50 protein-coding genes, 1 tRNA gene, 1 pseudogene and 1 riboswitch (1 of these 53 only partly in view) are annotated in these 55,090 nt (G+C 28.1%); of the genes and pseudogenes, 40 read left to right on the top strand and 12 right to left on the bottom strand.

Annotated features, from left to right (window positions below; genetic code table 11):
• Positions 1 to 225 precede the first annotated feature (225 nt).
• Positions 226 to 1,965: an adenine deaminase gene (gene ade, locus HMPREF0216_RS13985; RefSeq protein ID WP_005215524.1), complete on the bottom strand. Its 1,740-nt coding sequence runs from the start codon at positions 1,963 to 1,965 to the stop codon at positions 226 to 228.
• 36 nt (positions 1,966 to 2,001) lie between these two features.
• A riboswitch (purine riboswitch) is annotated at positions 2,002 to 2,103 on the bottom strand.
• A gap of 133 nt (positions 2,104 to 2,236) precedes the next feature.
• Here ade and metA point away from each other — a divergent pair.
• The 5 genes from metA to HMPREF0216_RS13960 all read left to right on the top strand — a co-directional run bounded on the left by metA (position 2,237) and on the right by HMPREF0216_RS13960 (position 10,103).
• Complete coding sequence (metA, locus tag HMPREF0216_RS13980) at positions 2,237 to 3,166, top strand: homoserine O-acetyltransferase MetA (protein WP_005215522.1); 930 nt, start codon at positions 2,237 to 2,239, stop codon at positions 3,164 to 3,166.
• Between the two features lie 622 nt (positions 3,167 to 3,788).
• Positions 3,789 to 5,681, top strand: coding sequence for an FAD-dependent oxidoreductase (locus HMPREF0216_RS13975; RefSeq protein WP_005215521.1), 1,893 nt, complete (start codon positions 3,789 to 3,791; stop codon positions 5,679 to 5,681).
• Positions 5,682 to 5,833: 152 nt separating this feature from the next.
• On the top strand, positions 5,834 to 6,799 hold the full coding sequence (locus HMPREF0216_RS13970) for a polyprenyl synthetase family protein (protein ID WP_005215520.1): 966 nt from the start codon (positions 5,834 to 5,836) through the stop codon (positions 6,797 to 6,799).
• A 75-nt stretch (positions 6,800 to 6,874) separates the two neighbouring features.
• A complete protein-coding gene (locus HMPREF0216_RS13965; RefSeq protein ID WP_005215518.1) occupies positions 6,875 to 8,800 on the top strand; it encodes a peptidase U32 family protein in 1,926 nt (641 codons plus the stop codon).
• A gap of 13 nt (positions 8,801 to 8,813) precedes the next feature.
• Positions 8,814 to 10,103 carry an aspartate aminotransferase family protein gene (locus HMPREF0216_RS13960; protein WP_005215515.1) on the top strand — a complete coding sequence of 430 codons (1,290 nt, stop codon included), beginning with the start codon at positions 8,814 to 8,816 and terminating at the stop codon, positions 10,101 to 10,103.
• A gap of 141 nt (positions 10,104 to 10,244) precedes the next feature.
• On the opposite strand, the gene lpdD is transcribed toward HMPREF0216_RS13960, so the two are convergent.
• The gene (lpdD, locus tag HMPREF0216_RS13955) at positions 10,245 to 10,616 is read right to left on the bottom strand and encodes a prenylated flavin chaperone LpdD (protein ID WP_005215512.1); all 372 of its coding nucleotides are present in this window, start codon (positions 10,614 to 10,616) and stop codon (positions 10,245 to 10,247) included.
• Positions 10,617 to 10,778: 162 nt separating this feature from the next.
• Between lpdD and HMPREF0216_RS13950 the strand changes: the two genes are divergently transcribed.
• The 6 genes from HMPREF0216_RS13950 to HMPREF0216_RS13925 all read left to right on the top strand — a co-directional run bounded on the left by HMPREF0216_RS13950 (position 10,779) and on the right by HMPREF0216_RS13925 (position 16,624).
• Positions 10,779 to 12,611, top strand: a complete 1,833-nt coding sequence (locus HMPREF0216_RS13950; RefSeq protein ID WP_005215511.1) for a menaquinone biosynthesis decarboxylase — start codon at positions 10,779 to 10,781, stop codon at positions 12,609 to 12,611.
• A complete protein-coding gene (locus tag HMPREF0216_RS13945; protein ID WP_005215509.1) occupies positions 12,604 to 13,467 on the top strand; it encodes a UbiA-like polyprenyltransferase in 864 nt (287 codons plus the stop codon). Before HMPREF0216_RS13950 ends, HMPREF0216_RS13945 begins: the two co-directional genes overlap by 8 nt.
• A gap of 94 nt (positions 13,468 to 13,561) precedes the next feature.
• The gene (locus HMPREF0216_RS13940; protein WP_005215508.1) at positions 13,562 to 14,152 is read left to right on the top strand and encodes a UbiX family flavin prenyltransferase; all 591 of its coding nucleotides are present in this window, start codon (positions 13,562 to 13,564) and stop codon (positions 14,150 to 14,152) included.
• Positions 14,142 to 15,110: an ABC transporter substrate-binding protein gene (locus HMPREF0216_RS13935; protein WP_005215505.1), complete on the top strand. Its 969-nt coding sequence runs from the start codon at positions 14,142 to 14,144 to the stop codon at positions 15,108 to 15,110. Before HMPREF0216_RS13940 ends, HMPREF0216_RS13935 begins: the two co-directional genes overlap by 11 nt.
• A gap of 16 nt (positions 15,111 to 15,126) precedes the next feature.
• Positions 15,127 to 15,885: an ABC transporter ATP-binding protein gene (locus HMPREF0216_RS13930; protein ID WP_005215503.1), complete on the top strand. Its 759-nt coding sequence runs from the start codon at positions 15,127 to 15,129 to the stop codon at positions 15,883 to 15,885.
• Positions 15,878 to 16,624 (top strand): ABC transporter permease, encoded by a 747-nt coding sequence (locus tag HMPREF0216_RS13925; RefSeq protein ID WP_005215501.1) that lies wholly within the window; start codon positions 15,878 to 15,880, stop codon positions 16,622 to 16,624. The genes HMPREF0216_RS13930 and HMPREF0216_RS13925 overlap by 8 nt, the downstream gene beginning before the upstream one ends.
• 191 nt (positions 16,625 to 16,815) lie before the next feature.
• On the opposite strand, the gene HMPREF0216_RS13920 is transcribed toward HMPREF0216_RS13925, so the two are convergent.
• On the bottom strand, positions 16,816 to 17,853 hold the full coding sequence (locus HMPREF0216_RS13920) for an FAD:protein FMN transferase (protein ID WP_005215499.1): 1,038 nt from the start codon (positions 17,851 to 17,853) through the stop codon (positions 16,816 to 16,818).
• Positions 17,854 to 18,058: 205 nt separating this feature from the next.
• Here HMPREF0216_RS13920 and HMPREF0216_RS13915 point away from each other — a divergent pair, with 205 nt between their 5' ends.
• The 3 genes from HMPREF0216_RS13915 to HMPREF0216_RS13905 all read left to right on the top strand — a co-directional run bounded on the left by HMPREF0216_RS13915 (position 18,059) and on the right by HMPREF0216_RS13905 (position 19,709).
• Positions 18,059 to 18,463, top strand: coding sequence for a NusG domain II-containing protein (locus HMPREF0216_RS13915; protein WP_005215498.1), 405 nt, complete (start codon positions 18,059 to 18,061; stop codon positions 18,461 to 18,463).
• 11 nt (positions 18,464 to 18,474) lie between these two features.
• Complete coding sequence (locus tag HMPREF0216_RS13910) at positions 18,475 to 19,002, top strand: Gx transporter family protein (protein WP_005215497.1); 528 nt, start codon at positions 18,475 to 18,477, stop codon at positions 19,000 to 19,002.
• A 269-nt stretch (positions 19,003 to 19,271) separates the two neighbouring features.
• Positions 19,272 to 19,709, top strand: a complete 438-nt coding sequence (locus tag HMPREF0216_RS13905; RefSeq protein WP_005215495.1) for a hypothetical protein — start codon at positions 19,272 to 19,274, stop codon at positions 19,707 to 19,709.
• Between the two features lie 79 nt (positions 19,710 to 19,788).
• Here the strand turns inward: HMPREF0216_RS13905 and HMPREF0216_RS13900 are convergent, their stop codons facing one another.
• Positions 19,789 to 20,646, bottom strand: coding sequence for a LysR family transcriptional regulator (locus tag HMPREF0216_RS13900; RefSeq protein ID WP_005215493.1), 858 nt, complete (start codon positions 20,644 to 20,646; stop codon positions 19,789 to 19,791).
• Positions 20,647 to 21,160: 514 nt separating this feature from the next.
• Between HMPREF0216_RS13900 and nrdD the strand changes: the two are divergent.
• The 14 genes and pseudogenes from nrdD to HMPREF0216_RS13830 all read left to right on the top strand — a co-directional run bounded on the left by nrdD (position 21,161) and on the right by HMPREF0216_RS13830 (position 34,820).
• Positions 21,161 to 23,282: pseudogene (gene nrdD / locus HMPREF0216_RS13895) on the top strand (anaerobic ribonucleoside-triphosphate reductase).
• 96 nt (positions 23,283 to 23,378) lie between these two features.
• Positions 23,379 to 23,879 carry an anaerobic ribonucleoside-triphosphate reductase activating protein gene (gene nrdG / locus HMPREF0216_RS13890; protein WP_005215488.1) on the top strand — a complete coding sequence of 167 codons (501 nt, stop codon included), beginning with the start codon at positions 23,379 to 23,381 and terminating at the stop codon, positions 23,877 to 23,879.
• Positions 23,880 to 24,022: 143 nt separating this feature from the next.
• Positions 24,023 to 24,892: a YitT family protein gene (locus HMPREF0216_RS13885; protein WP_005215486.1), complete on the top strand. Its 870-nt coding sequence runs from the start codon at positions 24,023 to 24,025 to the stop codon at positions 24,890 to 24,892.
• A 321-nt stretch (positions 24,893 to 25,213) separates the two neighbouring features.
• Positions 25,214 to 25,474 (top strand): hypothetical protein, encoded by a 261-nt coding sequence (locus tag HMPREF0216_RS13880; RefSeq protein ID WP_005215484.1) that lies wholly within the window; start codon positions 25,214 to 25,216, stop codon positions 25,472 to 25,474.
• A 219-nt stretch (positions 25,475 to 25,693) separates the two neighbouring features.
• A complete protein-coding gene (gene hemA, locus HMPREF0216_RS13875) occupies positions 25,694 to 26,893 on the top strand; it encodes a glutamyl-tRNA reductase (protein ID WP_005215483.1) in 1,200 nt (399 codons plus the stop codon).
• Positions 26,854 to 27,549 (top strand): NAD(P)-dependent oxidoreductase, encoded by a 696-nt coding sequence (locus HMPREF0216_RS13870; protein WP_005215481.1) that lies wholly within the window; start codon positions 26,854 to 26,856, stop codon positions 27,547 to 27,549. The genes hemA and HMPREF0216_RS13870 overlap by 40 nt, the downstream gene beginning before the upstream one ends.
• The gene (gene hemC, locus HMPREF0216_RS13865) at positions 27,540 to 28,409 is read left to right on the top strand and encodes a hydroxymethylbilane synthase (protein ID WP_005215479.1); all 870 of its coding nucleotides are present in this window, start codon (positions 27,540 to 27,542) and stop codon (positions 28,407 to 28,409) included. Before HMPREF0216_RS13870 ends, hemC begins: the two co-directional genes overlap by 10 nt.
• Before the next feature lie 58 nt (positions 28,410 to 28,467).
• Positions 28,468 to 29,946 (top strand): uroporphyrinogen-III C-methyltransferase, encoded by a 1,479-nt coding sequence (gene cobA / locus HMPREF0216_RS13860; RefSeq protein WP_005215477.1) that lies wholly within the window; start codon positions 28,468 to 28,470, stop codon positions 29,944 to 29,946.
• Entirely contained in the window at positions 29,939 to 30,907 is a 969-nt protein-coding gene (hemB, locus tag HMPREF0216_RS13855) for a porphobilinogen synthase (RefSeq protein WP_005215475.1), read from the top strand. Before cobA ends, hemB begins: the two co-directional genes overlap by 8 nt.
• Positions 30,908 to 30,909: 2 nt before the next feature.
• Entirely contained in the window at positions 30,910 to 32,184 is a 1,275-nt protein-coding gene (hemL, locus tag HMPREF0216_RS13850; RefSeq protein ID WP_005215473.1) for a glutamate-1-semialdehyde 2,1-aminomutase, read from the top strand.
• A gap of 58 nt (positions 32,185 to 32,242) precedes the next feature.
• Positions 32,243 to 33,022, top strand: a complete 780-nt coding sequence (locus HMPREF0216_RS13845; protein ID WP_005215471.1) for a sirohydrochlorin cobaltochelatase — start codon at positions 32,243 to 32,245, stop codon at positions 33,020 to 33,022.
• A 244-nt stretch (positions 33,023 to 33,266) separates the two neighbouring features.
• Complete coding sequence (locus tag HMPREF0216_RS13840; protein ID WP_005215467.1) at positions 33,267 to 34,076, top strand: formate/nitrite transporter family protein; 810 nt, start codon at positions 33,267 to 33,269, stop codon at positions 34,074 to 34,076.
• Between the two features lie 301 nt (positions 34,077 to 34,377).
• Positions 34,378 to 34,563: a ferredoxin gene (locus HMPREF0216_RS13835; RefSeq protein ID WP_005215465.1), complete on the top strand. Its 186-nt coding sequence runs from the start codon at positions 34,378 to 34,380 to the stop codon at positions 34,561 to 34,563.
• A gap of 83 nt (positions 34,564 to 34,646) precedes the next feature.
• A complete protein-coding gene (locus tag HMPREF0216_RS13830) occupies positions 34,647 to 34,820 on the top strand; it encodes a (2Fe-2S)-binding protein (RefSeq protein WP_005215463.1) in 174 nt (57 codons plus the stop codon).
• Between the two features lie 53 nt (positions 34,821 to 34,873).
• Here HMPREF0216_RS13830 and HMPREF0216_RS13825 read toward each other — a convergent pair whose 3' ends face one another.
• Both HMPREF0216_RS13825 and HMPREF0216_RS13820 read right to left on the bottom strand, forming a co-directional pair.
• On the bottom strand, positions 34,874 to 35,812 hold the full coding sequence (locus tag HMPREF0216_RS13825) for a DMT family transporter (protein ID WP_040420032.1): 939 nt from the start codon (positions 35,810 to 35,812) through the stop codon (positions 34,874 to 34,876).
• Between the two features lie 179 nt (positions 35,813 to 35,991).
• Positions 35,992 to 37,017 (bottom strand): branched-chain amino acid aminotransferase, encoded by a 1,026-nt coding sequence (locus HMPREF0216_RS13820; RefSeq protein WP_005215460.1) that lies wholly within the window; start codon positions 37,015 to 37,017, stop codon positions 35,992 to 35,994.
• 270 nt (positions 37,018 to 37,287) lie between these two features.
• Here HMPREF0216_RS13820 and HMPREF0216_RS13815 point away from each other — a divergent pair, with 270 nt between their 5' ends.
• The 6 genes from HMPREF0216_RS13815 to HMPREF0216_RS13790 all read left to right on the top strand — a co-directional run bounded on the left by HMPREF0216_RS13815 (position 37,288) and on the right by HMPREF0216_RS13790 (position 42,854).
• Positions 37,288 to 37,665 carry a RidA family protein gene (locus HMPREF0216_RS13815; protein ID WP_040420030.1) on the top strand — a complete coding sequence of 126 codons (378 nt, stop codon included), beginning with the start codon at positions 37,288 to 37,290 and terminating at the stop codon, positions 37,663 to 37,665.
• Positions 37,666 to 37,883: 218 nt separating this feature from the next.
• The gene (locus HMPREF0216_RS13810; protein ID WP_005215457.1) at positions 37,884 to 38,936 is read left to right on the top strand and encodes an ABC transporter substrate-binding protein; all 1,053 of its coding nucleotides are present in this window, start codon (positions 37,884 to 37,886) and stop codon (positions 38,934 to 38,936) included.
• A 113-nt stretch (positions 38,937 to 39,049) separates the two neighbouring features.
• Positions 39,050 to 39,607: a DUF3867 domain-containing protein gene (locus HMPREF0216_RS13805; protein WP_040420028.1), complete on the top strand. Its 558-nt coding sequence runs from the start codon at positions 39,050 to 39,052 to the stop codon at positions 39,605 to 39,607.
• Positions 39,608 to 39,710: 103 nt separating this feature from the next.
• The gene (locus HMPREF0216_RS13800) at positions 39,711 to 41,267 is read left to right on the top strand and encodes an ABC-F family ATP-binding cassette domain-containing protein (RefSeq protein ID WP_005215454.1); all 1,557 of its coding nucleotides are present in this window, start codon (positions 39,711 to 39,713) and stop codon (positions 41,265 to 41,267) included.
• Positions 41,268 to 41,405: 138 nt separating this feature from the next.
• Positions 41,406 to 42,317 carry a DUF2935 domain-containing protein gene (locus HMPREF0216_RS13795; RefSeq protein ID WP_005215450.1) on the top strand — a complete coding sequence of 304 codons (912 nt, stop codon included), beginning with the start codon at positions 41,406 to 41,408 and terminating at the stop codon, positions 42,315 to 42,317.
• A gap of 246 nt (positions 42,318 to 42,563) precedes the next feature.
• On the top strand, positions 42,564 to 42,854 hold the full coding sequence (locus HMPREF0216_RS13790; protein WP_040420026.1) for a YciI family protein: 291 nt from the start codon (positions 42,564 to 42,566) through the stop codon (positions 42,852 to 42,854).
• A gap of 99 nt (positions 42,855 to 42,953) precedes the next feature.
• On the opposite strand, the gene HMPREF0216_RS13785 is transcribed toward HMPREF0216_RS13790, so the two are convergent.
• Together HMPREF0216_RS13785 and HMPREF0216_RS13780 are read right to left on the bottom strand one after the other, a co-directional pair.
• Positions 42,954 to 43,448: an HdeD family acid-resistance protein gene (locus HMPREF0216_RS13785; protein ID WP_040420025.1), complete on the bottom strand. Its 495-nt coding sequence runs from the start codon at positions 43,446 to 43,448 to the stop codon at positions 42,954 to 42,956.
• A 152-nt stretch (positions 43,449 to 43,600) separates the two neighbouring features.
• The gene (locus HMPREF0216_RS13780) at positions 43,601 to 44,557 is read right to left on the bottom strand and encodes an N-acetylglucosamine kinase (RefSeq protein ID WP_005215436.1); all 957 of its coding nucleotides are present in this window, start codon (positions 44,555 to 44,557) and stop codon (positions 43,601 to 43,603) included.
• A gap of 266 nt (positions 44,558 to 44,823) precedes the next feature.
• On the opposite strand from HMPREF0216_RS13780, the gene HMPREF0216_RS13775 reads away from it, so the two are divergent.
• Both HMPREF0216_RS13775 and HMPREF0216_RS13770 read left to right on the top strand, forming a co-directional pair.
• Positions 44,824 to 45,717 carry a multicopper oxidase domain-containing protein gene (locus HMPREF0216_RS13775; protein WP_040420023.1) on the top strand — a complete coding sequence of 298 codons (894 nt, stop codon included), beginning with the start codon at positions 44,824 to 44,826 and terminating at the stop codon, positions 45,715 to 45,717.
• 178 nt (positions 45,718 to 45,895) lie between these two features.
• Entirely contained in the window at positions 45,896 to 46,711 is an 816-nt protein-coding gene (locus HMPREF0216_RS13770; protein ID WP_005215433.1) for an alpha/beta fold hydrolase, read from the top strand.
• 254 nt (positions 46,712 to 46,965) lie between these two features.
• Here the strand turns inward: HMPREF0216_RS13770 and HMPREF0216_RS13765 are convergent, their stop codons facing one another.
• Positions 46,966 to 47,547: a hypothetical protein gene (locus HMPREF0216_RS13765; RefSeq protein ID WP_005215431.1), complete on the bottom strand. Its 582-nt coding sequence runs from the start codon at positions 47,545 to 47,547 to the stop codon at positions 46,966 to 46,968.
• Between the two features lie 199 nt (positions 47,548 to 47,746).
• Here HMPREF0216_RS13765 and HMPREF0216_RS18290 point away from each other — a divergent pair, with 199 nt between their 5' ends.
• The 4 genes from HMPREF0216_RS18290 to HMPREF0216_RS13745 all read left to right on the top strand — a co-directional run bounded on the left by HMPREF0216_RS18290 (position 47,747) and on the right by HMPREF0216_RS13745 (position 54,005).
• Positions 47,747 to 48,388, top strand: coding sequence for a zinc-ribbon domain containing protein (locus HMPREF0216_RS18290; RefSeq protein ID WP_005215430.1), 642 nt, complete (start codon positions 47,747 to 47,749; stop codon positions 48,386 to 48,388).
• A gap of 134 nt (positions 48,389 to 48,522) precedes the next feature.
• The gene (locus HMPREF0216_RS13755; protein WP_005215428.1) at positions 48,523 to 48,753 is read left to right on the top strand and encodes a hypothetical protein; all 231 of its coding nucleotides are present in this window, start codon (positions 48,523 to 48,525) and stop codon (positions 48,751 to 48,753) included.
• A gap of 327 nt (positions 48,754 to 49,080) precedes the next feature.
• A complete protein-coding gene (locus HMPREF0216_RS17975) occupies positions 49,081 to 53,223 on the top strand; it encodes a S8 family serine peptidase (protein WP_005215426.1) in 4,143 nt (1,380 codons plus the stop codon).
• A 56-nt stretch (positions 53,224 to 53,279) separates the two neighbouring features.
• Positions 53,280 to 54,005: an Ig-like domain-containing protein gene (locus HMPREF0216_RS13745; RefSeq protein ID WP_005215424.1), complete on the top strand. Its 726-nt coding sequence runs from the start codon at positions 53,280 to 53,282 to the stop codon at positions 54,003 to 54,005.
• Between the two features lie 61 nt (positions 54,006 to 54,066).
• Here HMPREF0216_RS13745 and HMPREF0216_RS17810 read toward each other — a convergent pair whose 3' ends face one another.
• From HMPREF0216_RS17810 to HMPREF0216_RS13735, 3 genes are all read right to left on the bottom strand, one after another.
• On the bottom strand, positions 54,067 to 54,318 hold the full coding sequence (locus HMPREF0216_RS17810) for a hypothetical protein (protein ID WP_005215422.1): 252 nt from the start codon (positions 54,316 to 54,318) through the stop codon (positions 54,067 to 54,069).
• 159 nt (positions 54,319 to 54,477) lie between these two features.
• Positions 54,478 to 54,930, bottom strand: coding sequence for a hypothetical protein (locus HMPREF0216_RS17805; RefSeq protein WP_005215420.1), 453 nt, complete (start codon positions 54,928 to 54,930; stop codon positions 54,478 to 54,480).
• A gap of 100 nt (positions 54,931 to 55,030) precedes the next feature.
• Positions 55,031 to 55,090: transfer RNA gene (locus HMPREF0216_RS13735), tRNA-Met, on the bottom strand; it runs 43 nt beyond the window's last position.

Raw genomic sequence — 55,090 nt, 5'->3', positions numbered from 1 at the left:
GGATGTCTTAAGACATCCTTTTATTTATATAAGATTACAATTAAATTTCAATGTGTAAATAGGAAGAAAATAATATTCTGACATAGTAATAGTTTTATTAAGTTTCTTTTGAAATTTTGGAAACTTAGTATAAATATAATCAAATATTTTCCTTCCAAATTTATTAGATATAAAATAAAATTTAAGATTATTTAATAGGAATACTATAGAATAGTTAGAAAATTATTATTCACAAACATCTATGAACTTAAAGTTCTTTACATCAAATAATCCTTTATCTGTAATTTTTATATCAGGTATAACAGGTAATGCTAAAAATGATAATGTTAAAAATGGATTAAAAGTAATATTTGGGGCAACTAAGGATACTGCTTTATTAAGCTTTGATAAATTTTCAATAACTTCATCTGATTTTTTAGAAGTAATTAATCCCGCAATTTCAAGAGTTATATGAGATACTACTTTTTTATCCTTTACCACAATTATGCCACCATTTAAATTTTTAAGTTCGTTTGCTGCAAATACCATATCTTCATCATTAGTTCCACAAACAATTAAGTTATGAGAGTCATGAGTAATTGTAGTTGCAATTGCACCAGATTTTAAAGCTAGTCCTTTCAATATTCCAAGACCAATATTATTAGTTCCTTTATGTCTTTCTATAACTGAAATTTTTAAAAGATCCCTATCATCATTTAAGCTGGTAAATTCATTTTTAATATTTAGTTCATTGATATTAACCTTTAAGTGAATACTTTCAAGTTTATTTGGAATAAGTTCTATAACATTTAATACTTTCTTATCTTTAATATCTATTTTAAAGCTATCATTTGTAAGTGTAGGAATATTAAAAGATGAATGGAAAGTAGCATCTATGTTGTTGTCAGAAGGAATATTTATTAATTTATTTGAGGATGATACTAAATTACCATTTTTATAAACAGAATTAATCTTAAAGGTATTTAAATCATCTAAAATAATAAAATCTGCAATATATGAAGGAGCAATGGCACCTTTATTTTTAAGCTTATAACACTCAGCTGAATTTAATGTTGCCATTTGTATAGCAATTTCAGGTTTGATTCCATTGTTAATTAACATTCTTATAGAATGGTCTATACTGCCTTCTTCAAATAAATCATCAATATGCTTGTCATCAGTACAAAGGCAAAGTCTCCTACTATTAAATATAGAGGTAGCTTTGCTTAATATATTTAAGTTTTTAGCAACGGTACCTTCTCTAATTAAAACATACATACCACGACGAACCTTTTCTATTAATTCATCTGTAGTACAACATTCATGATCGGTCTTAATATTAGCAGTTGTATATACATTAATTGCATGAGTATTTAAGCCAGCACCATGTCCATCTATAGTGTAATTGTTTGATATAGCATCAAAAAGCTTGTCTATCATATCTTCGTTACAATTAGCAACTGCCGGATAATCCATAACTTCAGCTAGACCTATAACATTAGAATCAGAGTAAAGTGGTTTTAAATCGTTACTGTTTAATACTGCGCCAGAATTCTCAAAACTTGTAGCTGGTACGCAGGAAGGAAGCATAAAGTAAAAATCAAATGGAATATTTTTAGAGGAATCAATCATAAATTTGATTCCAGATACACCGAGTACATTTGCTATTTCGTGCGGATCTGCAATTAATGATGTTACACCATGCATTAATGCAGCTTTGTAATACTCATTAGGAGTAAGCATAGAGGATTCTATATGAGCGTGAGAATCAATAAGTCCAGGGCAAATAAATTTATTAGTACCATCAATTTCTATTTTACCAGAATATTCACCAAGACCGACGATGTATCCATTTTTTACAGCAACATCACAAATAAATGTGTCGCATTGAAATACATCAACTACAGAAATGTTTTTTATAACTAAATCACAAGGAATTACTTTATTAGATGCCTTTATATTGGCTATTAGTATGTCTTTTTCCATGTATAATCCACCTTTTCAAAATAATATTATTAACCTTCGTGGATTTTTTTACTTCATAGTTATATCATTTACGGTGATATTGTAGAGACGCTTGGACCATATTTCCAAGCTTATACGAAGGTTATTTTTATCATTATATGGTGATTTATTTTAAGTGTCAAAGGAAATTTTTTGGGAATTAAAAAATCAACAAACATTAGTATTTTATGGTAATAGATATTCTAAAAAGATGAAAAATATGTTTTAATATATCGTATAAGGAGGGGAAAATATGCCAATAAAAATTCCAAGAGAATTACCAGCTTTTAATGTTTTATCAAATGAAAATATTTTTGTAATGAATGATGGAAGAGCAGGAGGACAAGATATTAGACCTCTAAAAATTGCAATATTGAACCTAATGCCTAAAAAGATTCAAACAGAGAATCAGTTGCTTAGATATTTATCAAATACACCACTTCAAGTTGAAATTACGTTAATAGAAACAGAAAGTTATAGAGGAAAACATACACCAGCAGAGCATATGGAAAGATTCTATAGTTATTTTGATGATATAAAAAATGAAAAGTTTGACGGATTTGTAATAACAGGGGCTCCAGTTGAACAATTAGAATTTAATGATGTGATTTATTGGGAAGAATTAAAAGAAATAATGGAGTGGAGTAAGGAAAATGTATTTTCTACTCTACATATATGTTGGGGGGCACAAGCAGGACTAAGATATCATTATGGAGTACCTAAGTATAGGTTAGAATCTAAAATGTTTGGTATATTTAAGCATGTTGTAAATAAAAAAAATGCAGAACTTATGAGAGGCCTAGATGATATATTTTACGCACCACATTCAAGACATACAGAAGTTAAAAGAAACGACATTGAAAAAGTAAAGGAATTAGATATACTATCAGAATCTGATGAAGCAGGTATATTTATTGTTGCAAATAAAGATTATAGACAAGTTTTTATAACTGGACATTTAGAGTATGAAAGAAATACTTTAGCAGAAGAATACTTTAGGGATATAGATAAGGGAATGAAAATAGATGTTCCTAAAAATTACTTTCCAGATGATGACCCAAATAAGGAGCCAATAGTCAACTGGAGAGGAAGTGCAAGTGTAGTTTTTGGAAATTGGCTTAATTACTGCGTATATCAAAGTACCCCATATGATCTGAAAAACATACACTATAATAATAAGTAAGTGTTAGAGATGAATTATAAATATTTATTTTAGGGTTTGTTCAGGAGTTTTAAATTTAGAATCTTGAATAAGCTCTCTTTTTGTAGTTCTATTTTTCATATATATCCTCTAATTATTATTTCGAATAATATTAAATAGAAAATATATTTTTCCATTTTCACTAGATATTTGATTAAAGATAGTTAGATAGATTATCTTTTTTACAATAACAATTGATATATAAGTAAACCTTATCTATAAGAAAATAAATTAAAAAAATAACGTATTAAAAATACAGTTTATGTGAAATGAAAAATAAAATTTACATAAAATATAGGCTTTGAGAAAAAAATATACGAATTTTATATATTTTATATTAATACAATATAAGTAAAATTAATAGCTAGTGTTAAAAAAATAACATAGAGGTCGTTGAGAAATTACAGTATCACAAGGATAAGAGAGAATTAAAGAAATTTTTAAATAAATATGTATATAAAGAAAGAGTATAGTTTTTCACTTTATAGATATAATTTCCAAATTGAGGTATAGACATATTTTTAAAATGAATATATCATATATTTAGTAAATTATTATATAAATTTTAAAATGTTTAAAATTGAATAAAGAAAGGTGAGAAAAAATGTCTAAAAAAATAGTTATTTTAGGTGCTGGATATGCCGGTGTACATGCTGCTAAAAAGTTAGCAAAAAAGTACAAGAAAAATAATGAAGTTGAAATTACTTTAATAGATAAGAATCCATTCCACACATTAATGACAGAGTTACATGAAGTTGCTGGGGGGAGAGTTCCAGAGGAATCAGTTAAAATTGAATTAAGCAAGATATTCCACAGAACTAAAGTTAATGTTGTAGTGGATTACATTGAAAATGTAGATACTGATAGCAAATTAGTTAAAACTACAAAGGGTGAATTTGATTACGATTACTTAATTGTAGGTACTGGTAGTGAACCAGCATTCTTTGGTGTACCAGGTGTTAAGGAAAATGGATTTACTTTATGGTCTCTTGATGATGCTTTAAAGATAAGAAAGCACATACAAGATAGATTTAAAGCAGCTTCATATGAAAGCAATGAATCAAAGAGAAAAGAAATGCTTACTTTTGTTGTTGCAGGTTCAGGATTTACTGGTATTGAAATGGCTGGTGAATTACTAGAGTGGAAAACTAAATTAGCACATGATTATAGAGTAGATGAAAGTGAAGTAAGATTATTAGTAGTTGAAGCTATGTCTACTATATTAAACATGTTAGATAGAAAGCAAGCTGATAAAGCAGAAAAATACATGGCTAAGCATGGTGTTGAAATATTAAAAGATTCTCCAATAGTTGAAGTAACAGCAAATAGCATAAAGCTTAAGAGTGGAGAAGAAATAGCTACTCAAACTTTAATTTGGACTTGTGGTGTACAAGCTAATCAAGAAGCAAAAGAATATGGATTAAAAACTGTAAGAGCTGGAAGACTTGAAGCTAATGAATATATGGAAGCTGTAGGTAAGGAAGGCGTTTATGTTGTTGGAGATATAGCTTATTTTGAAGAAGAAGCTGGAAGACCAAATCCACAAATAGTTGAAGCTGCAGAACAAACTGCTGTTACAGCTGTTAAAAATATAATTGCATCTATTGATAATTCAGATAAGAAGACTTCATTTAAGTCTAACTATCATGGATTCATGGTTTCAATTGGTGGTAGATATGGTGTTGCAAACTTAATGGGAGTTAAACTTTCAGGATTTATTGCAATGGTTATGAAGCATTTAGTAAATATGTATTACTTATTTGGTGTTAATGATGTAAATGCTGTTTATTGTTATTTACAACATGAATTCTTTGGAATGAAAGATAGAAGATCTATAATGAGGGGACACTTATCTTCTAAAGGAAATAGACTATGGTTAGTTCCTTTAAGAGTATTTATAGGATGCTTATGGTTAATAGAAGGGCTTAAGAAGTTATTTGGTGAAAAGTTATATGAATCAAACTTACATGCTATAACTAATTTTGAATTTGATAAAGTTAAGCTTGCTATAGGTTCAGATAGCTGGTTAAAAACTGGTAATATCAATATGCCATTTAGCTGGTTACAAGATGCAACAGCTGGGGCATCAGAAGCTGTAGAAGGTGCTGCTGAATATGCAACTCCGATCCTTTCAAAAATGCCTAAATTCTACGAAGCAATAATGCAAATAATGATACCAACTCCAGAAATGGCAACATTATTCCAAACAATGGTTGTTATAATGGAAATTGGAATGGGACTAGCTTTAATAGTTGGTTTATTTACATTCTTAGCAAGTGCTGCATCAGCATTTATGGTTTGTAACTTTGTATTATCAGCAATGGCTGGATGGGATATTTTATGGTATTTCTTTGGATCAATTGCTTTAATGAGTGGTGCAGGTAGAACATTTGGATTAGATTACTATGTAATTCCATGGATACATAGGGTTGTTAAAGAGTTCTGGATTGGAAAGAGAACTCCAATATATGAAGTACACGGTGTTACAGAAGCATAATAAATACTATAATTAATATTTTAGCCAGGTTTCTTATGGAACCTGGCAAAAATATTGTTAAGGATAAAATAGAATATTATGTATATAATATATTAAAAAACTAAGTAAACAGAAGATAATAGCGAAAAAGAGTGAAAATAAGGAGGGTAAAAATGAAGAACTTTTGGAATAAATACCCTGAGATAGATAAAGAGATACAAGGTGTAGTAAATATAATAGAAAAGAATGCAAAATGTAGAGATAAAATTGTGGAAGGATCTATAATAGAATTACTTCATTCAGGAGGTAAAATGCTTAGACCTTCTTTCGTGATATTATCATCTAAATTTGGAAACTATGATAAGGAAAAAGCAAGGGCTTTAGGAGCAGTGGTTGAAATGTTCCATATGGCTACATTAGTTCATGATGATATAATTGATGAAGCTACATTAAGAAGAGGAAAAGAAACAGTTCAATCAAAGTATGGAAAGAATTATGCAGTATATATAGGAGATTATTTATTTTGCATATGTTTTAAAATACTTGCCCAAATAGCATCAAAAAGTACTGTTAAAGTAGATACAATGTCTATGTCTAGAATTTGTATGAGTGAAATAGATCAACTAAATTCTAGATTTGATAAAAATGTTTCAGTTAAAAAATATTTAAAGAGAATATCAGGAAAGACTGCTGAATTATTTTCTTTAAGTCTTTATATAGGAGCATCAGAAAGTGGATGTAGTAAAAAAATGGCCAGATTATTCTGGGAAATAGGACATAACTTAGGAATGGCTTTCCAAGTAATAGATGATGTACTAGATTATACTGGAAGTGATGAAGGGATAGGAAAAAATTCAGCTAATGATTTAAAGCAAGGAATTTACACATTACCATTAATACTAGCTCTTGAAAATAAACCAAAGGATTTAGTTGAATTATTACAAAAAGATGAATATAGTAATGAAGATATAACTGAGATTATTAGTTTAATTAATAAATATGATGGCGTAGAGAAAGCTAGAAGTATTGCTCATAAATATACTAATAAGGCTTACAAACAAATCAAATCATTACCAGAAAATGAATATAGAGAGATATTATTAGATATAGCTAAGATGTTATTAGATAGAGCATATTAATTAGAAAAAGAATAGAGTAAATCTCTTATATTTATTGAGAGTACGATATTCTAACAAGTAAGGAGGGAAAAATATATGAGTAGGTATTTTAATAATCAAGCGGTTGAATTACTAGCTCCAGTTGGAAATTTTGAAATTTTTAAAGAAGTAATACATAGTGGAGCAGATGCTGTTTATTTAGGTGGAAAGATTTTTAATATGCGTATGCATAGAAAAGATTTTAATTTTACTAATGAAGAATTAGAAGAAGCGATAAAAATAGCTCATTCTTTAAAAAAGAAAATATACATAACAGTAAATAATCTTTTAAGCTCATATGATTTAACTCAAGCAGAGGATTATCTTAGATATTTAGAAAAACTAGGTCCAGATGCTTTAATAGTACAAGATATGAGTGTAATTGATTTAATTAGAACTTTAGGATTAAATTTAAACATTCACTCATCAGTAATGATGAATGTACATAACTTTGAAACTATAAAAGCTTTAGAAGAATTAGGAGTTACAAGAGTAGTAACTTCTAGAGATATAGATTTAAAAACTATAAAGCAGTTTTCGGTAAGAACAAATATGGAGTTTGAGTATTTTGTTCATGGAGATATGTGTGTAGCTCATGGAGCTCAATGTCTTTATAGTGGAATCTTATTTGGTAAAAGTGGCAATAGAGGATTATGCATGAAACCATGTCGTTGGGGATATAAAATTAACAAAGAGGGTCAACAGTATGATACCACTTTCCCTATGGCAGTTAAAGATATGTATATGTACGAGCATATTCCAGAACTTATAGAAGCTGGAGTTGTATCTTTTAAGATTGAAGGAAGAATGAGAGATGCATCTTACTTGGTAGATTTAATTAACTATTATAGCGATGCCATTGATAGATATATAGATGATCCGATTTCTTATAATAGAAAAAAGCATGCTAAAGAATTATTTGAAAATAGAAAAAGAGACTTTTCAACAGCTTATGCTTTTGGTAATCCGGGGCTGTCTAATATAAATGAACGTTATGAAGGAACTGGAAAGTTTTACAGTACAGGAAAAGTGTTTAGTAATCCAGTAGATGAATTTGATATTAAAGAAGAAAGAGTTTCGGAAATAAAGGATATTTTAAGCTTAGATGAAGGAAAGATAAATAAGCCAGAATTAACAGTTAAGGTAAATAATTATGAAGCAGCTATGTTAGCAATTAATGAAGGTGTAGATAAAATATATCTTTCAGGAGAAGTGTTTGAGCCTGACGCTCCATTTACTAAAGAAGAGATAATTAATATTACAAAATCTAAAAAGAATTCAAAAATATATCTAGGTTTACCAAGAATGATGTTTGAAGATGATTTTTCAAAATACAATCATTTATTAAGGAATAATGATTTAGGAATAGATGGTTTATTAGTTACTAATTTAGGTGCAATAAGTAAGTTTAAAGACTTAGGGTTAGAACTTGTAGGAGATTATTCACTAAATATTTATAATGCTTTATCTGCTAATTTTTATAAAAATTTAGGGCTAGAAATGGCTACATTATCATGTGAATCTCCAGTTAATAACACCAAAGATAGCTTATTAAACTCAGAGTTAGATTTAGAAATTATAGTAAATGGTTCACCGGTAGTAATGTATATGAGTCATGATTTATACGAAAATACAAATGTTATTAATCCAAGTGGAGTGGTTGATAGAAAGTTTAATGATAAGAAAGTTTTATTATTAATAGATGATAAGGGAAATGAGCATCCAGTTTATAGAGATAATACTGGGAAAAATCATATGTTATTATCTAAAGAATTATGTTATATGCCAATTTTAAAAGAGTTAGCTAATTTAGGTGCTAAAGCTTTTAGAATTGAAGGTTGCCATTATGATAATCATACATTAAAAACTGTAATATCTTCATATAAAAAGGCAATTAGCAATTTAGAACAATGTAATAAAATATTTAAAGAATTAGAATATGATTGCTTAGGGTTTACTTTAGGAGCAATGCAATTTAACTAAGGAGTAAGTATTTATGATAGGTGCAGATAAAATAATAGAAAAGAAAAAAGAGTATTTGTTTCCCTCATCATGGGGAAATCATTTTTATAAAAATCCACCTGAAATAGTTAAAGGTGATATGCAATATTTATATGATAATACCGGAAAAAAATATGTAGATTTTTTTGCAGGTGTATCTGTAATGAATTGTGGACATTGTAATCAGGAGATTTTAGATGTAACAATTAAGCAAATGCAAACTCTTCAACATACTACAATAATATATTTAACTGAACAAATGGTAAATTTAGCAGAAAGATTATCTAATATATTACCAGGAGATTTAAAACGCTTATTTTTCTGTTGTACAGGATCAGAAGCAAATGAAGGAGCTATGTTACTAGCTAGGTTACATACAGGAAAAAATGAATTTATAGCATTAGAGAATGGCTTACATGGAAGAACTTATTTAACTATGAGTGCAACAGCTATACCGATGTGGAGAGCTGACCCAGATTTATCACCTAAAATACATTTTGCTAAAAATACATATAGTTCAAGTAAAAGTATAGAAGAGGCAGCAAAGGAATCACTTAAGAGTATAGAAGAAATAATAAATTCAAGAGGAGCAGAAAATATTGCTGCATTAATTGCTGAGCCTATTCAAGGAAATGGAGGAATAATAACTCCACCTTTATGGTATTTTAAAGAATTAAAAGCATTATTAGAGCGCAATGAGATATTATTAATAATTGATGAAGTTCAAACAGGTTTTGCCAGAACAGGTAAGATGTTTGCTATAGAAAATTACGGAGTAGTTCCAGATATTATGACAGTAGCAAAGGCCTTAGGAAATGGAATGCCGATATCAGCTTTTTGTGCTAATGAAGAAGTAGCTAAGAGTTTTGTAAAACCATCAGCTTCAACGCTTGGTGGAAATCCAGTGTCATCTGCTACTGCTATGGCAGTGTTAGATTATATAGAAAAAAATGATTTATGTAATAAGGCATCTATATTAGGTGATATATTAAAAAGTGGTTTAGAAAAATTACAAACTAAATTCTCAATTATTAAAGATATAAGAGGATTAGGGCTAATGTTAGGGGCAGAATTGCAATTAGAAGATGGACAACCTGCTACTGAAATTACAGATATAATTTTAGAAAAGCTAAAAGATAGAGGATTTATAGTTGGAAAGAATGGAATAAATAGAAATGTTTTAGCATTTCAACCACCTTTAATTATAACAGAAGAAAATATAAATGAGCTATTAGATAATTTGAAAGATGTACTTGAAGAAGTAAGTACTGAAGTTATAGATTAATTAGAATTTATTATAAAGAAAATTATTATATAGAAAGAAGTAAGGAATTAATATTTGTAAAATATATTATTAGAACAAATTAATTCCTTCCTTTAATAATGTTGTAAACAGTAAATTAATTTTAAAAATAAATTTATGATATTAGTTACATAATTTATATATTAAATCATTAATAAGTTCATCAACAGTTATAGTAAGATTTGTTATATCTAGAGGTGTTATATTTTTTATATGTATTCCACAACATACTGTAACAGTGGTATTTAACTTTTTAGAAAGAAGTTTTGCAGAGTTTAGGGCTATGTTATCTTCTTTATGACCAGGTACTGTCAACAAAGATGCTGTTGAAGTAACTTTATTAATATTATGAGGTAAAACTACTGGAATACCTAAGGCTACTGCACCAATATGTGGAATATCACCACCATAGATACTAATATTAAAATCTTTACCGATTTTTAAAGCAATACAATTAATTGTGTGATTATTATATATAGTTGATAAATTTATCATATAAATCTCCTTAGTATTTTAATTAAGATAATTATAATATTAGATACTAAAAAAATATATAATATCATAATAAAAATTAAGTTAATATTAAAATTATAATTTTAATATTAATACATAAAAAATAAAAAAAGATTTTCTTTTATAATAAATTTAGGAGGAGTTATGGCTTTTAAAGATATACAAGCTTTTATGAAAAAGATAGAAGATAAAGGTCAATTAAAAAGGATAACAGCAGAAGTAGATGCTGACTTAGAAATAACTGAAATAACGGATAGGATATCAAAAAAAGTTGGACCAGCTTTATTATTTGAAAATGTTAAGGGATCAAAATATCCAGTATTAATAAATGCTATGGGAAGCTATGAGCGTATGAGCATGGCACTTGGAGTAGAAAAATTAGATGATCTTCAAGAAGATATATCAGAGCTTATTAATATACAAAATTATGTTAAGATACCTAGACTTATAAAATCTGTTCCAAGACTATTTAGATTGTTATCAGTATTTCCGTGGAAATTACCTGTAAAGGGAGCATGTCAAGAAGTTATTGAGTTAGATCCAGATTTATCCACTATACCAGTATTAAAATGTTGGCCAGATGATGGTGGAAAATTTATAACTTTACCATTAGTTATGACAAAGGATCCTGATACTGGTGTTCAAAATACAGGAATGTATCGTATGCAGATATATGATAAAAATACTACGGGAATGCATTGGCATTGGCATAAAGATGGACGTGAAATATATGATAAGTATAGAAAATTAGGTGGTAAGATGCCGGTTTCAGTTGCTATTGGATGTGATCCAGCAATTACTTTTTCAGCTATTTCTCCATTGCCAAAGATGATAGATGAGATGATGTTTGCAGGATATTTACGTAAATGGCCAGTTAAAATGGTTAAATCAATTACTAATGATATTTATGTTCCTGCAGATGCTGAGTTTATTTTAGAAGGATATGTAGATGTAAATGAACCATTAAGATTAGAAGGACCATTTGGAGATCATACAGGATATTATTCTTTAGCTGATATGTATCCAGTATTTCATGTAACATGTATAACACATAAGAAAAATGCAGTATATCCAACAACTATAGTTGGTAGACCACCTATGGAAGATTGTTATATGAGTATAGCAACTGAGAGAGCTTTCTTACCATTATTAAAGATGATTTATCCAGAAATAGTTGATTATTCATTACCATTTGAAGGAGTTTTTCATAATTGTGTTATTGTTTCTATTAAGAAAAGATTCCCAGGTCACGGCAAGAAGATAATGAATTCTTTATGGGGAATGGGACAAATGATGTATGCAAAGATGATAATAGTAGTAGATGAAAGTATTAATCCCCATGATGTTAAAGCTGTTGCAAAACAAGTTTTTGAAAGCATAGATATGACACGTGATTTAGTATTTTCTGAAGGGCCATTAGATGCGTTAGATCATGCTTCAGCACAAGATCATTATGGTTATCGTTTAGGCGTAGATGCAACTAAAAAGTTTGAGGTAGAAAGAAAAGAAGTAAAGTGGAATTATAAGCTTAAAGAATCAAAAGCTTTAAATGATTACTTATTAAATAATGAAAATATAGCTAGTTTTAACTATCCAATAAAGGATGTATTACAAGGTGCATTAATAGTATCTATTAAAAAGAAAAATCCTAATGATGCTAAAAAAATAATAAATGAATTATGGGCACATGAGGATATGAAATACAATAAACTATTAATAATTGTTGATGAAGATGTAGATGCTAATGATGTAAGTAAAGCTGCATGGAAGGTATTTAATAATATTGATGCTAAGCGTGATTTGGTTGTTTCAGAAGTTAACTTAGAAGATAATAACTTTGGACATCGTATAGGTATAGATGCTACTAAAAAATGGTACGATGAAGGGCACACGAGAGAATGGCCTGATGATATAGTTATGTGTGATGAAATAAAAGAAAAGGTAACTAAGAGATGGAGGGAATACGGAATTGAATAAATTGCTTAAAAAGGTAAATGATTATGGAACTTTAGTTATGTTCTCTCATACTATTTTCTCTTTATCATTTGCATTAATATCAATGTTATTAGCTGGAAATGGTAGATTGAATTTTGAAGTAATATTTTGGATTATTGTTGCTTTTATGGGAGCAAGAACAGGAGCAAATGCTTTAAATAGAGTTATTGATGCTAAAATAGATGCTAGAAATCCAAGAACAGCTACAAGGCAATTACCACAGGGATTAATGAAAAAGAAAGAAATATTAGTATTTGTTTTTATATGCTTTGCTATTATGGTATTTGCAGCTTGGAAGCTTAATACGGTATGCTTAATTCTTTCACCTATAGCGTTATTTTTATTAATAATATATTCATATACTAAAAGATTTACATGGATGTGTCATTTAGTTTTAGGAATAACTTCAGCTGCAGCACCAGTTGGAGCATGGCTTGCTGTTACTGGAGAAATATCATTAATTCCGCTTGTTATGGGAGCAGCTAACACATTATGGGTAGCTGGATTTGATATTATTTATGGTGCCCAAGATTATGATTTCGATACTAAGAATGGAATTCATTCCATTCCAGCAAGGTTTGGAGTTAAGAATGCTTTATTAATATCAAGAGTATTTCATGCATTAGCTTTAGTATTTTTAATAATAGTTGCTTTACTAGCAGCACAATTAGGTATTATATGTTATTGCGGGTTAGGTATTATTGCTATTTTGTTTGTAATACAACATAAATTGGTATCTCCAGAAAATTTAAAGAATGTAAAAATAGCATCTTATAATGTAAATCAAGTTATAAGTATTGTTTTTTTAATATTTGGTGTAATAGATAGCTTAATTTAGTTACGCTATTATCTTTAAATTTTATACATAATGTAAAATTTAATCTCTGGTAGTAAAATTAGAGAAATAATCTACATAAAAGGAAGTAATAAAAATGAAAAAAATAGTAGTTGGAATTACAGGGGCTAGTGGCAGTGTTTATGGAAAAAGGTTAATTGAAGTTTTAGCTGAAAAAGGATTTAAGTTAAGTGTTATCGCAACTGATAAAGGAAAACAAGTTTTTAACTATGAATTATCTTTAGAAATAGATAGCTTTGTAAAAGAGTTAAATGAAAAGTATAAGAATATTAAGCTAGAAGATAATAATAATTTATTTGCTGGTGTTGCTAGTGGATCACATGGATTTGATGCAGTAATAATTGTTCCGTGTTCAATGGGAACTTTGGCGGAAATTAGCTATGGATTATCTAGAAATTTACTAAGCAGGGCAGCTGACGTTGCATTAAAGGAAAATAAAAAATTAATTTTAGTACCTAGAGAAACACCTTTAAATACTATACATTTAGAAAATATGTATAGATTATCTAAAGTGGGTGCCACAATAATTCCAGCAATGCCTGGATTTTATAATCATCCAGAAAGCATTGATGATTTAGTAAATTTCCAAGTAGGAAAAATATTAAACTATCTTAATATAGATAACAATTTATTTGAACGTTGGGAGGATAAAACAAATGAAATTTAAAAAAATTATTACATTAGCTATGACGTTAGTTTTAACAGGTGCAATGGTTGCATGTGGAAATAAAAATACTGTGGAAGATAAAGGACAAGAAAGTCTTTCAAATGAGAAAACAGTATTAAGACTTGGAGTAATGGGATCTATAGATGCAGTTCCATTAGTAATTGCTCAAGAAAATGGATATTTTGAAGAAGAAGGAATTGATTTAGATCTTCAAATATTTAAGGCAGCTAAGGATAGAGATGCAGCACTTCAAGCAGAAGAATTAGATGGAGTACTATGTGATGAAGTTGCTATATCTATATATCAAAATTCAGGAATTGACATGAAAATTACAGGAACTACTAATGGATTTTGGACTTTAGTAGCAGGAAAGGATTCAGGAATAAATTCGGTTGATGATTTAAAAGGTAAAAAAATTGCTATATCAGAAAGAACGATGATTGATTATTTAGCTGACTATATTGCTACTGAAAATGGAATGGAATCTACTGATATAGAGAAGGTTGCAATACCTGCAATGCCAGCAAGATTAGAAGCTCTTAAAAATAATCAAATAGATGCAGCTATATTACCAGCACCATTTAATGATACAGCTGTTGCAGATGGTGGAATAGAAATAACTAAGATATATAATAAAGATATAATGATATCTGTTACAGCATTTTTACAAGATATAATAGATAGTAAGCCAGAAGCTATAAAAGGTTTTTATAAGGCATATAATAAGGCTATAGAATTTATGAATTATAATGATATAGCTGAATATGAAGATATAGTAATCTCTACAGTTGGATATGCTGAGGAAATGAGAGGAAATATTATTTTACCTGAACTTAAAACAAACTACTTACCAGCAACAGAAAATGTTCAAAAAGTATTAGACTGGTCGAAGAATACAGGAATAATAACAACAGATCTTAAAGCTGAAGATGTTATAAGTGATGTAGGTATAAAATAATAATAGGAGGGAACTTATGATACAGGTAAATAATTTATCTGTTTTCTATAAGTCTAAGAAAGAAGGAACCCATGCACTAGGGCCAATAAGCTTTATTGCACATAGTGATGATATATGTGCAATAATAGGGCCGTCAGGCTGCGGCAAATCTACATTGTTAAATGTATTATCAGGAATAATAAATACGTATGAGGGTGAGGTTTTATTAAATAAAGAGAAACTAAACCCTCATATTCATAAAATAGGTTTTATTCCTCAAAATTTTGGGCTTTTACCATGGAAAACAGTTGAAGAAAATTGCATTTTACCTTTTAAGATAAGGAAAGAAAAGGTTGATAAATCTATTATTGAAAATATGGATATGATTATGAAAAGATTAAATATAGTAGATTTAAAGAAAAGGTATCCTAATGAACTTAGCGGAGGTCAAAAACAAAGGGTTTCAATTGTAAGAAGTTTTTTGATGAAACCAGATTTGCTTCTAATGGATGAGGCTTTTTCAGCTTTAGACGCAATAATAAAAGAAGAAGCACAAGAGCTATTTTTGAATATATGGAATGAAAATAAGATAAATACTTTTTTTGTAACTCACAGTATTGATGAAGCTTTATATATGGGAAAAAAGATAATAATAATGTCTAATACACCAGGGAAAATTATTGAGATTTTAGAAAATCCTGTTTTTAATATTAAAGAATATAGAAATCATCCAGAGTACTTAAACTTATTTTCACATATAAAAAGTTTAATTAAAAGGGGCTGGGATAATGAATAACTTAAAAAAAGTGTGGAGCTTTATTAAGGGCTTTATAATTTTTAATATTATATGGTATATTTGTGCATTAATTATGAATTCAAGAGTTTTACCAACCCCAGATAAGATATATTTACATTTACCTAAATTATTTAAAGAAGGATTTTATATTCATATACTAGCAAGTTTATATAGAATCATAATAGGGTTGCTAATATCATTTATTATAGGAAGTATAATTGGTTTATTAATGGGGTATTTTAAAAAGCTTAATAGCCTTTTAAATCCATTAGTTTATTTTGTATATCCTATACCTAAAACAGCGTTATTACCAGTTGTAATGACTCTATATGGATTAGGTGATGGATCTAAAATAACAATTATAGTTTTAATAACTGTATTTCAAGTTATAGTATCTGTAAGGGATGCTGTAATTAATGTGGATAAAGTTAATTATAATCCATTAATAAGTTTAGGAGCATCAAAGTTACAATTGTTTTATCATGTAACATTTCCTGCAATATTAGCGGAAATATTAACTAATATTAGGTTATCTATAGGAACAGCTTTTTCAATTTTATTTTTTGCAGAAGCATATGGAACTAGTGCAGGCGTGGGATACTTTATTCAAGATTCGTGGACAAGAATTAACTATATAGACATGTATTCAGGCATAGTAATATTAAGTCTTTTAGGGTTAATATTATTTATAATATTAGATTACATAGAATCAGTACTTTGCAAATGGAAAAGATGTTAAGTTATATAAGAAAAATAGTGTATAATATCTCAATATTTCTATAATTTTATTTGAGATTTATACACTATTTTTTGATTAATTCTAAGTTTTAGCATCTAAAATTAAGAAATAACTTTATTTACTGAATACCTAGTTTTATATTAAATTTTTAAATTTTAAATATAAAGGCAAATCTAACTTTTTATTTAATTTTAATTTGCGATTGTAAAATCTTCATTTGTTAGATTAAATATATCTTTAGCACCACTAGAAAGATATATTTTATTATCCTTACTTATAAAAATTGCATCAACATTAGGCAGGCTTTCAACAAAAGCTAAACCGTCTTCAATACCTTTAGCAAATACTGTAGTAGAAAGAGCATCAGCATCAATAGATTTATCAGTTATTATACTTACACCTGCAATGTTATTTTCAAATGGATATCCAGTGTGAGGATTAAGTAAATGATGATACTTTACTCCATCTTGCTCTATAAATCTTTCGTATATCCCAGATGTAACTACTGTTTTATTTTTAATATTTACGACTCCTACAATATCGCCTCTATTATTAAAAGGATTTTGTATTCCAATTTTCCAATCAGCTCCCGAAGGTTTTATACCGTGTGCATATATATTTCCACCTAAATCAATAATAGCACTATTAACATTGTTTTCTGTTAATATACGAGCAACTTCATCTGCAGCATAGCCCTTAGCAATAGATCCTAAATCAATAACCATGCCTTTTTTCTTTAAAAAGATGCTTTGATTTTCAGAATTAAGCTCTAATAAATTGTAATCTATAAGAGGTAATGTAGTATTAATTTCTTCCAGGGTAGGAACTTTTGCACCTTCTAATCCTATACTCCAAAGTTTAACTAATGGACCTATTGTTATATCAAAATCACCATTAGAAAGTTTAGAGTATTCTAGTCCTTTTTTTACTATTTCATATGTAGTTGAAGAAACATTAACAGGTTTAACACCAGCAGAAGCATTCACCTCATCTAGCTCTGTTCCAGTTGCATTTATGCTAACTAAAGATTCAATTTCAGATATTCTATCAAAAGCTTTATCTAAAATTTTAGAGTCATTGCTATCATAAAGTGAAATTTTAATAACAGTTCCCATAAAAAGTTCAGTTCTCGAAAGTGGCTCTGTAGTAGAAGTAGATTTATTACAACCAATAAAAGTGGTAATAACCAATAAAGAGAACATAATAAATATATTTTTTAGTTTAATCATGAAAAACCTCCGTAAAATAATCATTAGTATTAAATTTACTACATTTATATATAGTATTATAATCAAGAAAAAAATTAAATACCCTATGATAAAATATAAGGTAAAAAGATGAAAAAACAATAAAGATATAGAAAAAAACAAAAGTAGCATATATAATTATTAAGTCATATATAAATTTAAATAATAAAAATTAGGAGGTGGGAATTTGGTTAGAGGAAAATTATTTAAAAAGCTAGATATAGTAATAATAATAGCTTTATTACTAATATCTTTTATACCAGAATTAGTTTTCGGTGTTGTTATGGGTTATGATTATAATATGACTTATGCAGAGATAACTATAAATGGAGAGTTTTATTCTAAAATTCCATTATCGGCACATAAAGGTGAAGATTATATTGATATAAATGTGGATGGACATAAAAACAAAATAATAATAAAAGATAATACTATAAAAATGATAGATGCGGACTGTCCAGATTCGTTATGCATTTATCAAGGAGAAATACATAGAGTAGGACAATCAGTAGTATGTCTACCTAATAAGGTTATGGTAGAAATTAAAGGGAAAATTGAAGATAATGATGATGATGTAATATTATCCCACTAGGAGTGACGTTAATGAATAAGACAAGCAAAATGGTATATATATCTTTACTAGTTGCCCAAGCATTAGTATTATTTATTTTTGAAAGAATGATACCAGTTCCATTTATAACACCAGGAGCAAAATTAGGATTAGCTAATATTGTCATTGTAATAGCATTATATACATTGGATAATTATAAAGAAGTATTTTTAGTAATTTTTTTAAGGTTGTTATTATCAACTATGTTTGGTGGTAATTTATCTTCTTTAATGTTTAGTTTGTTTGGATCAGTTTTTAGTTTTTTAATAATGGTCGTAATTAAAGAAGTATTTAAAGATAAGGTTTCTATTATTGGAGTAAGTTCAGCAGGTGGAGTGTTTCATAATATAGGACAACTATTAGTTGCAGCATATATTGTGAAAAATATAGGTGTAATGTTATACTTGCCTGTATTATCCATAGCAGGAATAGTAACAGGAATATTTGTGGGTATAACAGCAAATTTTGTGGTCAATCACTTAAAAAAACTACCTCAATTCAGGAAAAATGTTAAAATATAGAATTAAACGTAGGGTATATAGATAAGAATTTAACAAAAAAATGGGAAAATATAGACATAAATATTTATAATATCATTTTAAAAAAAAGTATAATAATATTAAAAAAACCCTATAAATAATAACGAATTGATATGTAAATGAATACAGAATTGATATTTTTATAATAATATTTAAAAAAGCTTATAAAAAAAATTAAAAAGTTGATTTAAAATTAAAAATATTGTAGAATATATAACGAAGATTATTTATTATATTAGGGGGATTAACAAATGTTAAATAAAAAGTTAGTTACATTAGCTGCAGCTACAATGGTTGTAAGTACATTATTTGTAGGATGTGGAGAAAAGAAAGAAGAGGCATTTACAGGAGTAAAAACTGCTGAAATCGCTGGAGAAAAAGATACTACAATTGCAGAAGTAACATTTGAAAATGGAACACCAGTATCTGTAAATATAGATACAAAAAACGCTGATGGAACAATGAAGTCAGAAGCTTCAGCTTCAGGTGAATACGACATGAAGAATGACGGAAAGAAATGGCATGAACAAATTGATTTATTAGAAGAAGCTATAGTTGAAAACAACTTTGACTTAAGCAAAATAAACATAACTGATGAAGAGGGACATACAGATGCAGTATCTGGAGTTTCAATCAAAGTTAAGTCTTATGTTGATGCTGTTCAAGAAGCTTTAGATCAAGCAAAATAAGAGTATTTTAATAATAAAAATGGATTCGTTATGAATCCATTTTTTTTTATTAAAATACTTAAATTAATAATATTTTAATTTAAGTATTTTCTAAAAGAAGTTTAATATTTTCTTCAATAAAAGATATATTTTTTTTAATTAAAGGTAATGCATCTTTTTTATATGTAAGAAAAATATTATAAGATATATAAGGAAAGTTTTTAAGTTCTACTTGCTTCAATATACCATTAAATAATTCTTCTTTAACACAAAGTTTAGGTAATAGTGTTATTGAAGGAGTAGTTAATAAATAATTTGTTATTACATGTACACTTGAAGTTTTTAAAATAATATTTTCAGGATTAACTAAATCTTTAATATAAGATTCTATATTAACTTCATCTTTTAATAATAAGAAAGGAAGCTCATTAACATTATTTATAGAGGAAGAGCTACTAACTAGAACTAATTCATCATTACCTAAATGGATAGAAGATAAGTCAGGGTCATCTAGCTCTATACTACCTATACTTATATCACATATATTATTTATTAGGTCACTATAAATATTTGACTTTGTTTTATTAGCTATATCATAAGAAAAATTATTAAAAACTAAAGAAAGCTTAGGAAGTAGCTTTGGAAAAATATATGAAGCTGATAAACAAGTAGTTTCAATTATTAAATTATTTTTTTCTAACTTATTTTTTTCTAGTTCAGACAAAAGATTTTCATACAATTTTATAATTTTATCAGAATATTTTAAAATTATTTCTCCTTCTGGAGTTAACTCTACACCTTTATTACTTCTTTTAAATGCAGTAACACCAAGATTTTCTTCAATCTTAAATAATTGTTGACTAAGTGCTGACTGAGATATATGAGAAGCATTTGCTACTTTAGAAATACTTTTTAATTTTGCAACAGCATGGAAGTATTTGAATCCATCAATGTTCATATAAACTCCTCCCAGTAAGAATTATGACTCTATTTATTATAATAAATAAATAGAATTTTATCATAAATTGTAGAAATAACACAATAAAAATTTTATTATGTAATATTATTAAATATGCCATGAAATTTGATAAATTAAAGAGAAAATTAAAGTTATAATAAGAATAATATTGAAAATTTAGAAATATGAAAAGTTCAATATATTGTATTGAACTTTAAAAAGTAGTACAATATGTAGTAGATTTTTAGAAAAAACTATTTAGAAAGACGATATTTTTTATTCGAAAAATATTGAAAATTTTTATTTATATATGATAATTAAGGATGGGGGAATTTTATAAAATAGCTATTAAAATGGAGAAAAATAATAGAAAATAAAAGATTATTTTAAATAATGGTTCTTAAGGGATTATGAAAAACTTTATTTGTTAGTGTATAATTAGCCTTTAAATTAATAATTGTTTTTTATTAATAATAGGTATTTAAAATATGCTTAAGTTTAGGAGTGGTATTAATTGAAAGTAATAAAAAGGGATGGAAGTACAGTAGAGTTTGATAAAAGCAAGATAAGGGAAGCAATCTCAAAATCTATGAAAAACGGAAGCGGTATTTATTTAGGGGATATTGCAAGATTAATTGCAAATGATGCAGAGAAGCATTTTAGTAAACAAAATGAAATAGCAACTATATATAAAATAGAGAAATATGTATATGATAGACTAGTTCATTACGGACAAGCAGAAACGGCAAGAGCATATGAAGGATATAGAGCTGTTCAAGAGTTTAAAAGAAATACTAACACTACAGATGATAGTATATTAGAATTGCTAAGTAGAAAAAATGAAGACGTAATGAAGGAAAATTCAAATAAAAATCCTGTAGTATCTGCAACACAAAGGGATTTAATTGCAGGGGAAGTATCTAAAGATATTGCAAGAAGAAAGCTTATACCAGCTCACATAGTTCAAGCACATGATGAAGGGGCGATTCATTGGCATGATATGGACTATAGTATATCACCAATGTTTAACTGTTGTTTAATAAACTTAGAAGATATGTTTACTAATGGAACAGTAATAAATGAAAAATTAGTGGAAGAACCTAAGAGTTTTGGTACAGCATGTACAGTAGCCACTCAAATAATAGCTCAAGTTTCATCTAATCAATATGGTGGACAGAGTATAACTATAAAACATTTAGCTAAATATCTTAAAGTTACAGAAGATAAAGCTTATAAGCATTATATGGAAATACTTAATGACGAAACACTAGCTAAGAAGTTAGCTAAAGATATGAAGTTAAAGGAACTTAAAGATGGAGTTCAAACTATAAGATATCAATTATCAACTTTACAAACGACTAATGGACAGGCACCATTTAGTACAATCTATTTAGAAATAGAAGAAGGCCATGAATATGAAGAAGAAATGGCGATGATTTGTGAAGAGATGATAAAACAAAGACTTGAAGGAATGAAAAACTACAAAGGTCAAGAAATTGGAGAAGCATTCCCTAAGTTAGTTTATTTATTAGATGAACATAATTGTCTTGAAGGAGGCAAATATGATTATATAACTAAGCTTGCAGCAAAATGCACAGCTAAGAGATTAGTTCCTGATTATCAAAGTGCAAAGATAATGAGAGAGAATTATGAAGGAAATACTTTCCCACCAATGGGGTGTAGATCACACTTAAGTCCATGGAAAGATGGAGAGAATAATTATAAGTGGTATGGAAGATTTAATCAGGGAGTAGTTAGTTTAAATTTACCACAAATAGGAATAATAGCAGATAAGGATATGGAAATGTTCTGGGAAATGCTAGATCAAAGATTAGAACTTTGTAAGAATGCATTATTAACTAGACATAAAATGTTACTTGGAATAACTTCAGACTCAAGTCCAATACATTGGCAACATGGAGCTATAGCAAGACTTGAAAAAGGTGAAAAGATAGATAAACTATTAAAAGATGGTTATTCTACGCTTTCACTTGGTTATGTTGGTATAGCTGAAATGGTTCAAGTTATGCTTGGATGTTCGCATACAACTCCAGAAGGAGAAAAGTTTGCTTTAGAAGTAATGCAACATATGAAAGATAAATGTGATGAATGGAAGAAAGAAACAGGTCTTGGATTTGGTCTTTATGGAACTCCAGCAGAAAGCTTAATTTATAGATTCTGTAGAATAGATAAAGCTATTTGGAGAAATTGAAAATGTAACTGATAGATTATATTATACAAATTCATATCATGTTCATGTTTGTGAAGAAATTGATGCATTTAGCAAGCTTAAATTTGAATCACAATTCCATAGCATAAGTAATGGAGGATGTATTTCCTATATTGAAGTACCTGATATGAATAAAAATATTGAAGCAGTTGAAGACATAATTAACTTTATATATCATAATGTTCAATATGCAGAAGTTAATACTAAATCAGATCTTTGTTATAAATGTGGATTTAATGGCGAAATGCAATTAGATAAAGAAAGCTTAACTTGGCACTGTCCATCATGTGGGAATGATGATGAATCAGAATTACAAGTTATGAGAAGAACATGTGGATATATCGGAAGTTCTTATTGGAACAAAGGAAGAACAGCTGAAATTGGAGATAGAGTTCTTCATCTATAATTAAGTTAGAAGTAAAGAGTTAAAGGTTAAAGAATAAGAAAATTCATTTAACTTTTAACTCTTAATTATTAATTAGGAAAAAAGAGGTGTTCATGTATGAAATATGCTAAAATTAGGAAGTTGGATGTAACAAATGGGCCTGGAATACGAACAACACTTTTTGTAAGTGGATGTACTCATAACTGCAAGGATTGTTTTAATAAGGAACAACAGGATTTTAATTATGGTGAGGAATTTACTAAAGAAATTGAAGATGAATTTATAGAATATACTAAAGCTAGACAGATTAAAGGTGTTAATATATTAGGTGGAGAGCCAATGCAGCAAGTTAAGGATAATACTTTATTAAACTTGTTAAAGAGAATAAGAATCGAAACTAATAAACCTATATGGTTATGGTCAGGATATACACTTGAAGAAATATTACGTGATGAAAAAAGGTTAGAAATTTTAAAAGAAGTAGATGTATTAATTGATGGAAGATTTGAAGCAGATAAAAGAGATATAATGCTTAAATATAGAGGGTCTTCTAATCAGAGAGTTATCGATGTCAAAAGAACCCTAAAAGAAGATAGAGTAATTGAATTAGAATATTAAAATAAAGAATTCATCTCACCTCTTCGAAGATAGTTTATATAAAAAGTTTGGAAAAATAATATTAAAAATATGGAAAAAGTAAAATAAATATTATAAACTATTCATGATAAAACTATATTAAGAAGTATAGATGGGGGAACGTAATGTTAGACAAAAAAATGAATGATATTAAGAAATATGGAATTATAATACTAGGGGCATTTATATTTTGTTTTGGTGTCAATTTATTTATAGTTCCTATTGGGCTTTATAATGGTGGTGTAGTTGGGGTATCACAAATAATAAGAACCTTAGCAGCAGAGTATTTTCCAGCTACAAAAAATATTGAATTAGCAGGGATAATTAACTTTCTATTAAACATACCACTTCTTTTAATAGCGTATAAAAGTATATCAAGAAAGTTTTTCTGTAGAACTGTAGTTAGTGTTATTTCACAGACAGTATTTTTTACATTAATTAAAATACCTGCTGCGCCAATTATTGATGATTTGTTAGCAGCATGTTTAATAGGAGGTATTATTACTGGAGCTGGTATTGGTATAACATTAAAGGCTGGAGGATCAGGTGGTGGAATAGATATTTTAGGAGTTTATTTCACTCAAAAATATAAAAACTTTAGTGTTGGGAAATTAGGAATAATAATAAATGCCATTATTTATGGTGTCTGTGCTATTTTATTTGAATTACCAACAGCTATATATTCAGTTATTTATACTACATTCTTCTCTTTAATAGTGGATAAGATACATTTTCAAAACATTAATACTACAGCTACTATATTTACTAAAAAGAATAATATAGAAGAGCCTATAATGAAGGAAATGGGAAGAGGAGTAACTTGTTGGGAAGGCAAAGGAGCCTATACAGGTGAAAATACTAGCATATTAATAACTGTAATTTCAAAATATGAAATTAATCAATTAAGAAAAATAGTATTAGATAGGGATCCTAAAGCATTTATAATATTTAATGAAGGTATGAATGTTATAGGGAATTTTGAAAAAAGACTATAATAAAATAACATAATAAATATTAAAATAGATATTGCAAAGTTTATGTAAAACATTGTAGTATCTATTTTAATTTTATAAGTAAGTATCAGTACCATTAAATTAATAGAAGCTATATAAATTTGCCACTTAAAAATAATTTATGTAAACTTTATTTAATTAAAAAATTAAGTCATTTATGTTCATAGTTTTACGTATTTAGGAATATAGTAAAGTAAGAGAGTGGAGTATCGAAAATAATTAAAATTTAGTACTTTAGCTTTATTATATGTAAAAAAATTAGTATTTAAAATTCTTTATAAGAGGTAGGGGGATATAAATTTTATGGTTATGGAAGATGTACTTAGGTATGGATCAATTAAAGAAGGGGAAGTATACAGGAGAGAGGCTTTAGAAATTTATGCTGAAAAATATCGCTGTATGCTTATTGAAGATGGTGCAAGTAGAGGTATTTTGGCATATGATCCTAGTGATGATTATATGATTTTACAAATAATTCAAGGTGCAGGTAGTAATTTTTTATTAGGAAAGACAGTAGTTGCAAATAAATTTTTTGAACAAGCTATAATAATAAAAAAGGTATAATAAACATAACAGAACTATAGTCTTATAAAAAATATTAATAGATATAATTATAAATTTTAATAGTAGAAAAATAAATTAAAGTAAAAAAAGTAGATGATTAAAGCAAATTTTAGTATTATAATAAATGTATATTTAATTATTGGGTAATTACTAAGAAATAAAAGTTAAGGGGGTAGGCTTATTTCCTTAACTTTTTTCTTTAGAAGAGTGGTGATTAGTATGATTGGACTTATAGGAATAAGAAAAAATGTAGATATAAAAATAAGGGAAGTTTTAGCTGTTTCTTTAAAAAGACAAGGTGTAGTATTAGATGAACTAAAAGAGCTTTTTGAAGAAGTAGTTGTAATAAGCACATGTAATAGAACCGAAATTTATTTTAGTACAAATCAACAAGAAATAAATATGAGAGAAGTTTTTGGTATATTAGATTGGGATTACTCACTTTTGGATTATACATTTTTATCAAAAGATAAGGATGCAGTTAAACATTTATTAGAAGTTGTATGTGGATTTCATTCTAAGATATTAGGCGAAGACCAAATATTAGGGCAAATTAAAGATGCTTATGAATTAAGTTTAGAAAAGAAAGCTGTTAGTTCAAAATTACTTAGATTATTTGAAGATGCTATTAGCTGTGGTAAAAAGTTTAGAACAGAAAGTAAGCTATATAAAATACCTGTATCAGCGTCATCTGTAGCAGTAAGTAAAGCTATAGAGTTAGGAGCTAAAAATATAATGGTAATAGGGTATGGAACTATAGGAAGCTTAGTTGTTAAATATATACTTGGAAATAATATAGATAACTTATTTATAGTAGTAAGAGAAAAAAGTAAAGTTTCAGATATTAATGATGAAAGAGTAAAAGTTTTAGATTTTAAAGAGTATAGAAACATAATAAATAATATGGATTCAGTAATTAGTTGTACTTCAGCGCCACATATAATTATTAAAGACAGTGATATAGAACCCCAAGGAGAAAATATTGTTTTAATTGATTTAGCACTTCCAAGAGATATTGATGAAAAGCTTATTAATAACAAAAGGGTTACTTTATTTGATATAGATACTATAGGTAAATTAGACACATATAATAAACATTTAAGAAATGATAAGATGAATGAATATAAATTTTTAATAAGAGATTATTTAGATAACTTTATGAAGTGGCTTGAAATAAGAGATATTTCATGTTATATAAAAGAATTAAAAAAGTCAGGTAATGAAGTTATAGAAAGTAGAGTAAAATCTTTTGAACATAAGTGCAAGGAAGAAGAGGATGTAGAGCTTGCAAAGACACTAATAAAAAGTACTTCTGATTACTATATAAATAGGGCTATAAAGTTATTAAAAGAAGAAAAATTAAAGGGTTGTGAAGAAGAGTGCATGACGATATTGAAAAGGATATTTATAGAGAAATAAATTATACGCCTTTAACACTATTTGGAGAAAAGCTTAATATTGGGATAATTGGTGGCGGAAAAGCAGCATTAATCAAGATACAAAGTTTTTATAAAAAGAAAAGTTATATAGAAGTTTTGGCACTAGATTTTTTAGATGATTTTAATAAATTTGATAAAAGCAGAGTAAAGTTAATAAAGGGAGAGTATAATAAGGAATTTATAAAAGATAAACACTTAATAATAATAGCAGTAGATGATAATAATATAATAAAAAAAGTTAAAGAGGATTGTGAAAAATCATTTAAAATATACATAGATTCATCTAGCTTTAGAGAAGGAATGGGTGTAATACCTGTAAGTAGAGAAAGTGAAAATATAACCATATCAGTTAATACTAAACTTGGAAATCCTAGAGGTTCGGTGATGATTGCTGATAATATTTATAAGGATATAAAAAAAATAGATAAATTTATTAAGTTAACTAGCGATATAAGAAATAATTTAAAAATAGATAAAGAGGTAAAAAATCAGATACTTAAATTTATAAATACAGATGATTGTAATTATTTTTATCAGTGTGGAAAGTTTATAGATGTATTGAGATTATTTTATAATGATGAGATAGTAGAGAAAATAACGTTATTAGGAAAGGAAGAGAAAAATAAATGGAATTAATTTTAGCAACTAGAAAAAGCATGTTGGCTCAAACTCAAACTGATACAGTTATGAAGCTACTAAAAGAAAAAGTCAATGTAAATAGTAAAAAACTTTTAGTAGTTACAGAAGGAGATAAGAGATTAGATGTAACTTTAGATAAAATAGGGGGAAAAGGTCTATTTACAAAGGATATTGAAATTGCATTATTAGAAAGAAGAGCACATGCTGCAGTTCATTCAATGAAGGATGTACCTTATGAAATGGGTGAAGAATTTGAATTAGTTGCTATGCCAGAAAGAGAAGATGTAAGAGATGTATTAGTTACTAGAGATGGGATAACTTTAAATGAATTAAGAAAAGGTGCAATTATAGGAACTAGTAGTATAAGAAGGGCAGCACAATTAAAAGCCTTAAGAAGTGATTTAAATATAGTTCCTATTAGAGGTAATGTAGGTACTAGGCTTGAAAAAATGAAAAAAGAAGGTATGGATGGAATAATATTAGCAGCGGCCGGTCTTAAACGACTTGGAATGGAAGATATTATTTCAGATTATTTAGATCCAGAAATATTTGTTCCGGCAGTATCACAAGGAGCGCTTGGTATTGAATGTTTAAAGAATTGTGAGTATAAAAGTTATTTAAAAGAATTAGATAATAGTGATGTACGAATTGCGGTAGAAGCAGAAAGAAGTTTTATGAGAGAATTAAATGGAGGATGCCATAGTTTAATAGGTGCATATGCAAAACTTCAGGGAAAAGATTTATACATTATAGGTACTTATGAGGTAAATGGTAATATAGTTAAAAAAGATATATTAGGAAATAAAGAAGATAATATAGAACTTGGAATTAGGTTAGCTAGAAAGATAATAGGATAAGATTTAAGTTAAGGAATTAAGAAAAGATGTAATATAGAAATAAGGTAGGTTTATAGATATGATAGGAAAAGCTTATATAATTGGAACTGGGCCTGGTGATGAAGAGTTACTTACTGTTAAGGCAACAAGAGTATTAAAAAATTGTACAGCTGTACTTTATGATAGATTAGTTTCTAATAACATTTTAAATTATTTAAATGAAGATTGTTTAATTTATTATTGTGGAAAAGAGCCTGGTGCTCATTATAAAAGTCAAGATGAAATTAATGAAATGATAGTAAAATTAGTTAAAGAAGGACATATAGTAGGAAGAGTTAAAGGGGGAGACCCTTATGTTTTTGGGAGAGGTGGAGAAGAAGTTTTAGCTTTAGTAGAAGAAGACTTAGACTTTGAAGTAATACCTGGTGTTACATCGCCAATTTCTGTTTTAAATTATGCAGGTATTCCAATAACTCAAAGGGCTATGGCTCAAAGTTTTCATATAGTAACTGGTATGACTGCAGCTAGTGAAAAGATAAATTGGGAAGCTTTAGCTAAGGAAAATGGTACTCTAGTATTTATGATGGGACTTGAAAATTTAGATAGAATAGTTTCAAATTTGATTTCAAATGGAAAAGATAAGAGTACTTTAGCAGCTATAGTAATGAGAGGAACATCTTCAAAGCAAAGAAAAGTTATTGGAACTTTAGAGAATATATCAGCTAAAGCTAAAGAGTCGGGACTTAAATCCCCATGTATTATAGTTATTGGAGAAGTTGTATCATTAAATGAAAAATTATCATGGTATGAGAAGAAACCTCTTTTTGGAACTAATATATGCATAACTAGATCAAGAGAGCAAAGTTCAAGTTTAAAGGTAGCTTTAAGAGATTTAGGGGCTGAAGTTACAGAAATTAATTCTATTAAGATAGAAGAAACTAAAGAAAATTTAAAACCTTATATAGATAAATTAAAGGATTATGATCATATACTTTTGACATCAGTTAATGGAGTAAATAATTTCTTTGATTACTTAGTAGAAGAAAATTATGATATTAGAAATATAAAAGCTAAGTTTTCGGTAATAGGCAAAGCAACAAAGAAAGCTTTAATGCAAAGAGGTATAGTACCTTTTATTATGGCAAGGGAGTTTGTTGGAGAAGGGTTATTTAAGGTTTTAGCTCCACATCTAAATAAAGGAGAAAAAGTATTAATACCTTGTTCATCAAGTAGTAGAACTTATTTAATGGATGAAATAAGAAAATTAGACCTAGAAGTTGATAGGGTTCATACATATAACACTGTAGCAGGTATATTAAGAAATGAAAGAGCCTTTGATGAAGTTGATTATGTATTATTTACAAGTCCAAGTACGGTGAATAATATGGTTGATATGATAAGTATAGAAAGACTTAAGGAAAAGAAGCTTATTGCAATAGGGCCACAAACGGCAAAGGCTATAAGTAATAAAGGCATGGAATGTAAAGTGTGCACTAAACATTCTGAAGAAGGATTCCTTAAGGAAATAATAGAGTTTAAGGAGGCAGAAAATGTTTAGAAGAGGAAGAAGACTTAGAACAAATCCAGTGATAAGAGAATTAGTTAGGGAAAATTCTTTAAGTCCAAGTGATTTTATATATCCAGTATTTATAGTTGAAGGAGAAAATATAAAAAGAGAAATAAGTTCACTTAAGGGAAATTATCATTGGTCAGTTGATAGACTAAATGAGTTAGTAGATGAATTAAAAATAGCTAAAGTTAAATCTGTAATATTATTTGGTATTCCAGATCACAAGGATTGTGTAGGAAGTGAAGCTTATAATGAAGATGGAATAGTTCAAAGGGCTATAAGAAAATTAAAAGAATTAGATGAAGATTTATATATAATTACAGATGTCTGTATGTGTGAATATACTAGTCATGGACATTGCGGTATTTTAGATGGACATAGTGTTAATAATGATAAGACGTTAACATTTTTAGGGGAAATTGCTTTATCTCATGCAAAGGCAGGAGCTGATATGGTAGCGCCTTCAGATATGATGGATGGAAGAATTGCTCATATAAGAAGTGTATTAGATGATAATGGATATGAAAACTTACCTATAATGAGTTATGCTGCAAAATATTCATCAGCATTTTATGGGCCATTTAGAGAAGCTGCTGGTTCTGCTCCAAGCTTTGGAGACAGAAAGAGTTATCAAATGGATCCAGCTAACTCTAGAGAAGCAATGATGGAAATCGAAGCAGATTTAAATGAAGGAGCAGACATAATTATGGTTAAGCCTGCTATGTCTTACCTTGATATAGTGAGAGAAGCTAGGGATAAAATAAATGCTCCAATTTGTGTTTATAATGTTAGTGGAGAATACGCTATGGTTAAGAATGCAGGGGAAGCTGGTCTTATCAATGAAAAGGCAGTTGCACTTGAAATGCTTTTATCAATGAAAAGAGCAGGAGCTAAGATGATAATAACTTATTATGCTTTAGAAGCTAGTAAATGGCTTAAGGAGGAATAAAAATGTCTAATGAAGCAATATTTAGTGAATCAAAAAAGTATATGCCAGGTGGTGTAAATTCACCAGTAAGAGCATATAGAGATATGGGAATAAATCCTCCTGTTATGAAATCAGGAAAAGGTGTCATTATAAAAGATGAAGATGGAAATGAGTATATAGATTTTGTTTTAGCCTGGGGCCCTATGATACTTGGTCATTGTAATGATGATGTTGTTAAATGTATAAAAGAAGTTACTGAAGGTTCTATAGCTTTTGGTGCACCAACGGAATTAGAACTTCAAATGGCTAGATTCTTATGTGAAGAAATGGATAATGTTGAAATGGTAAGAATGGTTAACTCAGGTACAGAAGCTACTATGAGTGCAATTAAACTTGCTAGGGGATATACTGGAAAAAATAAAATAATAAAATTTGCAGGTTGTTATCATGGACATTTTGACGGTTTCTTAGTAGAGGCAGGTTCTGGAGTATTAACAGAAGGAATAGCAGGATGTTTAGGTATACCAAATGATAGTATTAAAAATACTCTTATAGGTACTTATAATGATATGGAACAGGTAAGAGCTTTATTTGAAGCATATGGTGATGATATAGCAGCTGTTATAATTGAACCAGTAGCAGGAAATATGGGTGTAATTAAAGCGGAAGATGAATTCATGGAAACACTTAGAATACTTTGTGATGAATATGGGGCACTTCTTATATTTGATGAAGTAATGAGTGGATTTAGAGTAGCATATAAGGGGGCTCAAAGCTTATTTAATGTAAGACCAGATTTAATAACCTATGCAAAAATAATGGGTGGAGGTCTTCCATGTGGAGTTTATGGTGGAAGACGTGATATAATGGAAAAATTATCACCACTTGGAGGAGTATATCAAGCAGGAACTATGTCAGGCAACCCAATAGTTATGGCAGCAGGGCTTGCAACACTTAATATACTTAAGGAAAAGCCAGAAATTTATAATCATATTGAAAGATTAGGAAAGAAGCTTCAAGATGGAATCGAAGAAATAGCAAGAGAAAAAGGTATAAATTTATGTATAAATAGATATGGTGGCATGATGACTATATTCTTTACAGATAGACATCCAGTAAGAACATATGAAGATGCAAAGAGCTGTGATTTAGAAATGTTTAAAAAATATTTTTTACACATGTTAAAGAATGGATTTAACTTACCACAATCTCAATTTGAAGCAATCTTCCTAAGTTCAGAACATACAGAAGAACATATAAATAAGTTCTTAGAAGTATTTAGAAAGTTAGAAGTTTAATATATAAGAAAAGTTTTATATGTAGTGAGAGTTTTTAAAATAAAGGGGATAGATAAAGGTGAAGGCTATAATTTTAGTAGCATTTGGTAGTGCAAGCTTGCAGGGAATTAGAGATAGCATAGAGTTGTTAGAAGAGGACTTAAGGGAAGAGTTTAATAATGAATATACTATTTTTAAAGCTTTTACTTCTAAAAAGGTAATTAGTTTATTAAAAGAAAGACATAATTATGTAATACCCTATTTAAGTGAACTTTTATTTAATTTAGCTAATGATGGATATGAGGAAGTTAATATAGTACCATTACATATGATGAAGGGAAAGGGCTATCAAGGATTAGTTGATATTAGAAATGAATACAGTTATTCATTTAAAAAACTTCGATTATTAGATACTTTATTAGGATCTGAAGAAGATAAACAGGAGAAAACTATAAGAAATATGGTTACAGCAATGGATGAGCATATGGAAGATGGTAAAATTTTGCTGTCAGGTCATGGATCTAAAGAGGATTCTAATAGTATTTATTCTAAGATTGAATATGAATTTAATAAAAGATATAAAGATAAGTTTTATATGGCAACATTAGAGGGAAGCAATACTTTTGATAAAGTTTTAAGCAAGCTTAAAAGAGATGATGTAAAGAGTATAACTATTAAGCCATTATTAATTATTCCTGGAAAACATTATATTCATGATATAAGTGAAGGTGAAAATTCATATGTAGGAATACTAAGAAGTAATGGAATCATTACAAGTATATCTAAAAGCTCTTTATTACAATATAAAAAAATAAGACAATTATATATTGATAATATAAAAATGGCCATAAAAAATTAGAAATTATAATATAAATAAAAAAGCTCTATGGAAAATACTACATTTTCCATAGAGCTTTTTTGATATTATACATTTTACTAACTAGTCTAAAAACTACTTTTAATAATGTAAAAATCATTACTTTAGCATAAGGGAAGTAATTGTAAATTAAATGGATTTTTTGTTTGAAAACTATAAAAAAAAGGTGTATCATATAATAGTTGTGAAAAAATATAAAGAATAAAATAAAATTAGAGGTGTGGAAATGTACAAGAGAGAAATTGATAATTTAACTCACTCTGCAGAAGTTAAAATTGGATTATTCAACCAAAGCATTCCTAAATATTTAACATCTGCATTTCTTGGAAGCTTCTTTGTAAGCTTAGGAATTATGTTAATTTACTCTATAGGTGGAGTAATGCACCATGCAGGGGTAGAAACATATAAGGTACTAATGGGAGCATGTTTCGGTGTTGCTTTAACTTTAGTATTTATGTGTGGTGGAGATTTATTTACTAGTAATGCAATGATTATGACAGTTGGTTCTTTAGAAAAGAAAGTAACTTGGTTAGATGCATTAAAAATTTGGGTTACTGTTTGGGTAGGTAACTTAATTGGTGGTGTAGTTGGTGCTTTCCTTTATGTACAAGCAGGGCTTGCTAGTGGAAAAAGTGAATATATAGGGGAATTTATAGTAAGTAATGTTGCAACAAAAATGAATACACCAGGTATGGAATTATTCGTAAGAGGTTTATTATGTAATGTATTAGTTTGTTTAGCAACTTGGTGTGCTTATAAGCTTAAAGAAGAAACTGCTAAAATATTAATGATTTGGTGGTGCTTATTTACATTTATAACTGCTGGATTTGAACATAGTGTTGCTAATATGGGATTCCTTACAATGGGATTATTATTACCACATGGTGCAGATGTAAGCATAATGGGATTCATTCATAATATAGGATGGGTTTCACTTGGAAACTTTGTAGGTGGAATAGTATTTGTTGGTTTACCATATTACTTTATATCAATGGATAAAACAAAAAAATCAATATCAGACAAAAGTGCTGCATAATATATAAAAAGATTCCTTGAGATTTCATCAAGGAATCTTTTTACATATTATAATCTCTTAGGAATAGCTGTTTTACATATAAGATGAAGTATTAGTAAGAAAATATATATTTAAATTTTTAAATATAGTTATATAGAGTGATATTAAGTAATTCAAAGTATTATTTAGAAAAACAATGCAAAATAAATATTAATGTTGAGTAAAATGATAAGAAATAGTATTGACAAATAATGATTATTATTTAATAATATATCTGTAGGTATAACCTAATTTATAATGATTTTACGGAGGATAAATTAATATGAAAGCATTTGTTGATGAAAATGTATGTATAAGCTGTGGATTATGTGAAGGAATATGTTCAGATATATTCTCATTAGATACTGGTGTTGCTGTAGCAGTAGAAGAGGTTTCAGCTGAATTTGAAGATGGAGCTAGAGAAGCATGTGATAGCTGTCCTGTACAAGCTATTTCAATAGAAGAATAATCGATTAAGCATTAAAAGAAAAAAGTAAGTCATTACTTTTAATCTTTATTAAATAATAATTAATACGAAAAGGAGAGAAGACTATGTCAAAAGTATGTCTATGTAGAGGAATTACAGAAGAGCAAATAATTGAAGCAGTAAAAAATGGAGCTACTTCATTTAACGAAGTTAAGGAGGAAACTGGTGCAGGTGCTGGTGGATGCCGTGGTGGAAGATGTAAATGTAACATCGAAATGATAATAGAAAAGAATAAATAATATATAAATAAGAGTCTGTTTTTTAAACAGACTCTTATTTATATATTATTTAATTATTCACTTGAAAACAAACTATTTAATATCATACCTATTATAACTAAAATAATACCGACATAGCCAATTATGCCAGGAAGTGAGTTTTTAAGAATAAATATCTCACCAATCAATGTAAATATAACTTCTCCTGATTGAGTAGCTTCAACAACAGCAAGTTGATGAGAATTATTTTTAACTAATTCTGTTGCTTTAAAAAATAAAATTGTTGCAATAACGCCAGAAAATAAAGCTACTAGAAAGCTTTGAAACACTTGTCCATAAGAAGGTAAACCAACAGTTCCTATACCAAAGATAGATAATAAAATCCAAAAAGGTAAGCTACATAATGTCATACCAAAAACTCTTTGGAAGGTATTTAAGTTGTTATCACAAATTTCCATCATTTTACGATTTCCTAAAGGATAGGCAAAGGCAGCTATTATTACAGGGATTATTCCTAAAAATAATTGAGTTAATGTAATGTTATTAGCATTTTCTGATTGTATTAAAAATACTCCAACTAATATTATTAAAGAAAATGATACTGCTTTTTTAGGAATTAAATTTCTTTTATGTACTATATAGTCAGATTTTTTAGTAATTGTAAAAAATAATGGTGATAAAAGTGCACCAGCAATTATAGTTATTTGCCAAGTACTAGCAACCATCCAAGAGGCTCCATACATAGAAGCAAAACTAAGAGGTGCATAAAAAAGTCCAAACCCTACTGTACTCCAAACAAACCAATGTAATAAATTTTTTTTAATAGATTTTAGAACGGGTTTAATTTCTTTTCTAGAGAAAACTATTATAAATAAAATTGGTAACATAAATATGTATCTAAGTGATGCACTCCAAATCCAGCTTCCACCAGAAGTATTCATTTGACTATTTAAAATAAAAGTAAATGAAAAGAAAAATGCAGCTAAAATACCTAAGAAAAGTGATTTTTTCATAAATACTCCTTTAAAAATTAATGTAATAAATATTGTTTTATTATATAGTGTAAAATAAGCTATATGCAACATAAATAATACGAGAAGGTTATTACTATATATAGATGTCTAAAAGATGTTTATTTAATATATAATATTAAATAAAAAAAGAGAATTCCATTAGGAATCCTCCTTTTTTATTATTTAACTTTGTAAATCCATCCTTCTGGAGCTTCTACATCACCAAACTGAATTCCACAAAGAATTCTATAAAGTTCTTTTGTTATAGGTCCAACTTCAGTTTCGCTATAGAATACATGAAGTTTACCTTTATATTCTATTCCACCAATTGGAGTTATAACAGCAGCTGTACCACATGCTCCAGCTTCAGTAAACTCATCAATAGAATCTATAGGAATTTCTCTTTCTATAACTTTCATATTTAAGTATTTTTCTGCTATTTCCATTAATGAATACTTAGTTATACTTGGTAATACTGAAGGTGATAATGGAGTAACAAATTCATTATTTTTTGTAATTCCAAAGAAGTTTGCAGCACCAACTTCTTCTATATTAGTTCTAGTTGCTGGATCTAAATAAATACAGTCTGCAAATCCTCTATCTGCAGCTATCTTGTGTGGTTGCATAGAAGCAGCGTAATTACCGCCAACTTTTTGTCCACCAGTTCCATGAGGTGCAGCTCTATCATAATCTGCTATCATAAAGTTACAAGGAGTCATGCCGCCTTTAAAGTAAGCTCCAACAGGTAAACAAAATACACAGAATATATATTCAGGTGCAGGTTTAACACCAATATTATCTCCAACACCAATTACAAATGGTCTAATATATAAAGTTCCACCAGTTCCATATGGAGGAACAAAATGTTCATTTGCTTTAACTACTTGCATAACAGCATCTATGAATTTTTCTTCAGGAATTTCAGGCATAAGTAATTTTCTAAGACTATCATTAAGTCTTGCAGCATTTCTATTAGGCCTAAAAAGTTGAATATCTCCATTTTTAGTTCTATAAGCCTTTAAACCTTCAAAGCATTGTTGTCCATAATGAAGTGCACAAGATGCTTCACTAATTGTTAGCATATTATCTTCAGATAAATGACCATCATCCCAAGCACCGTCTTTCCAAGTAGAAATATAACGGAAATCTGTTTTTATATAATTAAACCCCAAGTTATTCCAATCGATATTTACAGTTTTACTCATTTAAATCGCCCCTTTTTTAGAATATAAATTATTAATTTTATTGTTTTATAAGTATGTACTGAAAGGGAAATCCCCTTTAATTATTTATTCTACCACTAATAGGTAAAATCTAAAATACCTAATTAACAAAACTGAAGTAAAAGTTTTAGAAAAATAAAAAATGTTATGGGTTTATTGTATAATATTGAATGTATGATAAAATTATCATAAGAAAAATTTTGAAATTTATATTTGTATAAGGCAATAATTAAAATTATAGGAGGGAGAAAAATGAAAAAAGAAATAATTAATACAAATAATGCACCAGGTGCAATTGGACCATATTCACAAGGCGTTAGTTTAGGAAATTTAGTATATACATCAGGGCAAATTCCGCTAAATCCAAAGACTGGTGAATTAGCAACTGAAATTAAAGAGGCTACGAAACAATCTATGGAAAATGTAAAGGCTATTTTAGAAGAGGCTGGCACATCTTTAGAAAATGTTATTAAAACAACTATTTTCTTAAAGGATTTAAATGATTTTGCAGCAGTAAATGAAGTTTACGGAACATACTTTAATGAAAGTAAACCAGCAAGAAGCTGTGTTGAAGTTGCTAAATTACCTAAAGATGCAGTTATAGAAATTGAAGCAATAGCAATAAAATAATTTTAGAAATTTATATATAATGGGTGTAAATCAAGATATACTTTAGAACATATTGTAGTAACTATTAAAATAATGATTATTAATAAAAGCCCTTAAGGGCTTTTTTATTTGAAAAAATATAGTACAATATATATCTATAACTAGTATTATTGTTAAAAATGGTAGTATAATACTATAAATACAATTAAATATATGAAAGCTAGAGAGGAGACTACTTTATGAAAAAGAATAAATTAAAGTTAATGGCTATGCTTATTAGTACTTTATTTGTTGTAAACTTATTTGTAGGATGTAGAGAAAAGAAATATGAAACTACTATTAACTTTTTAAACTGGGGAGAGAATATTGCCGAAGGTCTTATAGAAGAATTTGAGGAACAATATAATATAGGGGTTAATCAAGTTTTTGTTGATGATAATGAAGCAATGTATCAAGAGCTTATTTCAGGTAAAACTCAATATGATGTAGCAGTACCAGGGGATTATATGGTTGAAAGATTAATTGCTGAAGATAGATTAGAAAAACTAGATAAGGATAAAATACCAAATTGGACACAACTTTCAGAAGATAATTTAAATAGAAGCTTTGACCAAGGAAATGTATATTCACTTCCATATATGAATGGGACAATAGGAATTATATATAATAAAGATATAATAAAAGAACCTATTGATAGTTGGGAAGCTATGTGGAGCCCAGAATATAAAGATGAGATATTTGTGCTAGATTCACAAAGAGATGCTATAGGGATGGCACTTAAAAAATTAGGATACTCAATAAATAGTACAAATTCAGCAGAGCTTGAAGAAGCAAAAAAAGCTTTAATAGAACAAAAAGAATTAGGAACTATTTATGGAGCAGATAATGTTAAAGATTTAATGATATCAGGGGAAAGAGCTATTGCTATGATATGGTCAGGTGAAGGATTAACTTTAGCAGATGAATATAACAATTTAGAATATATTGTACCTAAGGAAGGGGCAAATTTCTGGATAGATTCTTTAGTTATTCCAAAAGGAACTGCTAATAAGGATGCAGCAGAAATATTTATTAATTTCTTATGTGCTAAAGATAGTGCATATAGAATAGCTGAGGAAATAGGATATACAACCCCAAATAAGGAAGCTATGAAAGAACAACCAGATAGCGTAAAAAATAATCCAGGTGCGTATATGCCTAAAGAAGTTATGGATAAATGTGAAGGATATAAATACTTAACTCAAGATGAACTTCAAATGTATGATGCAATTTGGATGGACGTTAAGAGTTAAATCTTTTACAGTTTTATTATTTAAAAGGTAGATTTGGTAGTATAGTTTTGTAGAAAAACATATACTTTTAGTATATAATACTTATAAAAGGAATGAGCTTAGGAGGAGAGAATATGGATAAGATAATTGATTTTAATGAGCTTAAAAATAAGGTTAATGATAAAGATGTAGATAATTTTGAATCATATATATATTCACTATATTATAAAATGGCAGAAGGAAAACTTACTATGTCAGAGTTTTCTAAGGAAATAGGAGCCTACATGGAGAAAAATAATATTTCTCAAGATAAGTTTTTAAAAATGCAAACTAAACTTATGGAAAGGTTTGGCATAGACACTGCTAGTTTTGAAGAACAACTTAAAGCTTTAGGTTTAAATAATATTTCTACAAATCCAGCAGATTATGAAAAAGCAAGAAAAACATTAAGTTTCCAAGAGAAATATAAAAGTAGACTTAAGGTAAAAGGCGCTACAGAATATAGTATAAAAAATGAAAAAAACAATCTTACTATACTTTTAGATGATCACAATGTTATTTTAAAAAGTGAAGGGAAAATTGACTTAGCAGATAATGAATTAAATGAATTTTTATGTTCATATAAGAAAACTGTAGAAAATGATGTACTTAAAATTTCACTTTGTGAAAATACAAGAGAGTATGATTACTAAAAATAGAAACAAATTTCTATTTATTTTGACTAAATTTAATGTATAATAAATAAGGTGTGATAAAAAATCACTCCTTATTTTTTTGATAAACGGAGGATAATGAATGAGCGTTTTAACAGTTAAAAATATTAGCCATGGATTTGGTGATAGAGCGATTTTTGAAGATGTATCATTTAGATTACTTAAGGGTGAACATGTAGGGTTAATTGGAGCTAATGGTGAAGGTAAATCTACATTTATGAATATAATAACAAGTAAGTTAATGCCAGATGAAGGTAAAGTTATTTGGAGCAACAGAGTTAGAGTTGGTTATATGGATCAGCATGCTGAACTTGAAAAAGGATTAAGTATAAGAGACGTACTAAGAAGTGCATTCCAATACTTATTTGACATGGAAGCTGAAATGAATGAGCTTTATGGAAGAATGGGTGAAATGGATGAAGATGAAATGAATAAGGCACTTGAAAGAACTGCTGTTATTCAAGACATGTTAGATAATAATGGATTTTATGTTATAGATGCTAAAGCAGAAGAAGTAGCTAAGGGGTTAGGTCTTTTAGATGTTGGTTTAGATAGAGATGTAACTGAACTTAGTGGTGGACAAAGAACAAAAGTATTATTAGGGAAGCTTTTACTTGAAAATCCAGATATATTATTACTGGACGAGCCTACTAACTACTTAGATGAAGCACATATTGAATGGTTAAAGAGATTTTTACAAAATTATGAAAATGCATTTATTCTAATATCACATGATATTCCATTCTTAAATTCAGTTATTAATTTAATCTATCATGTGGAAAACAGAAAGCTTACAAGATATGTTGGAGATTACTATGAATTCCAAAGAATCTATGAAGCAAATAAGGCACAATTAGAAGCAGCTTATGAAAGACAACAACAAGAAGTTGCACAACTTAAAGACTTCGTTGCTAGAAATAAAGCAAGAGTTGCAACCAGTGGTATGGCAAAAGCTAGACAAAAGAAGCTAGATAAGATGGAAATGATTGAGCTTGCAGCAGAAAAACCAAAACCAGAATTTAATTTCTTAAAAGGAAGAACTTCAGGTAAGGTTATCTTTGAAACTAAAGATTTAGTAATTGGATATAATGAGCCTTTAACTAAGCCACTTAACCTATACATGGAAAGAGGACAAAAAATTGCCTTAGTAGGAGCAAATGGTCTTGGTAAAACTACATTACTTAAGAGCTTAATGGGAGCTATTCCTGCTTTAAGTGGTGAAGCTAATTTAGGTGAATATCAACAAATAGGGTACTTTGAACAAGAAATAAAAGAAGCAAACTATAATACTTGTATTGAAGAGGTTTGGGAACAATTCCCTGCAAAGACTCAATATGAAGTAAGATCAGCTCTTGCTAAATGTGGTTTAACTACTAAGCATATAGAAAGTAAAGTATGTGTACTAAGTGGAGGAGAACAAGCTAAGGTTAGATTATGTAAGCTTATAAATCAAGAAACAAATATCTTAATCCTAGACGAGCCTACTAATCACTTAGATGTAGAAGCTAAAGAAGAGCTTAAGAGAGCTTTAAAAGAATATAAGGGAAGTATATTACTTGTATGCCACGAACCAGAATTCTATAGAGATGTTGTAACAGACATATGGAACTGTGAAGAGTGGACTACTAAAGTTGTATAGTAGAGTTATATTAAGAGTTAGTGTAAAAGCTAGCTCTTTTTTATTTAATGAGGTATATAAAATAAGAAGAGTAACAGATAAAGGAACATAATGGTTTTATAAAGAGTATAATATAAAAAAATTATATGGGGTAAAATTATGATAAGTAAAGAAAAGTATGTTGTGTCATCACTAGAATTACATCTTTTTTTTGGTAGGATTATGAAGGAGCATTCTTTGTTTCTAGAGGCGGGATTTACGTCTAAAAACACGAAATTGTCTAAAGAGGCTGATAACTACAAGATAAGTTTTGAAAAGCTTTTATTAGATACACTTAGAGTTAGTAATGAAAGAATTAGAAAATCTATATTAGACTCTGGAGAAATTTTTACTGATTTTACTTTAAATGCAGAAAAGAAGACAAGTTATTATACAGGAATAGGTATTAACTCAAAGATAACACTAATGGAGAAAGAATTGAAGTGTAACTCTACTAGTAATATTGATACTAAAGTAGTTAACTGTGTAAAAAGTATTAATAATAGAGCTATAAAACTATTAGATGGACTAATAGAATTTAAAATAAAAATTTTAGATGAAATGTTATGCTGTAAGTTGTTTACTGGAAATTATCCATTACTTATTGAACATATAATACGAGAGGCCAAATTATATCGTTTATATATAAAAAAGATTGAAAATAATGAGAATATAGATAACGATGATATAAAAAAAACAGAGCTTTTTTGGAATCAAATTATGATGGAGCATTCCTTGTTTATTAGAGGATTACTTGATCCTGGTGAAGATGAATTAATAAATACTTCAAATAAATTTGCAGGTGAATTTGGTGAATTAATTAAAAAGGCAGATAATATGACTGAAATGACAATGGCTAGTGTTACAAATGAAATATTAACAGAAACAATTAAGTTAAGGGATTTTAAGAAAGCTGGTGCAAAAGGAATAATTGATTGTGAGATAAAATCTATAATATTACCGCTTCTTGCAGATCATGTATTAAGAGAGGCAAATCATTATATACGGTTATTAAGAAGCTATGAGAAATAGATAATTGTTGTATAAACTTTCTATACTTAAAGAGTTAGTATTTTACTAACTCTTTTTACTTTGTAAAATTTAAGATTTAATATATTTTGAAATTAAGCATTAAGTGAATTATATTAGATTTCTATTTTTCTATATCAGTATTTTAAAAAATAAAAAATATATAAATATTATTGATAAAAATGTATATAAAATTAATTTTTATTGATGTATTATATATAAAAAAGCAATTTAAGGACGGTGAATAAAGTGAAGTATTTTATAGTAGAAGGAATAATAACAAATCAAGATAAAATTAATGATGAAATAATGAAAATACATATGGCTTATACTCAAAAAGCAATGGATTCAGGATTAATATTAATGTCTGGTCTTAAATCAGATATGAGTGGTGGAATTTTTATAATGAAATCAAAGTTACTTGAAGAAATAGAGGAGTATTTATCCAATGAACCATTTAAAATTAATGGGATACAAGAGTATAAAATTACAGAATTTTCACCACATTATTTTAATAAATCACTTGATAAATGGTTTTAATTAAAAGTATAGATGATTGAAGTTTTATTAAAAATATATGAGGATTTAAACTAAAGAGTAGTAAAGCATCGCGTTACTACTCTTTTTTGTATTTTTAAGTTATATTTTAAATCCTAAATAAATTTCACATACTGCTGAAATTATAAAGAAGGTACCAATAATATAAGGTGTAGCTAAAATAGCAGCGAAAGGATTAAATAATATTAATAATCCTAAAATAAATAAAATAATAATATAAACAGTATGAAAATTTAATCCTAAGTTTTTATACTTAATTGCCATGATAAATAGGTAAAGTGATCTAATAATTGCCCATATGCCGAAAAATAAAGTAAGTGTATCAATTGTTTCAACAGGAGAGAAACATAAAAGCAAACCAAATAAAATTGAAATTGTACCATTTACAATTAAAAAGACATTATTAACAGAAGAAAATGATCTAATAATAGCAAATATACCAGCAACAATTATTAATACTCCACAAATATTAATAAAATTTGCAAAAGTGCTAAAGGGATTTAAAAAGAATAAAATACCGATTATCCCAAATAAGATTCCTTCAACAATGAAAAGATATTCTAAAAATTTTTTCATAATTATCACCACCTAATAGTTTAATAAAAGATATATAGTTAGTTTGTGATAATTTTTCAAATATTATATATTTTATCAAATAATTTTTTGGCTTTTAAAAATAAATATAAAAAAATAGAAGTATCTAAGTTGATACTTCTTTTTTCTATATTTTAGCCTTCCATAATTTCTTTATAGTTTACTGGAATTTCATTTCCTGCTAGCTTATATGCTAAAAGTGCAGCACCATTCCAAGGTTCTAATTCAGGTTCTTGTAATTTGCACTTTAAGCCAGCTTCTTCAATCATTCTAGCTAAAGGTTCTAATATATGACGTCCAGCTTTAAATACTCCACCAGTATATGAAACTACGAAATCATTTGTAAATTCTAATGTTTTTGATAATGATTTTATGTGTTTAAATAGGTTTTCTGCTGCCTCTTCAAATATTCTCTTTGCAGCTGGGCAGCCTGCTTCTGCTGCTAAGAAGCATATTTTAGAGAATCCAGCAAGCTGTGTTCTATCTTGCTTTAACCTATTAAATACTATGTCAACAATTTCAAAATCATAGCTAATATTATATTCTTTTTCTAAAATATCAACTAAAACAGTTTTTTCATTTCTTCCATCTTTTTGTTTTGTATATTCATTTATTGTTCTAATACCTATCCAATATGCACTAGCATCATCACCAATTCCAGGACCCCAGCCACCACATCTTGCTAATTTACCAGATTCATTTCTTCCATAAGCTATACTTCCTGTTCCAGCAACCATATTTATTCCAGGTTTACAAGCTGTACCAGCAGCCCAACCATTAACTGCATCATTATCTATCATATATGGAACAGTCATTATTTCTTTAATAGCTTCATCTATTTTTAGCTTGTCCTCTTGACTTTCTCCATATCCAGGAACACCAGCAAATACAAATGCAATGTCCTTTGCTTCAATATTAGCTTCTTTACATAACTTAGATATATTAGTAGTTATCTCTTCCTTTATACCATTTATCCCAACTTGATGAATGTGAATAGTTTTACTTTCACAATCTCCAACCCTTTCAAGTTTATCGTTTACAAGAAGGTAACGAGTTTTTGTACCTCCACCATCAATTCCTAAATAATACATTTTTGTACCTCCAATAATCTCTCATAAATTAAATAATTTGTACTAAATATTTTGATTTTATACTTTTGTATTAAGAATTTATAGTTATACTAGGAAATTTTAATACATATTTATTATACTTTAATTTATTGGGTCTTTAAACAAAATTTTTATTTTTTGTGAGAATATATAAAATTTTTTCAAATTTTTCTAATACAATAAAATATAAAATTGCTTAATATATAATAAAATATATTAAGATAGCATTATTAATAATGGAGTTTAAAGTGGTTATTACACCGGGAATAAATAATTTAGAATTTGACTACAGCAATGGAATTAAATACTTTACCTTAGTAGCAGAAGAAGTTAAATTAGAACTTATAAAAGGATTATATGTAAAGGCATGGGGATATAATGAATCTGTTCCTGGCCCAACTATTATAGTGGATCCAGGGGATAATGTATGTATACGAGTAATAAATAAGCTACCTCAGAGAACTAGCGTACATTGGCATGGGTTAGAGGTACCTAATAATATGGATGGTGTACCACCTATAGAAGATTCACCTTATATAGAACCTAATGAGTATTTTGATTATAAGTTTAAAATTAATAATCCACCAGGAACATATATGTATCATTCTCATGTTGATGTTATGGTACAGGATAATGCAGGTTTATTAGGTGGAATAATTGTTAATGATCCAAAGGATAATAAGAGAAAACATTATAAGGATTATTTAATTTTATTACAAGAGTGGGCTGTAGATAAATTACCTTGGGCAGATATTAATCCAGGAGTTTATGATTTAACATTTAAAATGCCAGAATTTAATTTCTTCACAATGAATGGTAAGTGTTATCCAGAAACTAAACCTATTCCAGTAGAATATGGGGATACAGTTAGAGTTAGATTTGGAAATATACAAATGCATCATCATCCAATTCATTTGCATGGACATCAGTTTAAAGTAGTAGGAGCGGATGGATTTCCAATAAGAAGAAAAACACAAATTTATAAAAATACAATTTTAGTAGCATCAGGAGAAACTTGGGATATTGAGTTTATAGCAAAAAATCCAGGAATTTGGCCAATGCATTGTCATATGCCACATCATGTAACAAATAATGGTGCTCCAGGTGTTGGTGGAATGTTTACTACTGTAAACTATGTATAACATAAATCATTGCTAAAAATTTTTTAGCAATGATTTTTTTATTAAAGAAGATTTATAACATATAAGTAATAATAAAAATGCTTGCAAAATTAGTATTAATAGAAGATTAATATGCTCAAAAGAACATTACTATGTATTTAGGAATAACTTATTAATAAATACTTTATGGAGTGAAATTATGGGTTATTATATTAGTGTGGAGTCGAAAATTAAAGTATATGTAGAAGATATTAATGAAAATGGAAATAAGACAATTATCTTTTTACATGGATGGCCAGGAAGCCATGAACTATTTGAGTATCAATATGATTATTTAATACAAAAGGGAATTAGATGTATTGCTTTAGATCAAAGAGGCTTTGGTAAATCAGATAGACCTACATGTGGATATGATTACGATACATTAAGTGATGATGTTAAAGCTGTAGTAGATCAATTAGAGTTAAGTAATTTTACATTATTAGGACATTCTACAGGAGGAGCTATAGCTATAAGATATATGGCAAGACATAAAGGAAAAGGCGTAGATAAACTAATACTTTGTGGGGCAGCAGCACCAAGTTTAATTAAACGTTCATATTTTCCTTATGGATTAAGAAGAGAAGCAGTTGAGGAAATAATAAAAGGAACATATAATGATAGACCTAAAATGTTAAAGGATTTTGGAGATACATTTTTTTATAAAAGACATAGTAAGTGGTTTATGGAATGGTTTTTGCAATTAGGATTCCAAGCAGCAAGTTGGGCTACTGCAGAGGTTGCTAATACTTGGCTTAATGAAGAAAAGTTGTTTGAAGATATTAAAGAAATAGATGTTCCAACATTAATTATTCATGGTATACATGATCAAGTATGTTTATTTTCTTTAGCAGAAGCACAAAAAAATCTTATTAACGATTCTAAGCTAGTAAAATTTAAAAATAGTGGTCATGGAGTCTTTTATGATGAAAAAGATAAGTTTAATGAGGTAATGTTAAGTTTTATTGAAGAGTGAGATAAATACGTGCTTAGTTATACAGTCATTATATATGGCGAGATACACTTTATGTTTTAAAATATATTGATATATATAAATAAAGATACTAGTACTTAAAGAAAAATGGTAATTAATAAGAAAATAGTTTATTTATAAAACATATGTATAAGCTATTAAAAATTAAAGAAAGGAGCTATGATAAGATTTAATTAAATTATTAAATCCTATATAACTCCTTTTTAAAAATTTATAGTTAAAAAATAATTAATCTATTATAGGGAACTATCGCTTGCAACTACACCAGCTGCAGAACAAGTTACACTTGCTGGATCAGAAGTATTTGGAAATGTAAAAGTTCCAGTGAATTTTACTGAACATTGATCTCTAGTAGGTGTGTTAACAGTTGCACGTACACAACTACAGCTTCTTAATTTTAATCTTAAAATTGCACAAGCTTCAATAGCTGCTTCATAAGTGCATACATTATCAACAACATTATTTACAGGTGCATTACATATAGCAGATAAATATATAGAAGAGCCTGTTGGAGTAGTACATTGAGATGCAGCAGTAGCTACTGGAATAGGTGCATTTATAATAAATGGAATAGAACCTACTACTCTTATATTATATCTATTACAACAACTTGCATTACAACATGGTTCAATTTTGCAAAATAAAGCACTTAAATCATATAAAATTGTAGGTGTTGCAAGTGTATTAAGGTGAAAGTTAGTTGGTAAGTTTGCTGAACAGCAAAAGGTAACAGTATTATTAAATGAAGTAGCACAAGTATCGTCAACAGCAACGAATTCCATACATGAACAATCTACTTTTTCAAAATCATTATACATAATTATTTCTCCTTTGTTTTTTATTATTAATCATTAGTTATAGTATATATTATGGGAGAAAAACAAATATGTTACATAAAAAATAATATTATGAGAAAATTTCTTGTTAATATATATATACAATATTTACTTTATAGAGTTTTTACAAATTATATGTTAATATAATTATGTTACTAAATAAATTTAAGAGGAGATAACAGTGATAAAGAAACAATGTAAGCAATGTGGAAAAGAATTTGTATTATCAGATTCGGAAATTAAATTTTTTAAAGAGAAAAAATTAGAGCTACCTAAAAGATGTAGTGAATGTAGAAAAGAAAATAAAAATAGTAAAGTTAATAATAATGACAAAGTTAATAATAATGACAAAGTTAATAATATAAGTAATGTTAAAAAAGATAATAACTATAAAAGCCATAGCTATGATAATAAAAGAAGTGGAAATAAAAAAACATTTAGAAGCATTATAGCAACTGGATTAGTAGTTTTAGTTTTACTTTTAGGTAAAATATTTAATATAGAAATTAACTGGCAAGATTTAAGTACAAGCTTTGGAAATGAACAAACTAATGTTTCTCTTGAATTTAGAAATGAAACTATGTGGGAAGAGCATTTTGTAAAACATGGAAATGAGTTTGATTATGACACAAAAGAAGAATACTTAAGAGGAGCAAATGAAGTTATTAATTCATCATCTTCTAAACATAAAATAGAAGCAGAAGATGGAGATGATATATATTATGATGTTAATAAAAATGAAATTGTATTTGTATCATCAGATGGATACATAAGAACATATTTTAAACCTAGTGATGGTATAGAATACTTTAATAGACAGTAAAATAAATGTTTATATGAAAATATAATAAAAAGTTTAAAGGGACAGTAAATAGATGTGTTAAAAAACAATTTATTTACTGTCCCTATTTTAATAATTTGAATAATATAAGTATGTAGAGAAAAGAGGTGATAAAAATGAAAGCTATAAATGTAGGAGATAAATATTACTTAGTAGAAGCAGATGGAAAAACTTTATTAGAACTAACAGTGAAAAACGTATTAGAAAAAGATAATATTAGATTAATATTTTTTATAAGCGATAATAGTTGTGATTTTTGGAATGGAGCATATTCAGTAGAGGAATCTAATATAGGAAAATTTATTTTTTCATCAAAAGAAGAAGCATTATCACATATTATAAAATAATTATTTGTAAAAAATATCGATAAAAATATAAAAATAAAATATATTTTTAGGAGAATTTAATAAAAAAAGCAATAAAATATTTAAGATTTAATTTATAGATTTAAAGCAGTGTCATATTTTGACATTGCTTTTTGTATATATATTTAATTTTATTTCAATAAAATTAAATATATAATATTAATATAATGAAAATAATATACGATAAAATGTAATAATTTAATAAAAAATAAAATAATAAAATAGCAGAGTGTTAATATTGACAAAGAGGAAAAAGATTGATATTCTTTTAAAAGATGGTAAAAAATAGAATAAAAAGGGGGATAAAAAATGAAAAAAAACAAAAAAGCAAGTAATAATTTGGGGAAAAGGCTTGCAAGTGGTTCATTAGCAGCAACATTAATAGTATCATCAATGATGCCTAGTAATGTATTAGCAAATTCGAAAAGAGAGGAATTAAAGGATATTTTTAATGAATTAGTAAATTCAGAAAAAGAAAGTTTATATTCTAATTCTTTAGAGATTAAATTGGAGGAAAATCCAATAAAGGATGGAGTTGATATAACTACAGACGAATATCAATCAGTAATTATCCAATTCAAATCCTTACCATTAATAGAAGCTATGGAACAAAATAATGGAGTAGCTACATATTCATTAGAAAATGAAATTAATAATGACCATCAAAAGTTTAATGAATTTTTAGCATCTATGACAAAAGAAAGAAGTGCTAGTTATTCAATAAAACATTCATACTATAACACTTTTAATGGAGTAGCACTAGAGGTAAAAGGAACAGATATTGAAGCTTTATTAGAGAGTGGTGTAGTTAAAGCAATTTGGAAAGATGAAGTTGCTATGACTGAACCAGAAGGCCTTGTTACTGAAGTAGAAAGTTATGATTTAAGCTCAAGAATGGTATCAAGTACTCCTTTAATTGGAGTTGATAAGCTTAGAGCAGAAGGAATAACTGGAGAAGGGATTAAAGTTGGTGTATTAGATACAGGGATTGATTATAATCACCCAGATATTAAAGCTAACTATAAAGGTGGATATGATTTTGTAGATGATGATAATGATCCTATGGAAACAACATATGATGATTGGAAAAATAGCGGACAAGTTGAATATTATGGTGAAAGTAGCTATTATACATCTCATGGTACACACGTATCAGGAACTATAGCAGCAACAGGAAGCAATACAGAAAGTGAATTTGCAGTAACTGGTATAGCACCAAATGTTGATTTATATGGATATAGAGTTTTAGGACCATATGGAATGGGCTCAAGTTCAGATATAATAGCTGGTATTGAAAAAGCTGTAGAGGATGGAATGGATGTAATAAACTTATCATTAGGAATATCTGTTATTGATCCATTATATCCATCATCAGTAGCTTGTAATAATGCAGCTTTAGCAGGAACAATTCCAGTAGTTGCTAATGGGAATGCAGGACCAGAATTTTCTACCTTAGGTTCTCCAGGAACATCACCATTAGCTATTTCAGTTGGAGCTAGTAGTACAGCTATTAAATTAGAAACTTTTGATGTTTCTCTTTTAAATGGAAGTTCTGTTAGTGGTAGATTACTTAGTAAAAATTATGAAGGATTAAATACATTTATAAATCAAGAGTTTGAAGTTGTTTATGGTGGCTTAGGTTACGAATATCAACTTGAAGAACTTGATATAAATGGAAAAGTTCTTTTAATAGATAGAGGAGAAATTACTTTCGTTGAAAAGCTTACAAATGCCAAAAATGCAGGAGCAGTTGCTGTAATTATAGTTAATAATATTGAAAATGCAGAGTTAAATGTTTATTTAGGTGAAGCAGTAGATACTCTTCATAGTGTTGGAATAACAATGGAAGATGGACAAGCTTTAAAAGAAGCTATTGCAGATAGTGAAGAACCATTTAAATTAAGCTTTGAAGTTAATGGATATACTGCAACAGAAGCTGATTTATTAGCTGATTTTAGTTCAAGAGGGCCATCGTCTGATGAAACTATTAAACCAGATGTAGTAGCACCAGGTGTATCTATATTCTCAACTTATCCAGAATATATAAATAGTCCAGAGGATGGGATTGATTATAGTGCAGCATATTCAAGAATAAGTGGTACTTCAATGGCAACTCCTCATGTTGCTGGTGTTGTAGCTCTTATGCTTCAAAATAATCCAGAATTATCAGCTTCAGATGTTAAAGTTGCATTGATGAACACATGTGATGAATTAGCTGATGATTATGCTATTAATGCAATGGGCGCAGGAAGAGTAAATGCTTACAAAGCAGTTCACTCTGATATTGCAGTTAAGGTATTAGATACAACTAATAGCTTAAATGAAAATGAAGAAAAAATAGAAATAGATTATATTACAGGTTCATTATCTTATGACAGAATAAGAAAAGGCAATGAAGATTCTAAAAAATCTTTACCAATTCAAGTAGATAATAATGGAACTGAAAGCAAGAACTTTAATGTTACAGTAAGATACTTAGGTGAAGATGAATTAGCTCAAAATGCAGAATTAAATAACGTGACAGTTAGTGTACCAGAAAATATAGTTGTTAATGCTGGAGAGTCTGTTAATTTTGATGCAACTATAAATCTTCCAAAAGATGCAGAAGTGGGAAGATATGAAGGATATGTAATATTAACAAATTCAGCAGATGAAGTTGAAGAGTATGTACTTCCTTTTTCTTCAACGTATGTAGTACCAGGAATTGAATCAATAGAACTTTCAAGACCAGCAGTAAGTAATGATTTAGAAATGATGCATTTTGCTAAGATTTTAGGAGCAACTGCAACAGTATCAGTTTCTTCTCCTTTAAAATCAGTAGCATTATACGTTAAGGATTATGAAACTAAAGAAGTATTTGGATACTTAGGAACAGCAGATTTTTCTAACGTACCTGGTGGTTCAAGCTTTAGCTTTTATGCTTTAAATTCTAGAGCAGCATACTTCCCGATGGAAGATGGAAAAGTAACTGAAAATATTACAAGATCATTAAAAGACGGAAAATATATAATTGAATTTGTAGCAAAAGATTTGGAAACGGATGATGTATATGTAGTTGAGAAAAATATACTAATAGATAATGAAGATGCTCAAATGACACTTGAAAAAGAAGGTGGGGTATATGAAATAAGTGATGATATGTACACTGCTGAAGAGTATTTAGGTCAAGAATATGAAGTTTTCTGGATTCATGGCAATGTTACAGATAATAGTATAAGTGAACTTCAACAAATGGGATATAAAACAGATGCTTCTGATATAATAATAAGTGGATTTGTAAATGGAATGCCATATTTATCATTACCTATAAGTGAAAATGGAGATTTTAAATTTGGTATAGAAAAATCAGATTTAAGGTATGGACAAGTGTATGAATTTTCACCAATGCCGATAGATGTAGCAACCTCACAAAACTTATTTAAGCAACCAAGATACTTCTTTGTTAAGGAAGGTTCTCCATATACAGGGGTAACATTAAGTAAGGATGAAATGTCATTAAATGATACTATTACAGCTACAGTTACAACTCATAATTTATCTGAAGGTAGCACTTTTGATATGACTTTATCTTATGCAAAAGGCTTTGAACTTTTAGATTTAAGAGTTAATAGTGAGCTTCAAAAAATATTAGATGAAAATAACTATACTGTAAATATAGAAAAGAGCATAACTGGGACAGTTATTAAAGCTCTTAAGATAAAACTTTCAGTTATTGATAAAGATGGAAATGCAGTTAATATTTCAGGTACTAATGGAATAATAGATGCAGATTTTAAATTAACTTATGATAGTGAAAGCGAATTCTATAGAGAATATATACAATGTGAAGGCTTAGAAATCAAAGATAAGGATGGAAATTATGCAGATATGTCCTTTAACTCAACTTATGAAGGGGTGGATATAGTTCCAACAACTTCAACAATATTTGTAAGTCAATTAGCCGAAGGATTTAGTGAAGCACTTACAATAGGTTCTTATACTGAAGATTTAGATAAGTATATATGGGTTGAAGATAACAATGGAAATAAATATGAAGTAGAATATGATGATACTATGGCTATATACTTAGCAGTTAATCTTCCTGTAAGTGAAGAAGAGTATACGGTAGTTAGTGCGCTTCCAGGACACTTCAGAAAAGAAGCAAGATTTATTCCATATAGAACTATAGATGGTGAAACAGTTTCAAAGGTATACTATTTATTAGGTTCAGAATTCTATAGATATATTGCAGCAGGAGATGTAAATGGTGATGGATGGGTAGATATCTTAGATGCTTTAGAAGTTGAAAAGTATTATGGTCAAAACGTTGATTATAAGGTAAATCCAGTAGATTTTAACTTTGATGGTGTAGTTAATCAATATGATATGGACTATATTGTATATAATTTTGGACAATACAATGAACAAGTGGCAGAAGGTAAGCACAAGAAGCTTATGAAGGTAGAACATTAGATGATATATTAGATAATATTGGATATAATTTAGAGATTAGATTAGAATCTGTTTCATTGGATAAGGGAAATCTTTCTTTAGAGATTGGAGAAAGTGATAAATTAAGTGTTACACTTAGCCCAGAAACTTATACAGGAAAAGTTACATGGAAATCATTCTGCGATGATATTGCAACTGTTGATGAAAATGGTGTAGTTACTGCTGTTAATTCAGGAATAACTTATATAAAAGCATCAGTAGATAATGGACAAGCTAATGTATATTGTTATGTGGAAGTAACAAAAGATGGAGTAGTTATTCAAGTAGAAAGTGCAACTACAAATAATGAAGACTACGAAATGAAGGTTGGAGAGGAGCAAGAATTAGAATTTACAGTTAATCCAGAAGATGCTGTTATTAAGTCAGTAGATTTTGTTTCAGCAGCTAATAGTATTGTTACTGTAGTTGATGGAAAAGCAATAGCTAAATCTCCAGGAACTACTATAGTTACAGCAGATATAAATTCAGGTTCGGCAACAGTAACTTGGGAAATAACTGTAACAGAAGCTGATATCGAAAATCCAGAAAACCCAGGGGATTCTGATGATAAAAATGATGGAGGCAATGACTCAGATGATAAAAATAATGAGGATGATGGTTCAGTAGATGTAAAACCTAATCCAAGTGAAAAACAAAATAATAATCATAAGCTTCCTAATACAGGTGGAAGAGCAAGCATGCCAATATTAGTTGCAGCTATAGTTATGATTGGTGCAGGAATAAAAATTAGAAAACGTAAGTAAAAAAATATATTAAATAAATAAGAAGGTATGTATCAAAGTTTATTTTGATACATACCTTTTCTTAGTTTAAGACATTTAATCCTAAGTCTAATAAATTAGCAAATAATGATAGTGTATTAGTTGATGGAACAACATTATTTTTTATGTCTAATAATTTTCCAAGTCCATAGCTAGTATATATATTAACAGTTGGGAAAGTATTTTCATCACCTAAATCACAAATAATATCAGTTTCTTTTAAAGATACCATATTGGTATTATCAGTAGGGTTTATAAACTCATAAAGTCTAGTTTTGTAATTATGTCTTAACACTTATTACTTTATCAGTAACTTTTATTTTATTAGTTTTATTTTTTATATCATATTTAGATATAGATGATGCTATATTATTAATTACAAAATAACGAACATTTCTTTTAAAATCTACTTTATCTTTAAATTCTTTAAGTCTTTCTAAATTTAAATTAATATCTACTGATATTTCTTTTTTTTTAAGTTATTAAAGCTTTCTTTTATATAATTTATTTCTTCATTATCATTTACTTCTTTAGCTAATATATCCATACAATTTCTATAGATATCTTCAAAGTAATTAAAAGGAAGAGCATATTTGATATTATTTAAAATTAAATAAACCTTAAATTTAGAATAACTAGCACCAGTTTTAAATGAGTAATTAATGTCAACTAATAACATCTCATTTAAATCAGATGTATAGAAAGTTACTTTTTCAATTCCATTACTATATTGGGAAGTATAATTTTCATTTTTACATAATGATTGTGTATATTGATTTATTATATAAGTACCTTTAAATCCAAGTTCATCAATAGAGGCTACTCTTAGAGAGGTCTTTACTGATAATTTTTTTAAATTAACGTATGGTCTATTTTCACATACATTATTTTCAGATATTATTCTCATAATTTATCTCCTTATTATATGTTATGTAATTAGTCGTTAAAACAATAAAAGTTTAAATTTATACAAAAAAATAAATCTTATATAATATAAGATTTATTTTTGGTAGCGGGGACAGGACTCGAACCTGTGACCTTTGGGTTATGAGCCCAACGAGCTGCCA

It is taken from the genome of Clostridium celatum DSM 1785 (assembly GCF_000320405.1).
GTDB classification, from domain to species: Bacteria; Bacillota; Clostridia; order Clostridiales; family Clostridiaceae; genus Clostridium; species Clostridium celatum.
The sequence above is the reverse complement of the archived record's forward strand: the minus strand, read 5'-3'. Positions and strand labels throughout refer to the sequence as shown.

What these genes read in the sequence shown, in the direction of transcription:
- HMPREF0216_RS13925 (WP_005215501.1), top strand. Translation starts at nt 15,878, where the DNA reads ATGAATAACTTAAAAAAAGTGTGGAGCTTTATTAAGGGCTTTATAATT.
- HMPREF0216_RS17805 (WP_005215420.1), bottom strand. Translation starts at nt 54,930, where the DNA reads ATGAGAATAATATCTGAAAATAATGTATGTGAAAATAGACCATACGTT.
- HMPREF0216_RS13885 (WP_005215486.1), top strand. Translation starts at nt 24,023, where the DNA reads ATGTTAGACAAAAAAATGAATGATATTAAGAAATATGGAATTATAATA.
- HMPREF0216_RS13770 (WP_005215433.1), top strand. Translation starts at nt 45,896, where the DNA reads ATGGGTTATTATATTAGTGTGGAGTCGAAAATTAAAGTATATGTAGAA.
- cobA (WP_005215477.1), top strand. Translation starts at nt 28,468, where the DNA reads ATGATAGGAAAAGCTTATATAATTGGAACTGGGCCTGGTGATGAAGAG.
- HMPREF0216_RS13910 (WP_005215497.1), top strand. Translation starts at nt 18,475, where the DNA reads ATGAATAAGACAAGCAAAATGGTATATATATCTTTACTAGTTGCCCAA.
- HMPREF0216_RS13930 (WP_005215503.1), top strand. Translation starts at nt 15,127, where the DNA reads ATGATACAGGTAAATAATTTATCTGTTTTCTATAAGTCTAAGAAAGAA.
- HMPREF0216_RS13835 (WP_005215465.1), top strand. Translation starts at nt 34,378, where the DNA reads ATGAAAGCATTTGTTGATGAAAATGTATGTATAAGCTGTGGATTATGT.
- HMPREF0216_RS13780 (WP_005215436.1), bottom strand. Translation starts at nt 44,557, where the DNA reads ATGTATTATTTAGGAATTGATGGTGGAGGTACAAAAACTCGTTACCTT.
- HMPREF0216_RS13840 (WP_005215467.1), top strand. Translation starts at nt 33,267, where the DNA reads ATGTACAAGAGAGAAATTGATAATTTAACTCACTCTGCAGAAGTTAAA.
- HMPREF0216_RS13965 (WP_005215518.1), top strand. Translation starts at nt 6,875, where the DNA reads ATGAGTAGGTATTTTAATAATCAAGCGGTTGAATTACTAGCTCCAGTT.
- HMPREF0216_RS13765 (WP_005215431.1), bottom strand. Translation starts at nt 47,547, where the DNA reads ATGTATAATGATTTTGAAAAAGTAGATTGTTCATGTATGGAATTCGTT.
- hemB (WP_005215475.1), top strand. Translation starts at nt 29,939, where the DNA reads ATGTTTAGAAGAGGAAGAAGACTTAGAACAAATCCAGTGATAAGAGAA.
- HMPREF0216_RS13815 (WP_040420030.1), top strand. Translation starts at nt 37,288, where the DNA reads ATGAAAAAAGAAATAATTAATACAAATAATGCACCAGGTGCAATTGGA.
- HMPREF0216_RS13950 (WP_005215511.1), top strand. Translation starts at nt 10,779, where the DNA reads ATGGCTTTTAAAGATATACAAGCTTTTATGAAAAAGATAGAAGATAAA.
- hemC (WP_005215479.1), top strand. Translation starts at nt 27,540, where the DNA reads ATGGAATTAATTTTAGCAACTAGAAAAAGCATGTTGGCTCAAACTCAA.
- HMPREF0216_RS13920 (WP_005215499.1), bottom strand. Translation starts at nt 17,853, where the DNA reads ATGATTAAACTAAAAAATATATTTATTATGTTCTCTTTATTGGTTATT.
- HMPREF0216_RS13880 (WP_005215484.1), top strand. Translation starts at nt 25,214, where the DNA reads ATGGTTATGGAAGATGTACTTAGGTATGGATCAATTAAAGAAGGGGAA.
- lpdD (WP_005215512.1), bottom strand. Translation starts at nt 10,616, where the DNA reads ATGATAAATTTATCAACTATATATAATAATCACACAATTAATTGTATT.
- HMPREF0216_RS13935 (WP_005215505.1), top strand. Translation starts at nt 14,142, where the DNA reads ATGAAATTTAAAAAAATTATTACATTAGCTATGACGTTAGTTTTAACA.
- HMPREF0216_RS13940 (WP_005215508.1), top strand. Translation starts at nt 13,562, where the DNA reads ATGAAAAAAATAGTAGTTGGAATTACAGGGGCTAGTGGCAGTGTTTAT.
- HMPREF0216_RS13820 (WP_005215460.1), bottom strand. Translation starts at nt 37,017, where the DNA reads ATGAGTAAAACTGTAAATATCGATTGGAATAACTTGGGGTTTAATTAT.
- HMPREF0216_RS13970 (WP_005215520.1), top strand. Translation starts at nt 5,834, where the DNA reads ATGAAGAACTTTTGGAATAAATACCCTGAGATAGATAAAGAGATACAA.
- HMPREF0216_RS13785 (WP_040420025.1), bottom strand. Translation starts at nt 43,448, where the DNA reads ATGAAAAAATTTTTAGAATATCTTTTCATTGTTGAAGGAATCTTATTT.
- HMPREF0216_RS13755 (WP_005215428.1), top strand. Translation starts at nt 48,523, where the DNA reads ATGAAAGCTATAAATGTAGGAGATAAATATTACTTAGTAGAAGCAGAT.
- HMPREF0216_RS13795 (WP_005215450.1), top strand. Translation starts at nt 41,406, where the DNA reads ATGATAAGTAAAGAAAAGTATGTTGTGTCATCACTAGAATTACATCTT.
- HMPREF0216_RS13975 (WP_005215521.1), top strand. Translation starts at nt 3,789, where the DNA reads ATGTCTAAAAAAATAGTTATTTTAGGTGCTGGATATGCCGGTGTACAT.
- HMPREF0216_RS13905 (WP_005215495.1), top strand. Translation starts at nt 19,272, where the DNA reads ATGTTAAATAAAAAGTTAGTTACATTAGCTGCAGCTACAATGGTTGTA.
- metA (WP_005215522.1), top strand. Translation starts at nt 2,237, where the DNA reads ATGCCAATAAAAATTCCAAGAGAATTACCAGCTTTTAATGTTTTATCA.
- hemA (WP_005215483.1), top strand. Translation starts at nt 25,694, where the DNA reads ATGATTGGACTTATAGGAATAAGAAAAAATGTAGATATAAAAATAAGG.
- nrdG (WP_005215488.1), top strand. Translation starts at nt 23,379, where the DNA reads ATGAAATATGCTAAAATTAGGAAGTTGGATGTAACAAATGGGCCTGGA.
- HMPREF0216_RS13900 (WP_005215493.1), bottom strand. Translation starts at nt 20,646, where the DNA reads ATGAACATTGATGGATTCAAATACTTCCATGCTGTTGCAAAATTAAAA.
- HMPREF0216_RS13960 (WP_005215515.1), top strand. Translation starts at nt 8,814, where the DNA reads ATGATAGGTGCAGATAAAATAATAGAAAAGAAAAAAGAGTATTTGTTT.
- HMPREF0216_RS17975 (WP_005215426.1), top strand. Translation starts at nt 49,081, where the DNA reads ATGAAAAAAAACAAAAAAGCAAGTAATAATTTGGGGAAAAGGCTTGCA.
- HMPREF0216_RS13810 (WP_005215457.1), top strand. Translation starts at nt 37,884, where the DNA reads ATGAAAAAGAATAAATTAAAGTTAATGGCTATGCTTATTAGTACTTTA.
- HMPREF0216_RS13825 (WP_040420032.1), bottom strand. Translation starts at nt 35,812, where the DNA reads ATGAAAAAATCACTTTTCTTAGGTATTTTAGCTGCATTTTTCTTTTCA.
- ade (WP_005215524.1), bottom strand. Translation starts at nt 1,965, where the DNA reads ATGGAAAAAGACATACTAATAGCCAATATAAAGGCATCTAATAAAGTA.
- HMPREF0216_RS13800 (WP_005215454.1), top strand. Translation starts at nt 39,711, where the DNA reads ATGAGCGTTTTAACAGTTAAAAATATTAGCCATGGATTTGGTGATAGA.
- HMPREF0216_RS13805 (WP_040420028.1), top strand. Translation starts at nt 39,050, where the DNA reads ATGGATAAGATAATTGATTTTAATGAGCTTAAAAATAAGGTTAATGAT.
- HMPREF0216_RS13830 (WP_005215463.1), top strand. Translation starts at nt 34,647, where the DNA reads ATGTCAAAAGTATGTCTATGTAGAGGAATTACAGAAGAGCAAATAATT.
- hemL (WP_005215473.1), top strand. Translation starts at nt 30,910, where the DNA reads ATGTCTAATGAAGCAATATTTAGTGAATCAAAAAAGTATATGCCAGGT.